Here is a 57,671-nt window from a genome sequence, read left to right on the forward strand (position 1 = left end):
ATATGTTCTCCTATTTTCTCATCAAATCTATTTTTGAATATATTCATTATCCATCTATTAAACACTTGTATTTGCTCTTTTGTTCCTTTTTTCCCAAGAATTCTGCCTATTAGCTTTAGTCTTTTTAGTATTTCTTCTATTGCTACATCTTGATCTAGTAAAAATATTGAACTTACTAGATTCGCAATCTCTAACAGTTCCTCTTCCTTCATTCTATTTACATCAAAAAGCATATAGCGAAAATCTATAATATTTTCTTCAAATAACTCATATCCGTTCAAAACTTCTTTAAAATTTCTTACTGCTGTCCATTTGTTTTTTCCATTATATAAAACAATTGGTACAATCGCTGGTAATCTATAATCTTTTCTTTTTTTTACTTTGTCTTCTGTATTATTTAGTTCTTCTCTCCATATTTCCGTCATATACATGAGTAGTCTTATAGGCATTCTATAATCTACTTTTGATTGTAATTCTAATAATACATAAAAGATGATATCTTTTCCATCTATATTTACCTTATAAACAACATCTGCTTCTTCTTGTTTAAAATCTTTCAATATAAATTCTTTATCTATTAAAATCAAATTGTCTTCTTCTATTAATTTTACCCATTCCTTCTTCACAAAGCTCCTTAAAAATTCAAGAAAAGTTTTCTTATGCGAAAGAATTTCCTTATATCCTATATCATGTTCATGCTTGATTTTATCCTTCATTTTTACACCATCTTTTTATTTTCATTATATCATATTATTACAATACCTATCGCAGTTTTCTTCTTAATATTTAATACACTTTTTTATAAATCTATACCATAAAATAAACACCTCTACTACAATAGAAGCTGCTGACAATATGATGTTAGTATAAATGCATGAACACAAAAAGTGTATTTTATATTAAAAAAAGACAAACCGCTAAAAATTTTCAATGGTTTGTCAGCAACCTGAATTACTACTCCTTGATGAACCTTTTTCTGCATTAAACTATAAAACTCAACTTGCCGTAGCTGACATCATCAGAATTATGCTCAAAAAAAGAAAAAAACAGCTGTTTAGGTAACCCACAACATAGCAGAAGCAATATCTCCTAAAAGACATACAAATTGAATACATAAAAATAATCCAAGGACATATAATAGTAAATCATCCTCGGATTTTTATTTTTTGTATAATACTTATTTAAAGTATATCTTTACAACTTATTCTATTTTTTCATTCTAAACAAAAATTTTTATCATCAATCTTAATTCATTTCTGATTTTATTTTTTTTATATCATCATTAGTTAATCCTGTTGCTTTAATAATAGTAGGTATATCTATTCCCATTAATAATAAATTTTTTGCAATCCCTCTACGTTCTTGTATTTGCCCTTTTTTCATACCTTCTTGCATTCCTTTTTGTATACCTTCTTGCATTCCTTTTTGTATCCCTTTTTCTTCTCTAAGCTTGAATTCTTCTTCAATCTTTCTTCCTAGATTGCTAATCATTTTCTCCACCTCCATATGATTAGTTTCTTCTAATGCCTTATATATATGTTCTCCTATTTTCTCATCAAATCTATTTTTGAATATATTCATTATCCATCTATTAAACACTTGTATTTGCTCTTTTGTTCCTTTTTTCCCAAGAATTCTGCCTATTAGCTTTAGTCTTTTTAGTATTTCTTCTATTGCTACATCTTGATCTAGTAAAAATATTGAACTTACTAGATTCGCAATCTCTAACAGTTCCTCTTCCTTCATTCTGTTTACATCAAAAAGCATATATCGAAAATCTATAATATTTTCTTCAAATAACTCATATCCGTTCAAAACTTCTTTAAAATTTCTTACTGCTGTCCATTTGTTTTTTCCATTATATAAAACAATTGGTACAATCGCTGGTAATCTATAATCTTTTCTTTTTTTAACTTTGTCTTCTGTATTATTTAGTTCTTCTCTCCATATTTCCGTCATATACATGAGTAGTCTTATAGGCATTCTATAATCTACTTTTGATTGTAATTCTAATAATACATAAAAGATGATATCTTTTCCATCTATATTTACCTTATAAACAACATCTGCTTCTTCCTGTTTAAAATCTTTCAATATAAATTCTTTATCTATTAAAATCAAATTATCTTCTTCTATTAATTTTACCCATTCCTTCTTCACAAAGCTCCTTAAAAATTCAAGAAAAGTTTTCTTATGCGAAAGAATTTCCTTATATCCTATATCATGTTCATGCTTGATTTTATCCTTCATTTTTACACCATCTTTTTATTTTCATTATATCATATTATTACAATCCCTATTGCAGTTTTCTTCTTAATATTTAATACACTTTTTTATAAATCTATACCATAAAATAAACACCTCTACTACAATAGAAGCTGCTGACAATATGATATTAGTATAAAAGAAATTTTTTGCTAATTATTGAAGCAACTTCCTCTGTTGCTAACAATATGATGTTAGTATAAAAGCATTAACACAAAAAGTGAGATATAATAAATATATCTGAAAGGACGTGTCCTGTAGATAAAAGATATGATCTAGATTAAAAAATGATAGTATAACTATACAATACAACTGATAGCACCTTGAAAGATCTCGAAAGCAAATATAGCACAACCTCAGCTACTATTTAAAATAGTATACTCCAATTACCCCAGATGAATGAATTTGAAAAAATTTCTACTTAATACCCACTTTTTGTGTCTAGGATATTGACATAGATCTAGAACATTGGCTATTCAACCTGAATTACTACTCCTTGATGAACCTTTTTCTGCATTAAACTATAAAACTCAACTTGCCGTAGCTGACAACATTAGAAGTATGCTCAAAAAAAAGAAAAAAACAGCTATTTTGGTAACCCACAACATAGCAGAAGCAATGTCTCCTAAAAAACATACAAATTAAATACATAAAAATAATCCAAGGACATATAATAGTAAATCATCCTCGGATTTTTATTTTTTGTATAATACTTATTTAAAGTATATCTTTACAACTTATTCTATTTTTTCATTCTAAACAAAAATTTTTATCATCAATCTTAGTTCATTTCTGATTTGATTTTTTTTATATCATCATTAGTTAATCCTGTTGCTTTAATAATAGTAGGTATATCTATTCCCATTAATAATAAATTTTTTGCAATCCCTCTACGCTCTTGTATTTGCCCTTTTTTCATACCTTTTTGTATCCCTTCTTGCATTCCTTTTTGTATCCCTTTTTCTTCTCTAAGCTTGAATTCTTCTTCAATCTTTCTTCCTAGATTGCTAATCATTTTCTCCACCTCCATATGATTAGTTTCTTCTAATGCCTTATATATATGTTCTCCTATTTTTTCATCAAATCTATTTTTGAATATATTTATTATCCATCTATTAAACACTTGTATTTGCTCTTTTGTTCCTTTTTTCCCAAGAATTCTACCTATTAGCTTTAGTCTTTTTAGTATTTCTTCTATTGCTACATCTTGATCTAGTAAAAATATTGAACTTACTAGGTTCGCAATCTCTAACAGTTCCTCTTCCTTCATTCTGTTTACATCAAAAAGCATATATCGAAAATCTATAATATTTTCTTCAAATAACTCATATCCATTCAAAACTTCTTTAAAATTTCTTACTGCTGTCCATTTGTTTTTTCCATTATATAAAACAATTGGTACAATCGCTGGTAATCTATAATCTTTTCTTTTTTTCACTTTATCTTCTGTATTATTTAGTTCTTCTCTCCATATTTCCGTCATATACATGAGTAGTCTTATAGGCATTCTATAATCTACTTTTGATTGTAATTCTAATAATACATAAAAGATGATATCTTTTCCATCTATATTTACCTTATAAACAACATCTGCTTCTTCCTGTTTAAAATCTTTCAATATAAATTCTTTATCTATTAAAATCAAATTATCTTCTTCTATTAATTTTACCCATTCCTTCTTCACAAAGCTCCTTAAAAATTCAAGAAAAGTTTTCTTATGCGAAAGAATTTCCTTATATCCTATATCATGTTCATGCTTGATTTTATCCTTCATTTTTACACCATCTTTTTATTTTCATTATATCATATTATTACAATCCCTATTGCAGTTTTCTTCTTAATATTTAATACACTTTTTTATAAATCTATACCATAAAATAAACACCTCTACTACAATAGAAGCTGCTGACAATATGATGTTAGTATAAAAGCATTGACATAGATCTAGAACATTGGCTATTCAACCTGAATTCCTACTCCTTGATGAACCTTTTTCTGCATTAAACTATAAAACTCAACTTGCCGTAACTGACATCATTAGAATTATGCTCAAAAAAAGAAAAAACAGCTATTTTGGTAACCCACAACATAGCAAAAGCAATGTCTCCTAAAAGACATACAAATTGAATACATAAAAATAATCCAAGGACATATAATGGTAAATCATCCTCGGATTTTTATTTTTTGTATAATACTTATTTAAAGTATATCTTTACAACTTATTCTATATTTTCATTCTAAACAAAATTTTTATCATCAATCTTAGTTCATTTCTGATTTTATTTTTTTTATATCATCATTAGTTAATCCTGTTGCTTTAATAATAGTAGGTATATCTATTCCCATTAATAATAAATTTTTTGCAATCCCTCTACGCTCTTGTATTTGCCCTTTTTGTATCCCTTTTTCTTCTCTAAGCTTGAATTCTTCTTCAATCTTTCTTCCTAGATTGCTAATCATTTTCTCCACCTCCATATGATTAGTTTCTTCTTAAGCACTAAGCAAAATTTTTATCATCAATCTTAATTCATTTCTGATTTGATTTTTTTTATATCATCATTAGTTAATCCTGTTGCTTTAATAATAGTAGGTATATCTATTCCCATTAATAATAAATTTTTTGCAATCCCTCTACGTTCTTGTATTTGCCCTTTTTTCATACCTTCTTGCATTCCTTTTTGTATCCCTTTTTCTTCTCTAAGCTTGAATTCTTCCTCAATCTTTCTTCCTAGATTGCTAATCATTTTCTCCACCTCCATATGATTAGTTTCTTCTAATGCCTTATATATATGTTCTCCTATTTTCTCATCAAATCTATTTTTGAATATATTTATTATCCATCTATTAAACACTTGTATTTGCTCTTTTGTTCCTTTTTTCCCAAGAATTCTGCCTATTAGCTTTAGTCTTTTTAGTATTTCTTCTATTGCTACATCTTGATCTAGTAAAAATATTGAACTTACTAGGTTCGCAATCTCTAACAGTTCCTCTTCCTTCATTCTGTTTACATCAAAAAGCATATATCGAAAATCTATAATATTTTCTTCAAATAACTCATATCCGTTCAAAACTTCTTTAAAATTTCTTACTGCTGTCCATTTGTTTTTTCCATTATATAAAACAATTGGTACAATCGCTGGTAATCTATAATCTTTTCTTTTTTTTACTTTGTCTTCTGTATTATTTAGTTCTTCTCTCCATATTTCCGTCATATACATGAGTAGTCTTATAGGCATTCTATAATCTACTTTTGATTGTAATTCTAATAATACATAAAAGATGATATCTTTTCCATCTATATTTACCTTATAAACAACATCTGCTTCTTCTTGTTTAAAATCTTTCAATATAAATTCTTTATCTATTAAAATCAAATTGTCTTCTTTTATTAATTTTACCCATTCCTTCTTCACAAAGCTTCTTAAAAATTCAAGAAAAGTTTTCTTATGCGAAAGAATTTCCTTATATCCTATATCATGTTCATGCTTGATTTTATCCTTCATTTTTACACCATCTTTTTATTTTCATTATATCATATTATTACAATACCTATCGCAGTTTTCTTCTTAATATTTAATACACTTTTTTATAAATCTATACCATAAAATAAACACCTCTACTACAATAGAAGCTGCTGACAATATGATATTAGTATAAAAGCCAGTTTTTTTGCTAATTATTGAAGCAACTTCCTCTGTTGCTAACAATATGATGTTAGTATCAAAGCATAAACACAAAAAGTGTATTTTATATTTAAAAAAGACAAACCACTAAAAATTTTCAATGGTTTGTCAGCAACCTGAATTCCTACTCCTTGATGAACCTTTTTCTGCATTAAACTATAAAACTCAACTTGCCGTAGCTGACATCATTAGAATTATGCTCAAAAAAAGAAAAAACAGCTATTTTGGTAACCCACAACATAGCAAAAGCAATGTCTCCTAAAAGACAGATAAATTGAATACATAAAAATAATCCAAGGACATATAATAGTAAATCATCCTCGGATTTTTATTTTTTTGTATAATACTTATTTAAAGTATATATTTACAACTTATTCTATATTTTCATTCTAAGCAAAAATTTTCATCATCAATCTTAGTTCATTTCTGATTTTATTTTTTTTATATCATCATTAGTTAATCCTGTTGCTTTAATAATAGTAGGTATATCTATTCCCATTAATAATAAATTTTTTGCAATCCCTCTACGTTCTTGTATTTGCCCTTTTTTCATACCTTTTTGTATCCCTTCTTGCATTCCTTTTTGTATCCCTTCTTGCATTCCTTTTTGTATCCCTTTTTCTTCTCTAAGCTTGAATTCTTCTTCAATCTTTCTTCCTAGATTGCTAATCATTTTCTCCACCTCCATATGATTAGTTTCTTCTAATGCCTTATATATATGTTCTCCTATTTTCTCATCAAATCTATTTTTGAATATATTCATTATCCATCTATTAAACACTTGTATTTGCTCTTTTGTTCCTTTTTTCCCAAGAATTCTGCCTATTAGCTTTAGTCTTTTTAGTATTTCTTCTATTGCTACATCTTGATCTAGTAAAAATATTGAACTTACTAGATTCGCAATCTCTAACAGTTCCTCTTCCTTCATTCTGTTTACATCAAAAAGCATATATCGAAAATCTATAATATTTTCTTCAAATAACTCATATCCGTTCAAAACTTCTTTAAAATTTCTTACTGCTGTCCATTTGTTTTTTCCATTATATAAAACAATTGGTACAATCGCTGGTAATCTATAATCTTTTCTTTTTTTTACTTTGTCTTCTGTATTATTTAGTTCTTCTCTCCATATTTCCGTCATATACATGAGTAGTCTTATAGGCATTCTATAATCTACTTTTGATTGTAATTCTAATAATACATAAAAGATGATATCTTTTCCATCTATATTTACCTTATAAACAACATCTGCTTCTTCTTGTTTAAAATCTTTCAATATAAATTCTTTATCTATTAAAATCAAATTGTCTTCTTCTATTAATTTTACCCATTCCTTCTTCACAAAGCTCCTTAAAAATTCAAGAAAAGTTTTCTTATGCGAAAGAATTTCCTTATATCCTATATCATGTTCATGCTTGATTTTATCCTTCATTTTTACACCATCTTTTTATTTTCATTATATCATATTATTACAATACCTATCGCAGTTTTCTTCTTAATATTTAATACACTTTTTTATAAATCTATACCATAAAATAAACACCTCTACTACAATAGAAGCTGCTGACAATATGATGTTAGTATAAATGCATGAACACAAAAAGTGTATTTTATATTAAAAAAAGACAAACCGCTAAAAATTTTCAATGGTTTGTCAGCAACCTGAATTACTACTCCTTGATGAACCTTTTTCTGCATTAAACTATAAAACTCAACTTGCCGTAGCTGACATCATCAGAATTATGCTCAAAAAAAGAAAAAAACAGCTGTTTAGGTAACCCACAACATAGCAGAAGCAATATCTCCTAAAAGACATACAAATTGAATACATAAAAATAATCCAAGGACATATAATAGTAAATCATCCTCGGATTTTTATTTTTTGTATAATACTTATTTAAAGTATATCTTTACAACTTATTCTATTTTTTCATTCTAAACAAAAATTTTTATCATCAATCTTAATTCATTTCTGATTTTATTTTTTTTATATCATCATTAGTTAATCCTGTTGCTTTAATAATAGTAGGTATATCTATTCCCATTAATAATAAATTTTTTGCAATCCCTCTACGTTCTTGTATTTGCCCTTTTTTCATACCTTCTTGCATTCCTTTTTGTATACCTTCTTGCATTCCTTTTTGTATCCCTTTTTCTTCTCTAAGCTTGAATTCTTCTTCAATCTTTCTTCCTAGATTGCTAATCATTTTCTCCACCTCCATATGATTAGTTTCTTCTAATGCCTTATATATATGTTCTCCTATTTTTTCATCAAATCTATTTTTGAATATATTTATTATCCATCTATTAAACACTTGTATTTGCTCTTTTGTTCCTTTTTTCCCAAGAATTCTACCTATTAGCTTTAGTCTTTTTAGTATTTCTTCTATTGCTACATCTTGATCTAGTAAAAATATTGAACTTACTAGGTTCGCAATCTCTAACAGTTCCTCTTCCTTCATTCTGTTTACATCAAAAAGCATATATCGAAAATCTATAATATTTTCTTCAAATAACTCATATCCGTTCAAAACTTCTTTAAAATTTCTTACTGCTGTCCATTTGTTTTTTCCATTATATAAAACAATTGGTACAATCGCTGGTAATCTATAATCTTTTCTTTTTTTTACTTTGTCTTCTGTATTATTTAGTTCTTCTCTCCATATTTCCGTCATATACATGAGTAGTCTTATAGGCATTCTATAATCTACTTTTGATTGTAATTCTAATAATACATAAAAGATGATATCTTTTCCATCTATATTTACCTTATAAACAACATCTGCTTCTTCCTGTTTAAAATCTTTCAATATAAATTCTTTATCTATTAAAATCAAATTGTCTTCTTCTATTAATTTTACCCATTCCTTCTTCACAAAGCTTCTTAAAAATTCAAGAAAAGTTTTCTTATGAGAAAGAATTTCCTTATATCCTATATCATGTTCATGCTTGATTTTATCCTTCATTTTTACACCATCTTTTTATTTTCATTATATCATATTATTACAATACCTATCGCAGTTTTCTTCTTAATATTTAATACACTTTATAAATCTATACCATAAAATAAACACCTATACTACAATAGAAGTTGCTAACAATATGATGTTAGTATAAAAGCATGAACACAAAGAGTGTATTTTATATTAAAATAAAAAAATACTTAAGACCTTTGGCCTTAAGTATTTTTTATCTATTATTGAGGGATGAGTATACATATAAACTAAATTTTAAAGCTTTTCTCTATTTACTAATCCTCTTTTTACTATCTCTGTTACTGCAAATGTTCCAACATCATCTGCATATGTTCCTGAACCAAAACCTGCATCAAAGCCTAATTCTTTTGCAAGCTCGTGACTGATTCTAGGTCCTCCACAAATTAATATAACTTTATCACGAATTCCTTCTGCTTCAACTAATTCTACTAAATTAGTAAGGTTTTTAATGTGTACATCCTTTTGTGTAACAACTTGAGATACTAATAAAACATCTGCATTTAATTCAATAGCCTTTGCGATAAATTCTTCATTTGGTACTTGGCTTCCAAGGTTATATGCTTCAACACCTTTATATCTTTCAAGTCCAAAGTGGTGGTTGTAGCCCTTCATGTTCATTATAGCATCGATTCCTACTGTATGAGCATCTGTACCTGTACAAGCACCAACAATAACAACTTTTCTCTTGATATTTTCTTTGATATATTCTTCTACTCCTTCTTGTCCAAAGGACTCTACTTCTACTTTTGGTACTTCAATAGATGTGAAGTCTACTGTATGAGAGCATTTTCCATACATTACAAACATCGTATATCCTACACCGAGGTCTTCTGCATGTACTACAGATGGCTCTTCAAGTCCCATTTTAGCAGCAAGACGTCTAGCAGCTTCTTTTGCTTCTTCTCCACATGGTACTGGTAGCGTAAAGCATAGTTGTACCACTCCATCATTCATTGTATCTCCATATGGTTTAATTTTTGTTAGATCTAATTGGTTTGTTGACATTATCTTGCACCTCCTAGCATTAATTCAACAAATGGGTTGAAGTATTTCTCATCCTTTTGAGTAACGCCTTCAAGACCTTTTCCTCCATCCATAGCTCTTTTTACACCAGCAAATTTACCTTGTGCAATTGTCTCAAATAATCCTTCCTTTTCAATTTGTTCTAGCATTTTTGCAGCTTCTGCTAATACAAATTGTGCTCTTTGTTGAATGATTCCGCCCTCTTTAAATTCTATTTCGCCAGAAATATCACGAGCATTGTTGAATATATATTTAGCGTTTTCAATAGATAATGCTCTATCTTGAAGAAGTGGTGTATGGATTGCTTCTGTAAGCATTCCTAATAATTGAAGACTTTGATTAGTCATTATAGCTACCATATTAAATAATGCGTCTTGAATATGTCCTTTGTAAATGTTTCCTGTCATGAATTTTGTTGGTGGCATATATTTAAGTGGCGCATTTGGGAATATCTCTCTTGCCATTTGTGCTTGTGCTAATTCATATAAAAATCCATTTGTAATATCTGGATTCATTTCAAAGGCATGACCAAGTCCCATTTGTTCTTCTGGAAGTCCTGCAAGTAATGCAAATTGTTCATTGATAAACTGAGAAGCAAGTACTGTATGTGCTTCTTCTACTGCATCAGCAGTTGTTAAGTAGTTATCTTCTCCAGTATTTATAATAACACCTGCGTAACCATTGATTATTCTTGAGAAGTATTGGTCTATTAATGTTCTTTGGATATTGATATCTCTAAAAAGAATTCCATACAATGCATCATTAAGCATTACATCAAGTCTTTCCATTGCACCCATAGCTGCAATTTCTGGCATACATAATCCTGAACAGTAGTTACATAATCTAATGTATTTTCCTATTTCTTGACCAACTTCGTCTAATGCTTTTCTCATGATTCTGAAGTTTTCTTGTGTTGCGTAGGTACCACCAAAACCTTCTGTAGTCGGCCCATATGGTACATAGTCAAGTAAACTTTGACCTGTTGTTCTGATTACAGCAATAATATCTGCTCCTTGTCTTGCAGCAGCTTGTGCTTGTAATACATCCTCGTAGATATTACCTGTTGCAACGATTACATATAGGTAAGGTCTTGGCCCTTCTCCTAATGTATTTAAGAATTCATCTCTTTCTTCTCTATTTTTTTTGATTCTTTCTACCATTTCTTCTGCTAAAGCTTTTACTTTTTCTTTGATTTTTTCATCATCTGCTACTGGAACCTTTGTAATATCTAATTCTCCTCTTGAAACCATTTCAGCAATTTCCTGTGGTGTTTTTCCAGTATGGATCATTGCATTTCCTATCCAGTAAGCTGCTCCTAATCCTAATCCGCCACCTTCTTTAATGTTGTCAACAATTACGTTTGGTAGTGGTTTTTCTATTTCATCAATACCATCTATTCCTAAAAGTCTAGCAACAGTTCTTTCTACTGCTACTGTTGTATGTCTATCAATAAATGCTTGTGTATCTGCCGCAATTTTTTTAGCAGAATTTCTTGCTTTAGCAATAATGCTTTGGTCTAGATTTAACTTGCTTTGCATTATTTTTCCTCCTTTTTTATAGTTAGCAGTTAGCCCTTAGTAGTTAACCATATAAAATACTAACGGCTAACCACTAACAGGTTTCAAGATACTTTTCTGCATCTTTTAATAATTCTTCCTGTAGTCCCATCAATCTTGCAATATTGATTGCATCTTTTGGAACTTTATTTTTGTTTTTAACTTCAATCAATCTGTAATCCATATATTTGTGTACAGCTTCTATGCCTATTTCACACTCTTTATCTATTTCATCCTTTAGCTTTTTATAGTCTATTCCTTCAAGACCCTTTACCTGTAAATGATGAACAGCCTCATCATCTGTCAAGCCATCAAAATGTGTTGTGATAATCGTGATGGTATCTTTATTCTTTAAAAAATTTATGAGTGCTTTAGATATAGCAAAGCCTTCAGAAGGATTAGTTCCTCTTGCCAATTCATCTATTAATATAATTCCTTTTTCATTAGCTCTGTTTATAATTTTTTTAATTTCTAATATTTCTGCACCAAAGGTACTAAGTCCCATATCAGTTGATTGTAAATCTCCTAAAGAGAAGAAAATATAATCCTTTAATGAGAAGGTCATCTCTTTTGCAGGAACAAAAAGTCCAAACTGTGCCATAGCACTAAGTACTCCTATTAATTTAAGAGAAATAGTTTTTCCTCCCATATTTGCTCCTGTAATACAGGTTACCCCTCTCTTTAGGTTTACTGAAATAGGTGTAAAGGTTTTTCCCTGTTTTCGAAGAGTGTTAGCTACTTTAATATGTCTTCCATCTACAATAGAAAGCATATCTTCATCTACAACCTTTGGTTTTACCCCATCAAAGCCAACTGCTAGTGAGCCTTTTGCAATGATTAAATCTAATCCACCTATAGCTTTAATATTTGCGTAAAATTCGTCTATATGCTTTTTCATTGCTTTGGTCAATTGTTTACGTACTAAGAACTCCTCTTCCTCCTCCTGAAGCTTGAGTTCATCTATTTGTTTGAGCTTTTCATCTAAGCTTTCATCTAATTTTACCTTAAAGGTGATATTCATATAAGTTTCTGAGCTATAGATAAGATCAGGGCATTTTTCTAGCTTTTCTATTAACTCTTTGTCACTTTTATTGACTGAAATTTCACCATTAGGTCTTATTCTTATATTAAGCTTTTCTTGCAAAGCTTCTCTTGCTTCTTTTTTGGAACGTTTTATGTGGCTTTCAATATCTTTCATTTTTTTTCTTATACTTTGTAATTTTTTTGAATAAGCGTCATATATATAAAAAGTATTGACACCACTTTTTTCAGGATCTAATAGATCCATTAGGCTGGGCATGGGCATGATTTTTAAATCTTTTGGTACGTTCCAATTTAATTTTGCAATTATTTCATCAAGCTTTACAAGCAAGAATAGAAAGCTTTTGATCTCAAACAATTCAATGGTACTTAGTACTTCATCCTTTTCGATCCTTTTAAAAGAACCTCTTAAATCTTTAAAATGTTTGAAAATAGTACGCATTTCTACTAAAGAATATCTGTGCTTATTGATGATGCCAATGACCTTTTCAATACGGTCATATTCTTCTAGAAGTTTTTCTTTATCTTCTCTTAAATACGGCTTCATCTCTTTTTTTGCTTGCTCACCATAAGGAGTAAAAACACTAATTCTATCAAATATATAGTCAAGCTCTAGATTTTTATATACTCTCTCAGATAAAAACATATTTATTCACCACCTAACACTACATCGAAAACGGGAATAGGGTCGAGAAATTTCTTCATAGCTGTTAGAAATTCCTCTGGTTGATAATAATAACCTTGAGGTGCATAAGGGTTCACTGTTACAGCTAATGGCTTAATTCTGTCTATTACTTCAACTTGAATGCCAATCTTTTTGAAAAACATCCAATCCTTTGCATCAATAAATATCTTTGTAGCATCCTTTACAATAAAGATAACCTTTTTATATTTTCTAGTTGTCTCAGCAATCTTTTTCAAGGTATTCGTTACTAAAGAGCCTCCAATTACCACATATTTTGTGTTGTCTTTTATAGCTCTTCCTATGATTTCTCCTCCATTTAGGGCCGTTTTTATCTCTATAGGCACTATTTTATCATCTTCATCAATGATACAGTAGCCCTTTTCTTCTATAACAGCATCTGCTAGTTTTTTAATCTTGTCATTTTGTACCTGAGGCAGAGAAAACAATTGTACCTGATGCATAGTTTTTTCAATGACCTTATTCATATCTCTACTCAACACTGCTCCAGTAGCTAGTATTGTAGCTTCTGTTACAGATGGAGAAGCTGATGAAATTCGATCAAGGGCACCATCTACAATTACTAAATCTGCTCCATATGTTAAAAGTTTATCACACACTATTTTAATTTCACGATTTGTATTTGGACCTGCAATCTGTACATATCCAGAGGTTTTTGCTTTGCAAATCACTATTTTTCCCATTGATGTGCTCATATTGGTTACTTCCAATATTTCAAGCTTTGCCTCTGTATATTTAAAGGTTCCTTCTGTAGTTGCAATCAAGGTTTCCTCATCTACATAAATCATAGGTTTTTCTGTGTTTGTGACAAGATCTTGATTTTCTCCGTCCCTTCCTGTAGAAGTAATCCCAATTCGAATACCTCTTTCCATTGCTTCATCAATCAATTGATTTAATGTTACTGTCTTACCAGCATTTTTTGCCATTCCTACTACAGAAACGATTTTATAGTTATCTTGTATTGCATCCATTAACTGCATAAAGCTTCCCCCTTGAAAATGCTAACGGCTAGGGTTAACAGTATTTCTGTTAACCACTAACCAAATTTTATTTTCTACTCGTGATGGCCTCTTTCTCTTCTTGCAAGGTCTGTTGGCTCAAGTGCTACTTGATTTCCTTGTAGAAGTCCTCCAACACCAGTAATTTTATGTTCTCTTTCACCTCTGCATACTGGACAGTTGCATTTTTCTTCGTATGGAGTAGGCTCAGTGTAAGTAGTAATAACTCCTTCGAAGTTTCTTAATACTACTCTCTTTGGAGATTGAGAAACTACGTATTGAGGCATTACTGGAGTTTTTCCACCACCACCAGGAGCGTCAACAACAAATGTTGGTACTGCATATCCTGATGTATGTCCTCTTAATCCTTCAATGATTTCTATTCCTTTAGAAACTGGAGTTCTGAAGTGTTCGATACCCATTGAAAGGTCGCATTGATAAATATAGTATGGTCTTACTCTGTTTTTAACAAGCTTGTGTACTAAATCTCTCATGACATGAACACAGTCATTTACGCCTCTTAAAAGTACTGATTGATTTCCTAGAGGCACACCTGCATCTGCAAGCATTGCACAGGCTTTTGCTGCTGTTGGTGTCATTTCTTTTGAGTGGTTAAAGTGTGTATTTAACCAGATTGGATGATATTTTTTAAACATATTTACAAGCTCTGGTGTAATTCTTTGTGGTAATACAACAGGAGTTCTTGATCCTATTCTTACTATATCAACGTGTGGGATTTCTCTTAATTTTTTGATGATGTATTCTAATGTTTCATCGCTTACAAGAAGAGCATCTCCTCCTGACAATAATACGTCTCTTACTTGTGGCGTATTTCTGATGTACTCAATAGCCTTATCGATTCTTTCTAATGGCATTGCATCATCTTTTTGTCCTGCAAATCTTCTTCTTGTACAGTGACGGCAGTACATAGAACACATGTCAGTGATTAAAAGAAGTACTCTGTCTGGATATCTGTGAGTAAGTCCTGGTACTGGAGAATCTGTATCTTCATGTAGTGGGTCTTCCATATCAGCTTCACTCTTGTGTGTTTCAGCAAGAGTAGGTACTGCTTGCATTCTTACTGGACAATGTGGATCATCTGGGTCCATTAATGATGCATAGTATGGTGTGATTCCCATTCTTAATGTTTTTAGAGATTCTCTGATTCCTTCTTCTTCTTCTTCAGTAAGATTTATTACTTTTTTTAAATCTTCTACTGTTGTAATTCTGTTTTTTACTTGCCATTGCCAGTCATTCCACTGCTCTTCTGTTACATCCTTCCAAAGCTCGATCTCTTTGTAATTTCTCATGCTTTTAAAAACCCCCTTGTTTAATCTCCTCATTAATTTTTTAAGTCTTACTCCATTTTGCTTTTATTTATAGGTATGGCTGAAAAACAGCCATACTTATTACGCATATAATTCTTCGTATATTTCTCTTAATTCTTTGCTTTCTCTCATGATTTGAAGAGTTACTTCTGCATGACCCTTTGTATAACCATTTCCAACAATCATTGTTACGTCAGAACCAACACCTTCAGCTCCAAGTGCTGCTTTTGTAAAGCTTGTTGCCATACTAAAGAAGTAAATTACTCCATCATTTTTAGTCGCTAAAATACTAGTCATTTCAGTATCAGGAACATTTACGTTGTTGATTGTTACATCTGCCATTTTTCCATTTGTTATTTCTTTAACTTTTTCCATTACTTCAACTGGCTTTGTAGCATCTGCAGCAATATAAACATCTGCAACATTTGCTCTTTTTGCAATCTCTAAAGATCTTTCACTATGTCCTAAGCAGATTACTTTACCAGTAACCCCTGCTCTTCTCTTAGCTTCATAGCAGCATAGCATTCCTGATTTACCAGCTCCACCGATTACTAATACTGTGTCTCCTGGTTTAACTAATTTTGCAGTTTGTGCTGGTGCTCCTGCAACATCAAGTGCTGATAATGCAAGGTTCTCTGGAATATCATCTGGAAGTACTGCATATATTCCTGATTCAAAAAGAATAGCTTTTCCTTTAATATCAACTTGGTCAATATCTTTTCTTACTGCTACTATTTCATCTATTCTAAGTGGAGTTAATGAAAGAGATACTAATGTAGCGATCTTATCTCCTACTTTAAGATCTGTTTTTCCTTCAAGTGCAAGTCCAATTTTTTCAACTGTTCCAATTAACATACCACCAGAACCTGTAACAGGATTTTGGTGCTTACCTCTTTCAGCAACAATTCCTAGCATTATTTCTTTGATTTTTTCTACATCTCCGCCTGCTTGATTTTTAATTTGTGTAAAGCTTGCAGAGTCAACATTCAATGTTTGTACATCGATTAGAATCTCGTTATCATAGATTTCCATTGTATTGTCGATTTTTTTTGCTGGTTGTGGAAGAGCTCCTTTTGGCTCAATCACTCTGTGTGTTCCATAAGGACATCCTTTTTTCATTTTAAGTTCCCCCTTAAAATTTTTTATAAGTAATTTTATTTTTTACTGCCTTAGTGCATACGCCATAATATAAAAGCAAGTACTGTGCCAAGTTTGTTTTTATTTTAACAAAAAAAATAAAAACAAAACATAAAAGCCAGTATTTTCCTTGTTCTTAGAGGCCTTTATGTTTTTTATATAAGGAAAAGGTTTTCTGTTTTTTGTAAAAAAATATTATATTTTATCAAAGTTTGTCATTTTATGTGCCAAAATTTCGGCATCTTGTCTAATTATTGCAGTTTATATTTCTTGATTTTATACTGAAGAGTTTGTCTTGGGATCTTCAAGCTGTCAGCTGCATGACTTATATTCCCATCTCCTTCTCGTAAAGCATTTTTAATCATTTCTATTTCAAGACTTTTAAGAGCTTCATTTAATGGAACATTTTTTATATCTATCTCTTTCTTTAAGCTTCTTTTAGTGATTTTCTCAAAGTACATCGGCAAACAATCTATTGTAATAATATTTCCATCCATCAAATTCATCGTTCCTTCAATAACATGCTCTAATTCTCTTACATTTCCTGGCCAATCATAGTTTTCAAATACCTCCAGCACTTCATCAGATACCTTTAATACTTCCTTGTTCAATTTATTATTAAATTTATCAACAAAATGCTTTGTAAGTATTGGTATATCTCCTTTTCTATCTTTAAGCTCTGGTAATTTCAATGATATAACGTTTAAACGATAGTAAAGATCTCGCCTCAATCTTTTGTTCTCAACTGCACTTAAAGGATCTTCATTGCTAGCTGCTATAATCCTTACATCTACCTGTCTTGTTTTGCTATCCCCAACTCTTCTTATTCTCCCATCCTGAAGTACTCTTAAAAGCTTAACCTGAAGTTCTATTGGCATAGAATTGATTTCATCTAAAAACAGTGTCCCTCCATTTGCCAATTCAAATAAACCTGCACGATTATCAGCTCCTGTAAAGCTTCCCTTTACAGTTCCAAATAGTATGCTTTCTAATAGTGCAGCTGGTAGCGCTCCACAGTTTTGCGCAATAAAAGGCTTATCCCTTCTACAGCTAGCAGTATGAATAGCATGTACAAATAATTCTTTTCCCGTTCCTGTTTCTCCATATATAAGGACTGGAGAAGCTGTTTGAGCAGCTTTCATTGCAAGTCCCTTTACTTTCACCATTTCTTTGCTTCTTCCTATTATATCGAAAAATGTAAATTGGGCAGAATCTCCATTTTTATTGCTTTTTTTGCCTTTTTTCTTGTCTATTAATTGTTCTTGCAGAGCTACAACCTTTTCTGACAATTCTTTTACATCTGTAATATTCCTAGATATTTCAATAGCTCCAATAATTTTACCCTTTGCTTTTATAGGAAAGGACGAATTTATAGTTGTAATCTTTTTTCCTTTATAATTTAAAAAGGTTTGCTGTATGTCAAAGGTAGGAACTCCTTTTTCTATAGCACGAAGCAATGTACTTGTTTCTGGGTCTAAAGAAGGATAAATATCTAAAATATGCTTCCCTACCGCCTCTTCCCTTTTGATCTCTTCATGCTCTGCTGCTGCTTTGTTAAAGTAAACAATTCGTCCTCTTCCATCAATAATCTGTATACCTTCCTCTACATGATCTAATATTTTTTCGACATTTTTTTGTGTAAAAATCATTTCCATTTTCCCACCTCCTAATGCCAATTTTTCGTCATTAAGTGCCGAAATTTCGTCACTTGCTTCAAAACAAAGGCAGCTTTCGCTGCTTTTATTCTTTACATTTTTTCTGGTGCATCTATAGAAAAAATATTTAATAAGTCCTTTATGATAATTTTTATATGATCAATTATCTTCAGAATAACATACAAGTGTTGTTTGTCAAGCTTTCTAAAAAGAATTTTTTCATGAAATTTATAAAAAAATTCACTAAGCTCGAACATATATTGTATAAGCTCTTCTATATTTTCTGAAGTAATAGACCTTTTTATTACCTTTGGATAATTCATCATTTTTTTTATAATATTTTTTTCAAAATAATTTAACTCTATATGAAAATTTTCTTTTTGAAGCTGTTGTACAGCTATCCCTTCTTCTTGAAATATTTTGATAATAGAGCAAGCTCTACTGTGTACATACTGTACGGATTCTATTTTTTCTAAACCATAAAGCTCAACTATTTGAGTTGAGGAATATTTTTGAAGCAAATTATTTAAAAGCATTTTATTTGAATTTATTTTATATGCTAAGTAAAAATCTAAATAATCTAATAAAGCCTTCGGCTTTAAAAAGAAATTTATAAAACCCGGCGGGAGTATTTCGATCTTTTCAAAAAAATCATGTCTATTCTCTATTTCTTTTGTCAGCTCACAGCTTAAATCCATAGGATTCCTTTTAAATGTTTTTGATAATTTTAAAGCTATATTAGTTGTATAATCACCATGTTCATCCTTTTTCGGCACTTCTACTTCAATAGATGCTATAGGAATTTTATACTCAAAAATATCTTCTAATATTTTTTGTATTATTTTTTTCAGTTCGTTTTCAATAGTTTTTTCCATTTGTATACAACTCTTTCTATCTTCTACATTATCTTTATACGCAATTCATTTGTAGTTTCTGCCATTCCTTGAAGGTTCAAAAAATATTCTATGCGAATATCTCCTTTATATTCATCCGTAATTGTATACGTCATATCCTTCGTCAATACTTCCATATCAAATGTTCCATAAGGTGTATGGTAATTTGAGTTATATCTTTTACCCTTTTCAAAAACTATTTCTGACTTGGCTGTGCCAAATCTTTTCATTGATATTTTATCCTTAGATATTTTAACTGTGGTAGTACATCCTGCCATTCCAGAAATTTCAGATTCCTCATATACTAGGTATAAAGTATTTCCTTTTTCATAAAGCTTTCCTTCTGTTACTAATTCAATAGTATTTTCTTCTCCGTCCATACCTATTTGCATACCTTCTATTTTCAACATAATATTCTTCATTTGTACACCTCATCCTTATCGATCTTTATATCTTTCTAGTGCAAATGTAATTAATCGATCAATCAACCTTCCATAAGCTATTCCTGTTTGTTCCCACAATAAAGGATACATACTATATTTTGTAAAGCCAGGCATTGTATTCACTTCATTGATATATACTTTCATTGTATCTTTCTCTAAAAAAAAGTCAACTCTTGCAAGACCTGAACAATCTATTGCCTTATAAGCCTTTACTGCCATTTCTCTAATTTCTGCTGCTTTTTCTTGAGGAATATTTGCAGGTATGACTATTTTTGACTTTCCATCATCAAAATATTTTGCCTTATAATCATAAAATTCATGAGAAGGTAAAATTTCACCCACAACAGATGCTTTAGGGTCATCATTTCCAAGAACAGCACACTCTATTTCTCTTCCATTTATAAATTCTTCTACTAATATTTTCCTATCATGCTCTGACGCTAACTCAATTCCTTTTATTAATTCTTCTCGATTATGTGCTTTTGTTATGCCTACACTAGAGCCTAAATTTGCAGGCTTTAAAAAAATAGGATACTCAAATTCTTTTTCAATAGCAGCTATAGTTTTTTGTAAAGCTTTATTAAACTGATTTCTCATTATTAGCATATATTTTCCTACAGGTAATCCTTCATGTTCAAAAATCTTTTTTGTATATACCTTATCCATTCCTATTGAAGAAGCTAATACTCCTGCTCCTACATAAGGAATATCTGCCATTTCTAGTAGTCCCTGAATAGTCCCGTCTTCTCCAAAAGGTCCGTGAAGCACAGGAAAAACTACATCTACCATACCAGAAAGCTTCTTCACAGCTTCATTTAATGGAATAATAGCAACACTAGAATTTTCTTTACATTCTCTTTTAGCTATTTCCTCCCATTCTCCTGTTTCTATCTTTTCAATAGATCCATTATATATAATCCACTGTCCTTCCTTTGTAATGCCTATAGGAATGATATTGTATTTATCTTTATCTATAGCTTTCATCACTGAAGTTGCAGACATAAGGGATACTTCATGTTCTCCTGATCTACCACCGAATACAACAGCTACATTTATTTTATCAGCCATTATAAAAAAAACCCCCTCAATTTCATCATTTTTTAATTAATTAATATTCTATACTTATGCGATTTATTAATCAAATTATTTTTGATTTATAAACCGTCATAAAGGTCAAAGAGGGGGGTGAAAATGTTAAATCATCAATGTTCCATTTTCATTTTTAATGAGTTTGAGAATTTTTTCTTCTTCTCCTGTATTGGCATTAATGTATATTAAAAATTTATCTCCTTTATAGCTTGCTTCAAATTCATAACAATAAATTTCTCCAAAGCTGCTAGTTGGAATAATGCAAAGCTGTGGATTTTCTTCAACCTTTGCTCTTAAAGATATTTTTTCTCTTGCTTCTTTTGGAGTTATTTTAGGTTTTTTGATATTTCTTTTATAATTAGTTGTTAAAAAATGTGTTGCATCAAACCCTACAACCTCTCCATTATCTAAAGCGATTTTTACTTTTATTAAATCTGGATACATAATTACATTATCCTGCTTGTATGCATAATTGATAAGCATAACACCATCATATTTAAGTGTATAAGTAGGAATCATATTTTTAAAATTCTTATCCTCTAAAAACTTTGATGCATATTCTAATGCTTGTTTAGGAGAAAGCTTCTCTTTTTTTACTTCTCGATTATTAAGAAGCCATGCTACATATCCATTCCTCTGTGTGATATCAATATATATAGGATTTTTCTTACCCTTTGTTTGATTCTTGGGGATTACTTCAAAGCTATAGGTATCTATTCTCCCTTGCCCATTTGTAATTTTTTCTACCTTTTCTATTTTACCTCCACCCAAAAATGATATGACCTTTTTCTCAGCTTCCTTCTGAGTGATCTTTTCTCCTTTTAGTCTTGGTCTCATTCCTGCTATTACATGCTCTGAAAAAGGACCGTCATAAATCAGCTCTGGATATTCTACCATTCTTTCTTCAAATTTATTAAATTTCAACTGTATTGGATTTTCCTTCTCTGCTTCTTTGTTTAACTTTTTACTTCCTTTTCTTCTTAGTTCTCCCTTCCATACAGTATCTTTTAATGCACTCTTATGAAGGTCTTGAAGGTCTTTTGATAATTCTAAAGCATAATTATGAAGCTTTTCCAAATTATCAATTTCCTTTTCTCCTAAGGCTTCCTTATCCATGCTTCTATTGTACATGGCAAAGGTATAGTCCCCTAATTGATTGAGAAACTTTTCCGTTTTTGTAATCTCTGCATGCTTTATTGGCAGCTGGGACAATTTTTCTTGGGCATTATATGCATTTTGCCATATGTTCGAATATAATAAAACATTTTCTTTTTTTTGGCTAGATACCATTAACTTTGATAAATCTGTAGTAATAGTCTCTACGCTTCCCATTAAATCATAATACATTCTTTGAAATTGATTATCTAAAAATGTATAATAATCATTCTTTTCCTTATATTGATTATATCCCCATATCCCAGTTCCTACTAAAGCTAAAGCAAGTATCATTATCAAAGCATTTTTTTTCAAATATTTCACCTCCTTAATTTCCGAACCAATGCTTGCCTATTTTTTTAACTACTTTTCTCGACCAAATCCATTTACTTGTAGCTGTAGCAGGATTCCAATAATACAAGCATCCTCCTGTTGGATCCCATCCATTTAATGCATCTTGAGCTGCTTTTACACAGCTATCCTCAGGGGGTAGATTTATTTGTCCATCACTTACTGCTGTAAATGCTCCAGGTTGATAAATCACCCCTGCAATAGTGTTAGGAAAAGAAGGATGTCTCGTCCTATTTAAAATAACAGCCCCCACAGCTACCTGACCTATGTAAGGCTCTCCTCTTGCTTCTCCTGTGATTGCCTTTGCCAGCAATATTACTTCATCATTTCTCGGCATTCCTCCACTGCTAGCTTTATAATCTGTCTTATTTACATTTCCTTTTATACTCATACCTAATTTTTCTGCTGTTCGAGGCCCTACTACCCCATCAACAGTCAATCCATTTTTTCTTTGAAATTCTTTTACTGCTGTAAAGGTTCCTCCACCAAATACACCATCTATAGGGCCATCATAATACCCCCAATTCTTCAGCTTTGTTTGGAGCGTTTTTACTTCAGGCCCACTAGAACCCCAGTATAATGTTCCTTGTGCAATACCTACGTCAAAAATAATAACAAAGCATAGGCAGATGATTATCACCAAAATAATTTTTTTCAATTTTATCCTCCTTTCACATTTAATTCTTTATTATTTTTTGTAAGGTTGATAGCAATTATTCCACATTGGAGATTATGGATTATTTTGGATAAAAAAATGAAAGATCCATAGATCCTTCACTTTATTTCATTCCTACAACTTTATTAAGTTTTAATTTAGCCTGCTCTAATATTTCTACAACTTTAAATTTTAATTTAATAGGAATATTTCCATCTCTACTAGCTGTACTTATCATTTTGAACTCTTCCTCTGTCAATACATTCATCATTTCTTTTTTAGTTCTTTCATCTGTTAATCCATTTTTCATATCAATAAAGCATAATGGTGGAAACAATACACACCACCAGTTCGCACCTTCTCCTTTTCCGATCACTACTCTCAATGCTTCATAATTTCCAGCAGGCATGGTAATAGCTCCATAGTTTTTTGTAGGAAAAGCAAACTCTCCTAATGATGCTTTTATAGAATAGTTGTAATGATTTTTCTTTATCTCTTCCATAGCAATACTTTCAATATTTTTTATATTTTTTTCAATTATTTTTCTTGTTTGAGCCAAGCTTTTAGATTTTTCAAATTTAGGATTCATCTCACGAATAATGCGATCTCTTACCTTCAATTTTAAAGCCTGATCCTCAGGAGAATCACTGTTAGCAAGAACATGAAATCGAATAAGGTGGTCCTTATAGCTTTTTTGATTCACATATACATCCTTCGTAAAGCTATAGCATCCAATAGTTATAAATGAAATAAATATAATTCCAACTATAAATATTTTTTTACTTTTCATAAAAACTCCCCCTATTGCTAATCTTTTATTATACTTTCAGTATTAACAAATAGGGGAAATTTTAAACTAGATTTTATATATTTTTCCTAAGATTTTATTGTGTAACACCAATTCTTCTTATATTCAAGTCTACATTTACTACCACCTTTGTTTTAGGAAAAATCTCGCTCCAATCATTCCTTATAGATTCCCACAGCTCTGGCTCATGCTTTCTCAAATACTCACCTGCTTGTGCCAAATCTGCTCCAAAATCTTTTTGTATTTTTTTATAAGTAGATATTATCTGTTCTTTTATATATTTAGAAACCTCTTTTTCTATTTTCTCTATATATTTATCATCAAGAGGTTGATCTCTTACTTCAAATAAATGCTGTATTAAATCTCCTTCTCCTTTTATAGAAAAGCTCGTATAAATAATCCCATTTTTTTCATAAACCTTTTTTTTGGTATTTAAAGCTGTTATATGTATAGGCAGAAGAATATCATCTATTTTTACATCAATAAGACTGCTTTGAACCTTATTAAACATAAACATCAAATTTCTTGTATCTGTTTCTCCTAATTCGCCTACCATTTTAAAATCCTTAATTACAGCAGAAGCTGCTATTTTGAATTCATCCTTTGATGAAAAAATCTTAGGTGTAATCGCTGCACGGCTTTCATGCAAACTCCTAAGAATATATCCTAAATCTGCATCTGCCATTCTAGAGGTTCTAAGATTTTGCTCCATTAATTCCCTTATAAACAATCCAAGTACAGGTTCATCTTTTGTAGAAGTATTTAAAAGATCTTTTGCTTCTCCTGGGGTGATCATCAAATTAACCTTCCTACCAATTTTGGGACTTCTCTCTATAGCATCTAATATTTCTCTAAAAAGCTTTTCATCTTTAGCCAAAGCTTCTCCAAGAATTATTGCCTTAATATGACGAAACTGCATTTTTCTTCCTAACCTAGTACTTAAGCTTTCTAGCGTATCATAGAAGCTTTTTCCCACAGAAGAATAAGTAAACTTTGGCTCTCCATCTTGTTTTCCTGCAATAACTCCTGCATTTGGATATTCAATAGTAACTACATATCTATTTTTTGAACTATCTATAGGCTTTTTTCCATTTTCTTCTTTTGGCTGAAATTTATCTATACATATAACTACAACAAAGGCTCTTTTGTCTATCTCTACCTTATCCCAGCATCCAGTCGCAGTTAATATAACAATCAACATAATACAAATAAGCTTCAATCTATGCACCCTTCTTACCTCCTTTTCTCTTTTTAAAAACACTAATTATAAAAAGAAAAATAGGCAGTATGACTATATAAAAGCTTGCTAAATAATTAGAAAAAATTTCTATATAATCATAAGTCTGAGCTATATTGTCTGGTATTAAAGCTATAAAATAAATAATAAGAAGGATAGGTAAAGCAAAGTAATTTTGCTCCTTTGACTTTAATAATTCACTTGCTATTAAGCTAGCACCAAAATATAATACTGCTAATGTCATAAATACAGATAACATCCATATAGCTATTATAAAAGCTTCAATATTTTCTATAAAAGCTCCGGGCAAATCTACTGTCTTAAAGATTTCAAGAGCTGGCCATATAACATGGGTCGTTTCAATTAGTCCAAAGCGTGAAACTGCCACGATGAGAATAAACATGTATATGGCAGATACCATACCAATTGCTAAAGAAGCATGTTTTTTTATATTTGGTGGATCTAATACAAATTTTGAAAATAATAATATCATTTCTATTCCCATAAAACTAAACAAAATAATCGGAACAGCTTTTATAATTTTCACAATAGGAGTTTTTAGTACCGGCAACAGATTAGTAAAATCAAGTTCTGGAAGAACCGGCAATATAATGACAATAGCAATGATTGTAACAACAGGAAAAATAATCTGTGCCATTCTTGCAATAGGTTCTATCCCACTTCTGACTAAGTAAACAGCAGTAAGTAATAATGTAATCATTAAAACCTCAATAGGAGTATTCAAGAGCAAATACTCTTTTATGAGTTCTCCAAAAACTCTTACCTCAATAGCAGAAAGTGTAATACAGTATATAAAAAAGCCTATTGAAATTATGCTACCTAAAAATTTTCCAAGCAATATATTTTCAAATTCTACTACTGTCTTTTTAGGAAATTTTTCTACAAGCTTTGCCATTCCTATAGCAATAGCAACTTCTATCAAAGCTGCTATAAACAACACAATCCATCCATCAGGTCCTACTGCTTCTGTAATACTTCTTGGAAGCGTTAATATTCCTACTCCAACCATAGTAACAGCAAGAACAACTCCTAATTGAAAGCTTGAAATTTTATCATTATTTCTCTCCATCTATTCCACCATCCTCTGTTTCTGTAGCTTCTCTTATTTGTCCTAATCGATCACTATCACTTCTGTGTAAATATTGTGGTCTTTTTTTCATTTTGTGAAGTGGTGCTCTTATGAAAACATCCTTAAAGTCTTTAAAAGTCATCTCACTCGCTACAAACGGACTTAAATATGGTACTCCAAAGCTCTTTAGGTTGCATAAATGCGTAAGGATAATAATAATCCCTATTATAATGCCATATAGCCCAAATACTCCTGCTAATACCATTAGAATAAATCTTAACATACGAAAGGCTATAGCTAGACTATAATTAGGTGTTGTGTAAGCTGCCATAGCCGTTATAGCAACAATAATAACTACAAGAGGACTTACAATCCCTGCTTCTACTGCTGCTTGTCCTAAAACTAGCCCTCCAACGATACCAATAGTAGCACCAATCGCTCCAGGCAGTCTAATCCCTGCTTCTCTTAACAACTCAAGAGAAGCTTCCATAATAAAAGCTTCTATAAAAGCTGGAAAAGGTACATTCAACCTACTTCCTGCAACATATAATACCAAATCTGTAGGTAGCATTCCTGGATGATAAGAGGTAATAGCAATATACAAGCTAGGTAACAGCAGTGCAACCATAATAGATAAAAATCTTAATACCCTAAGTGCTGAAGCAATAAAAAATCTTTCACTGTAATCCTCTGATGATTGAATTAGAGTAACAATAGTTGTTGGCACCAAAAGAGCAAAAGGAGTATTATCAACAATAATAGCCACACGTCCTTCATAAAGTGCTGCGGCTACTACATCTGGTCTTTGTGTATCCTGTATTTGTGGAAAAGGTGATCGCCATTCGTCCTCTATTAATTGTTCTATATATCCACTTTCTAAAATTGCATCTATATCTATTTTATCCAATCTTTCCTTTACCATTTTTAATACATCTTTATTTACTGTTTCTTCGATATATAAAATGGCTATATCTGTTTTTGACCTTTTTCCTAACTGCATTTGCTTTATCTTAAACTTAGGATCACGAATTCTTCTTCTCACCAAAGCTGTATTTACACGCAGTGTTTCAGTAAATCCATCACTTGAACCTCTGATTACTGTCTCTGTAGATGGCTCACTAACTCCTCTCATAGGCCATCCCTTTGAAGCAATAACAAGCAACTTATCCCATTTATCTAAAATGAGTACTGTATCTCCTGAAAGAATAGCATCAATAGCCAAATTTATATCATCAATCTCCTTAATATCTGATACAGCAATTGCTCCATTCTCTATTGACTCATATATTTTTTGTTTTAGTACATGAAAATCAATACTTTCATCAGGAGATAAGCTCATAAGATTTTTTAATACAAAATCATTTAATAAATTTGTATCAACAAGTCCTTCTGCATAAATAACAGCAAAGCTCATTTTTTGTTCTTTTCCTACAGTAAACTCTCTATAGATGACATCATCACAAAGATTAAGAATTTCTTTTATTTGATTTAGATTATCATCATACTTGCTTTTTACTGGAAGCTTTTCTCTTTCTTCTTCCTTTTTATTTTCAAATAATTTTTCAAAAAAACCCATAAAAGCTCCTCCTCAATTAAAATATCTTTAATATGATATATAAGAAAATCCCACCGACTACATATATCCATCCAATCGCTTTACAAATTTTCGCTTCTTTTTTTAATTTCTTTTTTTTTAAAGTCTTATAATCTACAAGCAAGCAAAACAATCCAATAGCAATGCTTAAAAATAACATATACAAAGTACAACACGCTTTTAATTCTTTATAAAAAAAAGCTATCCACTTTGACAAAAAATATCACCTTCTTTTAAAAAATGTTTAAATATAATGTTTGCATATTTAGGTAAGTATATACAAAAAAGGAACAGTAAAAACTGTTCCTTTAACTGATTATATTATCAAGTATCAATTTTTCTCCCATCATAAGTTTTGACAAGATAAACCTGATTATATACCCTGCTCAAATTTTCATAAGCACTTTTTGCTTTGCTGTAATCCTTATATATGCCAAATACAGTTGGTCCACTGCCACTCATTAAACTCCCAAAAGCATGATACTGCATCATTTTTATTTTGATCTCTCTTACAATGGGATGCATTTTTTCTGTTACAGGCTCTAATACATTACATAAATTTTCTACTACCGTCTGTAAATCTTTATTTCCCAGAGCAGTTAGCATTTTATCTGTATCTGGATGCTTTTCAATATTTTCAACATCTAAATTTTTATATACACTTGCTGTTGAAACACTTATATTTGGTTTACAAAGAACAACCCACTCATTTATCCCTTCTATAGGCGTTAAAAGCTCTCCTATTCCCTCTGAAAGTGCTGCTCCTCCTAATATACAAAATGGAACATCTGCTCCTAAAGCTACACCTAGCTTCATCAATTTCTCTTTTTCAGCACCAATTCCCCACAATTCATTAAGCCCTATCATAACTGCAGCTGCATCTGTACTCCCTCCAGCAAGACCTGCTGCTACAGGAATATTTTTATTTATATATATATGCACTCCTTTTTCTATTCCAAACTGCTCCATCATTAATTTTGCTGCTTTATATGCAATATTTCCTTCATCAGTAGGAATATATTCGCAATCGCTTTCTAATATAATTCCCTCTTCTATATTCTTTAATATAATTTCATCATATAAATCTACTTGATGCATGATCATCTTTACTTCATGATATCCATCTTCTCTTCTTCTTAAAACATCTAACGACAGATTAATCTTAGCTCTTCCTCGTACTTTTATTTCATCCATTCCGTTCACTCCTTGCATTTCTTTTATAATTTACAGAATGCGTGATATTCTAGTCTTTATTTTTTATAACTCTACAACTAAGTCTATCCTATATTCTGCTCTAACTTAAAACTTGGAAATAATTTATTCCATTCTTCAATATTTACCACTTTAAAATCATCTATCATAGCTTCATCTATATTAGGTATAACTGTTTGTAATTCAAAAGGCAATTTTTTCTTTATTTTAGTTGCTAATCTTTTCCTCATTACTGAATCTGCTTTATCGCATTCTAATATATAGTAATATTTATACGTTTTTCCAGTCAATGACTTCCTATGTCTAATATATATTAAGCTATCATAATACTTTCTAGCTATCTTTTTATAATGATCCTCTGTTGTAATCTTTTTTTCAAATGCTTTTGGATTTTTCACTTCAGGAATTGTATTATTTTTGTACTCAACAAAAATAACATCTTCATCTAATATCATAATAAAATCTACATCACTTAACAAATTATTTTTATTATAGTAATCATGTAATTCAATCAACTCTATAGCTGATGTACAATTGATTTTATAGACTCCATTTTCATCAATAAATATTTTTTGCTCCATATTTTAGTCCCCCATATTTGAATCAAATACTTCATCCATTAGTTTGTCATAAGCTTTAATAATCGGATTTTCTTTTAATTTCCTAAAATTATCACATTTATAAACTTTAACATTTTTATCTTCATCTCTATATAGAGAATAATAAGCCATATCATTATCTTTAGTAGCCCTTATTTCAAAGTATTTCGATAATAAATAATCATGAGTTGATATAAATATCTGTACTCCTTCTTTTTGTAAAGACAATAGAATCTCAACTAGTGTAGGAATTGCAATTGGATTTAAATTTGCTTCTGGCTCATCCCAAAATAGTATAGTTCCTTTTTCTAATGTTCCATTTTTTATTAATTGCCAAAGTAGAGCTAATTTTCTAAGTCCTTCTGCTACTAAATTAAATTCAATTTTAGCTTGTGTTCCTGGCTTTAAGTAAAATTTTTCTTTACTAATAGTTACCTTTCCTTCTGTAATCTTTTTCAATTGATCTAAATATTTCTTCTTTGAGCTTGTATTAGGTCCTCTACTAATATCAATTTTAGCAGCTGTAATTATATCTAAATATGTTTCATCAAAATCAATCATGTTTTTCAAATATGCTGCTTCAAATTGATAAGCATTAGCGAGTATTTCTTTAGCTGGGATAAAAGTACTAATTAATTGAGAATTGTTTTTCTCCCATGTTGTTTCCCCGATTACATCAGCTTCCCACTTTTTTGTTTTTGTTGTAAATTTTGCTTTTATATTACTATTACTTGAATACACTTCTATTTTTGAAGTGTCTCCTCCTTTACCTCTTTTTACTAATCTATTTATATTTAAGTTATCAGGTTTAAAAACTTTAACTAATTTTTGTGAAAACATAATGTCTTTTCTTGAAGCCTGACATGCTGCATACAACACTTTCATAATATGGGTTTTACCAGTCCCATTTTCACCTATAAAAATATTTATTCCATCTGAAAATTCTATATCAATATTCTCAAATACAGTAAAATGACTTAATTTTAATTTTTTTATACTCATCCCATCAACTCCTTAATTTTTACCAGTTTCCTCCTGATTTGTTTAATGTAATTATTTCCAATTTGTTTCCTAACATTCACATTTAACAGGTATTTTCTATAAATGTATCTATTCCAATTTTATATTTATTATCTAAGAATTTCAAACAATATATCTTGTACTGAAATTTTCCTATTTAATATCGAGTAGGAGGTAGATAATTAATTTATCTACCGACCTCTCACACCACCGTACGTACCGTTCGGTATACGGCGGTTCATTAAGAATTATGTATTAATTGATATCTTTTAGATATGCTTTTATAACCAGAATTTTCAAGATATTTATTGTTTAGAGTTGTACTAAGAATTGGGCTGTTGGATATTCTCCAATAGCCTTTTCTAGTATTTGCGAATTTCCACGCTTTATAGGTCGGTAGACCCAATTTCATTAGGTTTCGACCTCTGGTCTTAACCTTCTTCCATTGTTTCCAGATACAGGCTCGTAGCCTTCTTCTTATCCACTCCTCTAACTTCTTTATTTTAGCGGTAGCTTTCGCTATTCCAAAATAGTTTATCCATCCAACTGTCAGTTCATTAAGCTTCATCAGTCTATATTGGATACTTATTCCAGTATTACGATTTGTTATGTTTCTAATTCTGTCCTTAAACCTTTTATATGACTTCTCATGAACTCTTATATTGGCCCCGCCTTTTGTAAAATAAAATGAAAACCCAAGGAATTTCCTTCTTGTTACCAAATCTACTGCACTTTTGTTTTCATTAACTTTAAGTTTTAAGCGACCTTCAAGTATCTTTCTCATACTTTCCATAACCCTTAATCCTGCCTTTTTGCTTTTAACATAAACATTACTATCATCAGCAAAACGGCAGAACTTATGACCTCTTTTCTCAAGCTCTTTGTCTACTTCATCAAGTAATATATTTCCAAGCAATGGACTAAGCGGGCCACCTTGAGGAGTACCTTCATCTGAGTTTATCTTTATTCCATTAAGCATAATTCCAGATTTAAGATATTCTCTAACTAACTTAAGCACTCTTTTATCTTTTATCTTCCTTGATAGTCTTTCCATTAGTATATCGTGATTAACCTTATCAAAGAATTTTTCTAAGTCCATATCAACAACCCATTTGTATTCATCATTAATATATTTTCTTGCTTTTATTATAGCCTGTTTAGCACTTTTATTTGGTCTAAAACCATAGCTACTATCTGAAAAGGTTGGGTCATAAATTTTGTTTAGTTCTTGAGCTATCGCTTGTTGAATCAATCTGTCAAGTATAGTTGGAATTCCTAGCAATCTAATTCCACCGTCAGGTTTTGGAATTTCCACTCTCCTAACGGGTGAAGGTTTGTACCTTCCTTCTATTAACTTTTGCTTAATAGTTAGCCAGTTGTCAATGATAAATGTTCGAAGTTCATCGACTCTCATACCATCAACACCATGACTTCCTTTATTAGCAATTACTCTTTTCATAGCTTTGAGCATATTTTCTCTCGCTAATATTCTTTCGAGTAAGTTATTAGTATCAACTATTACATTGTTTTCTCTTTCTCCCTTTGCTAACGCCAAACTCTTACTCGGCATCCCTTGTTTCTCTCGAAGTTCCACTTCTACTTCCACAAGGTGACCTCTATTTTGAGTTGTCTGCTTTCTTAGTAATTTATTTGAGTTACTCAAAGTTGAAAACCTCCTAATGTTCAGTCCTTCCCGCACTACGTGCACATAGTGTGGTACTATGACCTCTGCTGACTTCTTACAGCTCAGTCATGTATCACTACATGAGTTATCATCTAGAAATACATCTTTTGATGATATATCTGTAAGACCTCCCCAGGTAAGAACGCAATCTTTCGCTCCATCCATCTGCCACATATACATCATATACTTTCGGATAGTTTTGGGCTTTAGTTTGTTATGCAACCTTACCCAGCATATATCTGCCTCAAATGTGGTTTCTGTACGTCAGACCAGAGCTTTGCCGCCGACTTCCTTCAGATTCCACCTCACGGTGGACACCCTTGTCTTGAGCTATGCACTTGGCACTATCAACCCGTGCTTGGGACTTTCACCCATTAGATTGCGCCCATGCTGGGCGCACATATAAATAAAAAACCCGTGGCATTTCACGGATTTTTTAAAATTTATATTTGAAGGTTTTTTGAATAATAATTTGATCTCCTGGCATAATTTTATCTGGATTTTGTATATTATTTGTCTGTATTAAATCATCAACAGTAGTATGATATCTTTTTGCAATCTTCCAAAGTGTGTCTCCCGGTTGAACATAATAAATTGTAATACTTGGCCGTTTACTAATATCAATGCTTTCTTCTAATTCTTCAGCATCTACTAAAATATCTATTTCCATTTTTTTACTTACAGTACAAGTAGCTCTTAAATTTACCTTCAACTCTAGCTGTTCAGGATTTATCAATGTATAATCCACATCATTTATATGTAAATAAACCTCTGCATTCATATTTTCTTTTGCACCATCGATTTCTACAAAATGTCTAAATGGAATTTCTTGATGTAAACTGTAAGCAGACTGCTCCCTTTCTTGAGATATATACAATACATCTGCTTCAATAATTCCTTCTATGATATTTTTATCTTCAATCAAGTTTATATCTGTAATGACTGGTTTTGCATTTATACTAAATACCTTAAAAATTTCTGGCTCATCTGATGGAATATCTATCATTTCCTTTACAACCATATTTGAGCTATTCTGTCCTATATTTTGATTAAACCCTACTAGCTTTTTATCTATTTTCAATTCCTTACTAGGAGAGTATGCATCAATTATAACTTCTTTTTCTTCTACAGAATTTACAGCTGCATCTATTTTTACCATTGCCTCTATTTCAAATATTCTTCTATCTCCATCAATATTTTCTTTTATATCTGTATATACTTCATCTACTAAAATTTTAATTTTGCTGTCCATCTCCTTTAATGCCCCTGAAATTTCAACAAAATGAGTAAAAGGAATTTCGTGCTTTAATAAAAATAATGAGTTCCTATCATCATCTCCTACATAAAGTGTATTAACCTTTACAACTCCACTTATAATAACCTTTCCATCTGTTAGCTGCTTTTCCTTTTCTACTGCATAAGCATCACATTTTATGATTTCAGCAATCTCTGGAAGGTTTTCTTCTATTTCAAATTTTTCTCTCACAATAGTCTCCGATTGGTTTCTACCTACAAGATCAGTATATGATACTTTTTCCCTTAAAAGCTGAAGATCATCCAGCCCTTCCACTCCTCTTAACACCTCTACTTCTGAAGGCTCTATACTTTTTCCATTAAGATTTACTACTGTTTTTACAGCTATTTTCCTCTCATTTATAATATTAAAATCAATATGCTCAATATCGGCTGCTACATCAATGTTCATATTTTCTGTCATGCCAGGTATATCAATATTTTGACTAAAGCCTGCACTAGCATTCATGCTATAGACTGGATATTCTGCACCCTCTGAAGTATATAATATTTTAAAATTCACTACCCCATCTACAACAATTTTTTCTGCTAATGCTTCTTTCCCAGTAATATTTATATTGCCATCTACTAATAGTATTCTTGAAATATCAGGCTTCACATCTGGTACAAGAATCTCTCCCTCTACGAGAGCCTGTGTATCGCTTTCTCCTATGACTTGATCTATCTTCAGTAAATCTCTCATTAACTCAACAGCCATTCCATTTCCTCCTCCTTCTCTTCTATTCCTTAATACAATATTATTTATAAATTTTTAAAATATGTACTTTTTTTGTTGTGTCAACAAACAGCACAAAGCTTCTATATAGCTAATCCAATTTATCTATATATATTTATGCTTTAAACAAAAAAAAAGAAGTAAAAAAATAATTTTTTTACTTCTTGAGCTATAAAAAATCAAAATTATTCACTTAACAAATACATTATTGCAAATTTTAATATCTTTGGCATAACTTCAAATGCAAATGGTGCATGCAATCTTTCAGTAAATTTGTGCAAATCTTTTCCCCACGGCCCAAGATTTAACACAGGTGAATTAAATTTTGCCATTTCCTCAAGTGGAAGGAAATATGTGTATCCAAGAGTTGGCATATTAGGCTTTAATTTCTCCAAAATATCTTGTGCATCTTGTACTCCACAATAGCTCATATCAGAAAGCTGTTTATAGAATTTGTTTATCCGCCAATCCACATTAAATTTTTCCTTGCTGTATTTGATTAACTGATCTACACATTCTAACATTCGCTTTTCTTTTTCTGTTTCTCCTTTATTTCTTACATGAGGATAATATGGCGGTGCAAAGCCTATAATAATTTTTGGATCTCTATCCGGACATAGTCTGCAAGCTTCTCCCATTACTTGAATAGCAAAATCTCTTTCATCTTCGGCTTCATCCTTATATTTGTCAATAAATTCTTCCATATGCTTTACAAATGACTCTCCAATATTTTCTACATTGTACTTGTAAATTTCCTCATAAGTATATACCTTTGGCTCCCATGGGCAAATAAATTCCTCATTGGCAACCTCCTTATAAGCTTTAATAGTATCCTTAAACTTATTCAAAGTATTATTAAAAGCTTTCTCTGCAATACGAACTAATTTCTCCATAATTTCCTTAGGTGTAAACTGTAATGTTAGTACATTGTAATAAGCATATGCTGTATGCGGAGTTGATACATTATAAAGCTCTTTTGTATCTGACATTTTTAAAGCAGTAGGAGGATATGTATACTCTCCATCTACTCCATCAACAAGCTCCATATTTAGCTCCATTTCTCTTTGAATATCTGCAAGCAGTAAATCTGCATTTAGTCCTTGTAGAAGCTGACCTGCATGTGTTTCTTTTCCCATACAGTAAAATACAGGCAGAACCTTTCCCATACTTCCAATATGAAGATCATGTTTGCCATCTATGAAAGGATGTGGTTCATTGTTAATCACAGCCACATAATCTAACTCATATTCCTCTTTCATTTTGTTAAGTATAGGAATAGCCCCTATCATTCCTGCTGAATTATTTTCTTCATCAGGTACAGATAAGAATAGTAAATTTCCTTCAAAAGCTTCTACATTTTCGCTAACTTCTCCTAATAATCCTATCTCTAATGCGCCTCCGCACTTCATATCCATAATACCTCTTCCAAAAATCCAATCTCCAGTTAACAAATCATCTCTTGCTTCTTTGGGCAGTTTATCAGGGTCTATTGTACGAGTCAATTTTTCAGCATCTAATGCTAAAGCTTTATAAGGACCAAATCCGTTATAATCCACCGTATCCATATGATTTATAAATACAACAGTTTTATCTCCCTTTCCCTTTACCAAAGCTGTAACAAAATATCTTCCTAGTGGATCGTGGGGTATAGGATTTAATGATAAATATTTTGGATTCTCCTTAAAATACGTCATTTCATTAAATATATTGTAAATTTCCTTAGCCATATTGATTTCATCCTTCGTCCCCGAAACACTAGAGCATGCAACCATTCTAAAAAGTGTTTTTTTAATTGACTCTGGACTATTCCAGTTCATCATAAATCCCCCTTTTATCAATTCATCGACTTTACTCCCCCAATATTCAAATAACAAATTCCCTATTCATTTGTCACATAAACCCATTTATAAAGTTCTACAATCAAATCAAAAACCCTTTTGATTTTTCATAAAATTTTATATTTTGAATCTAATTATTTCTTTATTTAATTTTAAAGCAAGATCGTTCATTCTCTCTGCTGCTCTTGCAACTTCTTCAACCGCCATAGATTGCTGCTGCATAGATGCACTTACTTCTTCAGATGCTGCTGCTGTTTCTTCTGATACAGCAGATATATTTTCAATAGCTTCTACAATCGCATCCTTATCCGTATTTAATTCTTTAACAAATTTATCTATCAACTCAATTTTTGATATCATACCGTCTATAGATTGAGATATTCTATGGAAAGATCCTGTTACCTTACCTACAGCATCATTTTGTTCTTGAGACCTTTCCTTTACTTGAGTCATAATCTGTACTGTATTGTTACTGTCCCTTTGAATATTTAAAACAATATCCTTAATTTCATCTGCTGCTTCTCTTGAACCTTCTGCAAGCTTTCTTATTTCATCAGCTACAACAGCAAAGCCTTTTCCATGTTCTCCAGCCCTAGCTGCTTCAATAGATGCATTTAATGCAAGCAAGTTTGTCTGCTCTGCTATAGATGCTATTGTATCTAATATACCACCTATATATTTTGTCTTATTATCAAGCTCCATAATTGCTTTTTCAATCTCTTCAGTTGCTTTTGTATTAAGTGCTGTTCGATCCTTTAAATCATCAACAGCCTTTACCCCATCTATATTCGCTTCCATTACTTCATTAGCAGAGTTAAGCATATTCTCTGTATTATTAGTAAGTTCACTAAATTTATCTGCAAGCTTTGATGTAAGCATAGCTCCCTTTTCTGCATCACCAGCCTGTTCTGTTGCACCTCTAGCAATTTCTTCTACAGTTCTAGCTACTTCTTCTGCAGATGCGCTTGTTTCTTCTGATGTTGCTGCTAAATTTTCTGCTGATGCAAGCACTTCCTTAGAAGCATGCTGTACATTTTTTACAAGGCTTCCAATTTCATCAATCATTACATTAAAGCCTTCTCCTAGTCTTCCTAATTCATCATTTGATTTGATTTTAGAAACAACTGTAAGATCTCCTTGTTTAATTTTTTCCATATCCTCAAGAAGAGCTCTGATATGCTTTGTTAATCCCTTTGAGAATAGACGAGAAATCAATAAAGCAATCAGCAGTGAAAGACCACCAATAATCAAAGCTCTATTCTGCAATGCATCCACATTTTCTTTTATCTCATCTAAATATAAAATTCCAATAATAGTCCATCCTAGTTTATCTATCCTTGTAAATACAGCAAATTTCTTTTGATTTTCCCCATTTTCTTCCCATTCGTAATCTACATAGCCTTCCTTTTGCTCTGTTAAAGCTTTGTTGATTTCTTCTATAGGTAATGGTTTTCCAATAAACTCTTTATTTTTATGGATCATTGCATTTAAATTTCTATCTAAAATGACAGGATATCCCTTTTTCCCTATTTTAATAGTATTAATATGACTTGCTAGAGTTTCTAATGAAATATCTGCTGCTAAAACACCTACAAATTCATTATTATTAAATGAATTATAAACAGGAATAGCTACTGTAATTATTTGTTTCCCTGTAGCAGCATCTGTATAAGGCTCTGTCCATACTATACCATTCTGACTAACTGCCTGTTTATACCAGAGTCTCTCTGTAGGATCATAACCTTCTGGCAATTCATTTTCTGGATATATAAACATATCTTTATTCTTTGTTCCTATATAAATAGATTCAGCATCTGGATGTCCTTTTATAAAACCATAGAAATTTTTCATCATCCATTCTGAAGAATCAATATTTCCTAATATCTGCTGAACATTTGCTTCGTGTGACATCTGCACCACGCTTTCTTCAAAGCCGAGCATTTTATTGTTGATAGAATGCTCTATTTCCTTAATTAATCTAAAAGAATCATCCTTTAAGTTATCTTCCATAATCTGAATAGATTTTTGATAAAAACTTATTCCTAATGTTAATAAAGGAATGGTGATTAATAAAATAAAGACAATAGACAATTTTGCACCAATACCAAATTTAATATGCTTTACACTTTTCATATGTATATATTCCTCCTTATAAATTTTTCAAGATACATGCTAATATAATTAGCCGATCCTCATCATGTATTTCTTTTTATTTCGACATTTTTCACCTATTCCCTCCTTTTTTATTTATGCATATAATTCCATTTTTTAAAAAAGCTTGTAAAAAGAATATACTTCCTTTTTACAAGCTTTTACATATATCTTATATTTTTTCTCTCATGAGCGGCATACTCATACATCTTGGACCGCCACGACCTCTTACTAATTCTGAACCTTCTATTTCAACAACCTCTATCCCATGCTTTCTTAATGTTTCATTAGAGGCTTCATTCCGATTATATGTAATCACAACACCTGGAGCAATAGCAAGAGTATTTGTGCTATCATTCCACTGCTCACGAGCTGCTGTTACTTCATCTCCTCCACCACTTTGAATAAAATCTACAGCACTCAAGCCTAAAGCTTTTTTAAAGGTAGTTTTCAAATCCTTCATGACTTCCACTTTGGGATATATTTTTCCGTAGGTTAAGCGAAAAGCCTTTAATCTATCCTCAACACCCGGATATATAGTAAATTTGTCATAATCTACCATAGTCAATACTGTATCTAGGTGCATATATGATCTTTTAAAAGGAATTTGAACAGCAATAACTTCCTTAAAGTTTTTATTTTTTTCAAATAAATTCATGGTCAAATCTTCTATAGCTCTTGCAGATGTTCTCTCACTACAGCCAATAGCAATAACACCTTCGCTCAATACTAATATATCTCCACCTTCTATAGGATTCTTATAGCTATAGTCATACAAAAGAGGTGTACTTTCCTTTTGAAATATAGGATGAAAATCGTATAAATATTTTAAAATCATTGTCTCTCTTTCCCTAGCATGAGTATTCATAGCATGAATGCTCAATCCATTTCCTATAACAGCTCCTGGATCTCGCGTAAAATATAGATTTGGTAGAGGATTGATATAAAATGGATATTCCTCTTTTATATAATCTCCTAATCTCTTCTTTTTTATATTCGGAAAATCTTTTTTGTGAAGTCCTGCAATAAATATTTCTGTTACTTCTTTCTCAGTTTTTTCAATCAAAAACTCTTTAATCATATCTTCTAATTCTGGATCAGCAACTCCACAATTTTCTACCACTTCACAAACTAGCTGCTTTTTCACTTCCTTATTTTTCATAATGTCTTCTAATAATTTTTCATAATAATAAACAGTACACCCTCGAGCTCTTAATGCTTCTGCGAATCCATCATGTTCTTCCTGCATCCTTCTAAGCCACGGAATATCATCAAAAAGCAAAGCATGCAAATACTCAGGAGTTATTCTTTCCAACTCTTTTCCAGGCCTATGAAGCATAACGCCTTTAAGTTTACCAATCTCCGAGCTTACATCTAAAAAAGGTATTTTTTCTCCCATTCCCTCACTCCCCTATTTTGTATTAAGTTATTGAATATTTAGAATTTTATATATATAGTATATCGTTAAAGTTTATTTCTTTCAATTATATTATGCACTATAAAATAAAAATAAACCACCTAGCTTTAACTAAGCGGTTATAAAAATTAACTAGCTTGAATTTTATTTTCTTTATCGCATAAGCTGATTTCAACTGTTTCTGTAAGTATATCTGAATAACTGTAGGAAACTCTCCTTACCGTATTATATCCACCGTCAATACATACCACAAAGATGTTTGGGTAAGTTTGTTCAAGGATTCCTTCTCTTACGGAAATCTTTTTTCTTCCTTTGTTGGCTTTTAATCGAACCTTCTCTCCAACAAGGTGTTCTACATCTTTTCTGATTTTAGCTAAATCATTCACTTTAGCCATCGAATCACCTTCTTTCACAGAATACAGTACCATCATATCACATATAAACACAATTGTCAAATATAAAACTTATTATTATACAATGTATGCAAGTCGTTGTCAACAAATCTTCAAAATTTAATCAGGAAAAAAATTTGCATAAAGCTTTTTTGATCAATAATCCTAAAAATAGAAGAACCAATCGTTCTTCTATTCATAGCCATAATAATTCATAATCCCCTTAGCAATAGCTTTTGCTGCTTTACGCTGGAACTTTTCGTCTCTTAATTTTTCCTCTTCCTTAGGATTTGTGATAAAAGCAATTTCAACATGAATCACACTGCTTTGTACTTCCCTTAAAAGATAAAAATCTGCAACCTTTACTCCCCTTTTAACAGTATTTAATTCGCCGCACAGCTCATCCAAAACAAAATCTGCTAATGTTTCTCCTTCTTTATCCCCTCTATAGTGGTAAATTTCACTTCCTGATATATTTGGATTTGAAAAACAATTTTGATGGATACTGATAAAAAAATTTGGTCTTACTACATTTGCAAGATCTGACCGCTTGCTAAGAGGAACATAGATGTCTTCCGTTCTTGTCTCATATACTGTAGCACCAGAAGCGCGTAATATTTCTGCTAATGCTAAAGATATGGATAAGTTTACATCCTTTTCTCTAAGCCCTGTTGGTCCTATTGTGTCCTCCGCATTCAAACCACCATGTCCTGGATCTAGCACTATTATTTTCCCCTCCAAAGGTTTATTTATACTAGGTTTATTAATTTTTTTAATAGTTACCCCTGTAAAATAATATTTTAAAATTTCTTCAGCTTTTTTTCCTTCTTTGGCCATACTATTTGCCCCATACTGACAAAGCCCTAATCCATCTCCTTTTCCTTGAGTTTCGATCTGAAAAGCAATAGGCTTCCATCCAAATCTTGTTGAATTTAGCCCTAATAATTTCATTACTTCCGTTCCCTTTAATTTCTTTCCTCCTATCTTAAGACTTACAATCCTACCTTCTTCATCTCTTTTTATGTCCTCTATAATCCCTTCTATTGCAGGTCCTTTTGTAGCAGCTACATTAAGTGTTTTTATATTTAACTTTTTTTCTATTTCTTCTAGTGACATCTCAATAGAATGCTTATAGTATGGAGAATTCTTACAATAATCACACAAAACCCTTCTTAGATATAATATTTTATTGCCCTGTATATTTTCTGAATTTTCTGTAGCTCCTCCACAAATAGAATGAAATTTTGCACTTATAGGTTTATTATTCATTGTAATTATTTTTCCATCTGTTTCATTAACAGCACAATTTATCTTTGCCCAATTTTTTTCAAAATCAGCACCCCATTGCTCCTTTAACTGCTTAATCGTTACAATATTGATACAATGCCCATCTGTGCATAAATCTACATTCTTATATTTTGAACATCCTCTTCCTCCAAAGGCTCTGATATTTCTTACTATAAAAGTCCTTGCAATAATAGCCTGTGCTTTTAATGCTTCTAATTCAAAAAATATGGGCATTTGCAAAGGAACAATTCTTTTTACCAATTCTTCTATCGGCTCTGAGACAATTTTATTCTCAATATGGTCATATATCTTAACATAAACTGATAAAGTCACTCTTTACCCCCCTTTATTTTCCTCCATACAGAGTCTGAACAATGGATTAGTATAGAGTGCAAAAAATAGAAAAAAGAGGATACCAAAGGCATCCTCTATAAATCATTTTTATCTATTTTCTTTCAACAACTACAGCTGTTCCCATTCCTCCACCGATGCAAAGAGTAGCAAGCCCTCTTTTTGCATCTCTTTTTTGCATTTCATAAAGTAATGTCACTAATATTCTTGCACCACTTGCTCCGATTGGGTGGCCTATTGCAATTGCTCCACCATTTACATTTACTTTTTCCATATCGAACTTAAGATCTCTTGCTACTGCAATAGACTGTGCTGCAAAAGCTTCGTTTGCTTCAATTAAATCCATATCTTCTACTTTAAGTCCTGCTTTTTCTAAAGCTTTCTTAGAAGCAGGAACAGGACCTATTCCCATAATTGAAGGATCTACCCCTGCAGTTGCATAGGATACGATTGTAGCTAAAGGCTCAATACCTAGTTCATCTGCTTTTTCCTTTGACATGATTACTAATGCTGCTGCACCATCATTGATACCAGATGCATTTCCAGCTGTTACAGTACCATCTTTTTTGAATGCTGGTCTTAATTTACCAATGCTTTCTGCTGTTACACCTTCTCTAATGAATTCATCTTGATCAAATATAATAGTTCCTTTTTTACTTTTTATTTCTACTGGCACTATTTCATCTTTGAATCTTCCTTCTTTTCTTGCTTTTTCTGCTCTATTTTGGCTTTGTGCTGCAAAGGCATCTTGTTCTTCTCTAGTGATTCCCCATTGCTCTGCTATATTTTCAGCTGTAATTCCCATATGGTAGTCATTAAATGCCTCCCATAATCCATCCTTGATCATTAAGTCAACTATTTTTCCATCACCCATTCTATGACCCCATCTTGCTTTTTCTACAGCATATGGAGCTGCACTCATCACTTCTGTACCACCAGCAATAACAATATCATTATCTCCTGTCATAATTGTTTGCGCTGCTAAAGATACTGTTCTTAATCCTGAACCACAAATGATATTTAAAGTTGCTGCTGGAACTTCTACAGGAATCCCTGCTTTTATTGAAGCCTGTCTTGCTACCCCTTGACCTTGTCCTGCTTGTAATACACAACCAAATAATACTTCATCTACTTGTTCTGGCTTCACCTTTGCTCTGTTTAACGCTTCCTTGATTACAATAGCTCCTAAATCAGCTGGTTTAAAATTTTTTAAAGAACCGCCATAGCTTCCTACTGCTGTTCTTACAGCACCTGCTATTACTACTTCTCTCATGGATATTCCTCCCTTATATTTATATAAAATTATTATTACATGATCACGTTATTATGATAATGCAATATTTATGCCAAAATTATTTTTTATCATATTTCACCATTTTCTAGCATTTATCTTAATATTTTTCTATTATTCACCTTTTGCTTTATACAAAATCAACTTTCACTGTAGCTTTTTCCATACACTTTGTTCGTTTTTATATACATTTTGTGAATTTTTCTACATTCTTATTTAAAAATCATACTTGAAATGTATATTCTATTAACACTTCTTTATTCTTAAATATTTTAATCTTTTTTACTAATTTATTTAAATATAAAATATCAATATCATCAAGAATAAATATTTCGTTAACAATACTTCCTACATACTCTTTACTGTTTGTGAATTTTTTAACTATATTTTCCATATATTCTATATTAATCCTTGTTTCTCCTTCTATTTTTTTTATTTTTTTTAAATATATTTTTTTATCTATTATCTCATCAATTAGCATATCTAAAATCCTATCCTTCTTTCGTTCTAATTCATTTAAACGCTTTTTTATATTCCTAATATTTCCATCTTCTTCTTTTATTTTTATTTCATTTTGTATTTCATTTAAAAAGCGTTCTTTACATATATTTTCATTTACCACTTTTTTTAGTTGGCTCAGTATAATCTTTTTTAACAACGCTTCTTTAACATATGCTCCTTTGCAGTATTTCTTTCCCATTTTATTTAATTTTCCACAAATATATGATTCTTTATCTTTTTTATAGTGCATGCTACTACCACATTCTCCGCATATCAATATACCAGAAAAAAGATGCTTTGTTTTGAAAACCTTTCTTCTTTTTTCTTCTAGTCGTTTTTGCACCTCTTCAAAAATTACAGTATCTATAATAGGTGCATGAGTATTTTTCACAATAATAGGTTTATTTTCTTTATTCTGAACCATATCTCCTATATAAAATCTGTTAGAAAGTATTTTTCGAATAGTACTTTGATGCCAAATAGATGTACTGTTTTTTTTCCTTGCTGCTTGGCTTGGTGTTGGATAGCCTTTATCATTTAACTCCTTTGCTATTTTATATAAACCATTTCCCTCTATATACATTGAAAATATTTTTTTTACTACAAAATTAGTTATATCATCAGCAGGAACAATATTGTATTTATCGATTTTTTTATATCCATATGGAGCATGACTACCATTATAATAGCCCTTTTTCGCTCTACACAGCTTACCAAATTTAATTCGCTCGCTCATTTTTTCAGATTCCTTCTGAGCAATAGATAATAATAAAGTAAACATAAATTCATCATATTCCTCTGAATCAAATCCATCCTCTATAGTTACAAATCTTATGTTTCTTGATTTTAAATCTCTAATAAGGATTAATCCTTCTAATGTATTTCTAGCAAATCTTGAAATACTTTTTGTAAGTATCATATCAAAACGATTCTTTTTGCTATCCTCTATCAGCTCTTGTAACCCTACTCTGTTTTTAATGCTTCTTCCACTTTCAATATCTTGATAGATTTTATATAATTGCCATTTTCTATCCTCAATGTATTTTTTAAAATAATTTTTCTGATGTGCAATACTTGTTTTTTGTGTTTCCATCTCTGTAGAAACTCTAACATATACAGCACATCTCAAAGCAATCACTCCTATTTATGATTTAATTTTAATAAAACCAATTCTTTTAAGACTTCCTTTAAGCTTTTTTCTCCTACAAATTTATTTATTACTTTTACTTTATTTTCCATTCTCCTCCCTCCCTTCTACACACTCCATTCCATTAGTGCTCTGTGGGGTGATATGTCCTATCAAATAGAATCTCCTGTAATATATAATATGTATGCAACCTATTGGTGGTGCATACTCCATTTCAGATAGGATTAAGACAAGAAATGGGTAAAAAACTTAATTTTTACCCATTTCTTTAAAATATGAAATTATTTGCTTTTTGTTTGTTTAAGTGCATAAATTTCTTTTTCTGTTTCAATTTCTTTGTGTAATAAGAATTTCAAAGTATCTTTTATGTCAGAAATATTTTGAGATATTTCTGTTTTGAATTCTGTTAAGTCTGCGGTCTGTTCTCTAATAGCTTTTCCATTTGCTTTAATTTCACTAATATCCAATTGCATTTTTGCTTGACCTTTCTTAAGTTCCTTTAATTCAACCAATATTTGTTTCAAAATTTTTTCCATATAAAAACCTCCATAAATTTATGTTTCTTAAAGCGTATAATAATTTATAAGAGAATATCAAATATTTTTAAGTATCTTATTCCATCATAGTAAATATAAATAAGCTTCACTGGTTAATGAAATTTTATCATTTGCTTTAGCTAAGTGCAAGATAATTTAATTTATATTGTAATGAAAAAATGAATTTAAAAATTTTTCAAATGCTTCTTTATCTACAGGTGGACTAAACAAACAACCCTGCCCCATATGACATTTTGCAGCTTTTAAAAATTTCAACTGTTCATTAGTTTCTATTCCTTCTGCAACTACCTCCATTTTTAGAGTCTTAGCCATAGCAATAATCGCAGACACAATAGATTTATTGTTATTATCTATATAAAGATCATTTACAAAGCTTTTATCTATTTTCAATTTGCTAATGGGCAGTCGGCTCAATTGGCTTAATGATGAATAACCTGTTCCAAAATCATCAATAGATAATTTTACCCCTAATTGATTTAGTTTCTCAAATGTGCTAAAAATATTATAAATGTTTTCTGCAGAGATACTCTCTGTTATTTCAAGCTCTAAATATTTAGCTTCTAGCCCTGTCTTTAATAGTATGTTTTTTACCTTTTCCACAAAATCTTTTTGCTCTAATTGTCTAATCGATATGTTCACAGATAAATAAATTGGCATATATCCAGTAGCTTGCCACTTTTTATTCTGCCTACAAGCATTCTCAAGCACCCATTCTCCAATAGAAATTATTCGTCCAGTATTTTCAGCAATTGGTATGAATTTACTTGGCGGAATCCATCCAAATTCCTTTGTCTTCCACCTTAGAAGTGCTTCTGCTCCGACCATTTTTCCTGTATTGATATTTACAATAGGTTGGTAGTAAAGTAAAAATTCATCTCTTTGTAATACACCCTTTAAAAGGTTTTCCAATATAAATTTCTCTTTTGATTGCTTATTCAAATCATTAGAAAACCTTTCAACTCTGCTTCCTTTACTTTCTTTTGCTTTATACATTGCAATATCTGCATGAATCATAAGCGTATCTGCATCTAGCCCATCATCAGGATATACTGCAATACCAACACTAATATCTACATATAATTTATGTTCATTGATTAAAAATGGTTTTTCAAACGAATTCATAATCCTTTGCGCAATCTTTATAGAGCTTTGCACATCATTTATATTTGGCAGCAGTATAGTAAACTCATCTCCTCCAATACGCGCTACAATATCACATTCCCGTACACAGAATTGGATTCTCCTAGCAGCTTTTTGCAGTAATAGATCTCCAACTGCATGTCCTAAATGATCATTAATGTTTTTAAATCCATCTAAATCTATAAAAAATACTGCCATTCTTTCCTTTTTTCTACAAGCATTTATTAATGTATAATGGAGTTTCCCAATAAAAAATGCTCTATTATATAAACCTGTTAAAAAATCTCTAAAAGCCAAATAATTAATCTTTTGCTCCTTGCTTTTACAATCTGTATCATCTCTAATTATTGCAGCAAAGTGAGTAGGCTTTTCTTTATCCTTTATCAAGAACAAATTGATACGCTGTGGATATATTTCTCCATCCTTTCGCTTACTCAAAGCTTCCCCTTTCCACATTCCTTTTTCAAATAAAGACACCTTTATTTTTTTATATATTTCTTTTTCTAAAGCATTAAAAGTCCAATAATTTTTTCCTATTACTTCTTTTTCTTCATAACCCGTAATTTCCACAAAAGCATGATTGACCCATAAAATATTTCCTTCTATGTCTGCAATCAATACACCCTCTGTATTGTTTTCAAGAACCTTCTCAAATATATTTAACTGTTTTAGAAAAACAATTTTATAATCATCCTTCACATTTTTACCTCCTAATGATAAATCTTCCTCCTACCATTAGTATATGAAGGTGATGGGTTATATGGAAAAAAAATAACCCTAAACTTAGGGTTATTTTGATTTCATATAAACAACTAATTTTCTAATAAGAGATTGTTCTCCTTCTATAATAAGATATGCAGCTGGAATTACATATAGCGTAAGGACTGATGAAACCATCATACCAAAAATAATAGAATATGCCATAGGCGCCCAAAGCTGTCCTCCTGAAAGTCCTAAAGGAATCAATGAAATAACAGTAGTAATCATACCTATCATAATAGGTCTAATTCTTGTAGCACAAGCTTCTATAATAGCATCATGTAAGTTTTCATAATCATTTTTAAGCAGCTTAATATAATCCAAAAGAACAATACCATTATTTACAACAACACCCATAAGACTTATCGCACCTAAGAGTGCCATAAAGCCTATTGGATAGCCTGTAAGCTTCAACCCCCATATAATTCCTATGAATGATAAAGGAATAGTACCCATAATAATGAAAGGTTCTCTTAAATCTCCAAACTGCATAACTAATATTAAATAAATAATAGCTACTGCAATAACAGAAGGCACCTTCATAGAAATGAACGCATCATTTCTTTCCTCGCTCGCTCCTCCAAATTCCATCGTATACCCCTTTGGAAGCTTATAATCCTTTAGAGCCTTTTCGACCTTTTTCTGAACAGCTTCTGTATTATAGCCTTCCTTTACAAATAAACCTACTGTAATAGTTCTTTTTGTATTGCGTCTTACTATTTTATTTAAAGCAAATTCATTCTTTATAGTAGCAATTTGATCAATAGGCACATTTTCTCCAGTAATAGTTGATGTAAAGAATATGTCATCTAAAATTTCTTTATTATGCTTATCCTTTTCTGGAATTTTGATAATTACTGGAAGGTCATCATCATCTATATTTTCCTGCTTTAATTTTGTCACTTCATATCCATTAATAGCCATTCTAACAGTAGCAGCAATATCATAATTGCTAAGTCCTACTAGGTTTGCCTTCTCTTCATTCACATTTATATGAAGCTTATAAGAATCAAATCCAAAGGTATCTTGAGTATTCTTTTGTCCCGGAACGTCCTCTACTATATCTTTTACATCGTTTGCTAATTTTTTCAGTACAGATATATCCTCACCTGATATTCTTATCTCAATAGGAAAATCAACAGGCATAGCAATTTCAAGTTTTCTTACATTGATTCTTGCTCCCGGTACTTTGCGATCTAAAAGCTCCTGTATATGCTCAATATCCTTTTGCTTTCCATTGACAATAAATTGGGCCTTATTACTTGCTACCGTATTAGGTACAAAGGTTATATAATATTTTAATGGTCCATCTCCAACCTTTGCCATAAAGGAATCTATAGACTGTTCTTTTAAAAGGATATTTCCTATTTTTTGTACAACCTCCCCTGTTCTTTCTGCGGTACTTCCCTGCTTTATAGCTACATCAATAATATACTGATCTCTTTCTACAGGAGGAAATAGTTGCACCCCTAAGCTTGGTATAATTGCAAGACTTGCAACAAATACAGCTAAAGCAATACCAATAATAAGCTTTGGTCTTTTTAATATAACCTTCAAGTTTTCCTTATATTTTTCTAAAACTTTTTTTGAAAATTTATCAATATCTATATATTTTTCAAGCTTTCTAAAGAATATATTTTTCTTTTTCGCATCTCCTTTTACTTTCAAGAAAGTGTACCCTAGTGCTGGTACCATCGTAAGAGATGTAATATATGAACTAAAGAGTGCGACAGAAACCAATATTGGCAAACTCTTTACGAATTTCCCAGCTACTCCCTGCATCATAGCTAATGGCAAGAAAGAAGCAATACTTGTCAGTGTAGATGTAAGAATAGCAATTTTTACCTCATTAGCACCTCTTATACAAGCTGTTTCTCTATCAAAGCCTCTTTCAAGATAAAGATACATACTATCATTTGCGACAATTCCATTTGCAACCAGCAAGCTTAATGAAATAATCAGTGAAGCAATAGATACTTGATGCAGCTGCATTCCGTTGAGCTTCATATATACAAAAACACTCATAATGATTAAAGGTATAGAGCTAGATACAACCAATGCACTTCTTGATCCCATAGCAATAAGTACGACTAAAACCACAAGAATAATCGCTGATATAAGATTACTCTCAAACAGTTTGATCGCATCATTTACATAATCTGCTTGATCTGTAAATATAGTAATATCCATTCCTTCATATAACTCTTCATTGAAATCATTTATTATAGCTCTCAATCTTTTTCCTATTTTAACCATGTTTTTTCCATCTTCATATTTTACACCTATTACAAGAGCTTTTTCATTATTAAAGGTATCAAACACCTCTTTTTTCTCTTCTGTTTTTACTACCTGTGCAACATCCTTTAGGGAAATCGGATTTCCGCTTTTAGATATCCCTATGACTGTATTTTTTAATTGTTCCATATTCTTATATTCACCAGATGTCTGTACTGGAACCTTTATATGTCCCATTTCTAAATTTCCACCTGGAATATTTACATTATGAGCTTTAATAAGCTTTACAATCGTACTCGGTGCAATCTTATATTGCTCTAGCTTTGCCATGTCTAGATTTATATGAATCTCTTCATTAATCTCTCCATCAATATCTACAGCCTTAACACCAGGATCCTCCTCTAATCGATCCTTTAAATTTTCTGCAACCTCTTTTAAATTCTTATAGCTGTACTGCTTACCTGTAAGAGTAAGCAACATTCCATATGTCTCTGTAAAATCCGTTTCAACCTCTGGCTCCCAAGCTTCCTTTGGTAAATCTTTTTTTACCTCATCTACATCATCCTTTAAATCTTCCCAAACTTTGTCAATTTTTTCATCACTTAAATCTACAAGCGTTACCTTTATAACACCTACACTATCTAATGCAAAGCTCTCAAGATTTTTTATCTCTGGAATTTCATTAATCTTTGTTTCTAATGGTTTGATAATTAACTTTTCAACATCCTCCGGACTTGCTCCTGGGTAAATACACTTCACCATACCTTTAGGAGCAACAACATTTGGATTTTCCTGTCTTTCCATATCTCCATAAATGAAAACCCCTGAAATGAATACAAAGAAACAAATCAACATGACGATACTTCTGTGATTTACACTCCATCTTACCATTATTTCATCGCCTCCACGTTGATTTTATCATTATCCTTTAATTTGAACTGTCCTTCTACAACAATCTTATCTCCTACTTTTAAACCTTCTTTTACTTCTAGCTTATCTCCAATAATTTCTCCTGGCGTAATTTTTTGCTTATGAACAGATCTATCTTTTTCTGAATAAACAAATACAACAGGTCCTTCTGGCATATTTAAAATAGCATCTATAGGAATCAGTAACGCTTTTTCCTCAGATAATGGAATAGTTACCTTTCCTACCATTCCCGGTTTTAATTCATGGTCTTTATTTTTAATAGTTACCTTTACAGGGAAAGTTCTCGTCTGTGTATCAGCTAATGCACTCACTTCGCTTACAGTTCCCTCAAATTCCTTTTCAATTCCATATACATAAACTACAGCCTTTTGCCCTTTTTTAATATTATTGATATTGCTGTCTGCAACACCAACTTCTATTTCTACCTCATCAAGCTGTCCTAATACTATAACAGGATACCCCTGAGCTGCTGTTTCTCCAACCTCTGCTATTTTTTTTAGAACAATCCCATCAATTGGACTTCTAAGACTTGTATCTTTTAGATTTGACTGAGCAGAATCCTTTGCAGCTTCTGCCTGCTCAAGCTCTATTCTTGTATATTCCTTCGCATCTAATGCTTCTTGATATTTGTTTTTAGCTTCTATATACTTTGCTTCAATCTCATCCATCTTAGCTGTTGGAACAGCACCTTCTTCGTAAAGATTTTTTATTCTTTCATAATTTTTTTCAACCAAATCTAAATAAGCCTTTGCTTGGTTTATTTTTGATGGAATTTGGCTATCCATCTTTAATTTTGAAGACTCCCATTTTGATTCTGCTGCTTGAACCTTAAGTTGATAATCATAGCTATCAAGCTGCATAATTATATCATCCTTCTTTACAAAATCTCCTTCATTTACAAAAATATTTTCAATAATTCCTCCTGGAATCTTATAAGCAAGCTTAATAGTCTTTGCTGGCTTTATATTTCCACTTAAAGATATTTGATCAACATAAGCTGCTTCCTTTATTTCCTGTAGCACTACAGGCTTTAATGACTGAGCCATAACAGTTTGATCTTTTTGAAAGCTACACCCTGTCAAAGCATACAGCATACATAAAATACATAAAAATAAAGCAATTCCTTTTCGTCTCATCATAGTTCCCCCTTCTTATTAGCTGTCTATATTATTTTTCATCTACTACAAGACCGTACAGGATAATATCTACCATATCCTGCAAAGCTTCTTTAAATGTCATATCATTTTTCATTAAAAAGCTTCTTTCTACTAGAGCCATCATTGATTCTATAATGATTTTCCTAAAAACAATAGGGTTTACTTTTCTTAATTTTCCACTCTTAATTCCCTCTTCGATCAATTCAACTTCAGGCTCCCATTCATTCAACCATTTTTCTACTTTCATCCACTGTTTTGGATAATACTGCTTCATTTCATAAAACTTACTCATATACATAAGCTTCGGATCATTTGGAAGAATCATAGCAATCGCCTTTAATTTTCCTAATGTATCTAAGCTTTCATCCTCCAAAATAGCTTTTTCTTTTTCTTTCATAGTGGAGAAAAAACGCTCTACAATCGCATCTATTAAGCTTTCCTTTGAACTAAAATTTTCATAAAGAGTTCTTTTACTGACTCCAAGTCTTTTTGCTAAATCGTTCATAGTAAATTTAATCCCTTTTTCTCCTGTTTCCTCAATCGCTGCATCAATTATTCGCATACGCATCCATACCACTTCTTTCCTTGTGTAATATGAAAACTATTTTAGTTTTTTTAGTACCAGTATGATTTTACCACTCGCTCATCCTCCTGTCAAACATGATTTTTTCTTTTATATTTGCTTTTTTCCAAAATTAAGATCACATTCCTTTAAAAATGTGATCTTAATAAAAATTTATACCATATAATCGTTTTAAGATACCTAATATATGCTTTTCATGTTCATATTTTACTGTGTTGAATTTCCATAAATCCTTATATTGATAAATATCACCTAATAAAAATGTTTCATAATATCCTATATCTAAATCTTCATTGATTTGAAACATTTCTATACCTGTTATTTTATCAAGCATTTTAAAAGTCAAAGGGATGCTTTTAAGCTTATCTATATTTTCATCCTTATACACAGAACACCCAAAGACAATTTTTTGAATATTTTTAGGAAGCTTATTTAGATCAATTTCAAATATCTTTTTATTTTCATCACCTTTATAATCTTCATAATACTTAATGCTTTTGTTTTGCATTGGCTGATTATAAAATATAATATGCTGCTTATTGACTCTTTGTTTTTCATCTATCATGAAAGCAAAAAAATCTATATCCAGCAAAGGATAAAAAGTATTTATAAACTCTAGCTCCATACTAAATACTCCTAATCCTTCATTCACTTTTCCTATAATAACTTTTTCACCTTTAATCAGTGATTTTGCCAATATTATCTCCGCCTTCAAAATCAAATTCTAAATTCAAAAACAAAATAGCATTTTCTTTTACAGCATAATTAATCCATCCATAAATGGGCAGATCACAACACTTATTAAAGCTTACAGTTCTTGTATTGATATTTATAACGTTCGTTATTTTTTCGCTATTTATAAAGCATATATGTCTTCTCATTTTTTCTGACAGTATATTTATGAAAAACATTTTTACTTCTTCAGAAGGTTTTCCATTCAGGTTTATAAAGTTTTTTATATATTTTTTTATAAGCTCTCTTCTTAATAATACTTTTTCTAAATCCTCTGTTTTATATGTAGCAATTTCCATATAAACTTCTTTTTTCATTTTACAAAATTGTACTTCAAAATCATCCTTTGTTTGCTCAACTATACTTTTAAAATTACCAGCAATAAGATATTTTTTTAACAAATCACTATTTTGATAAGCATAATAAAAATAATGTCCTAAATCTGTACAAACCCTGCTAATATTTTCAAAAATTTTCTTTGATGGTTCAGATACAGGTTCTATACTGAAATACCCATGAAAAAGTTGTTCAAAAGCATCAGCAACATAATATACATCAAATACAATATCATCTTCTAAATTTTTAGAATAAACCCTCATGATAGCTATTTTATCTATTTCTTTAAAAATATTATTGTAGTAAAATATATGACTTTTTAATTTAAAGTCCAAATTTTTTAATTTTGCAATGAGGCTTTTAATATGAAAATACTGCTCCATAAGCTTTAAACATTCATTTTTATCCATGTCCTCACCTTTACTGTTGACTTCTAAAACCTAATAATTTTTGCTTTTGTGTATCTTCAAGTGCTGTTAACTCTTTTTCTATCATTGCTCTCTTTTCTTTTCCTTCTTGATAAATCTTCATCGTTCCTTCAATAGTTTCAATTAGCTTTTGATGTGTTTGCTTTAGGGTATCCATGCTAATTATCCCTCTTTCACTTTCTCTTGCAATCTCTAATGTATTCATTTTAAGAAGCTCTGCATTTTGCTTTAGCATATTTTCTGTTGTATCTGAAACCTTCTTTTGAAGCTCTAATGCAGCTTTTTGCTTGTTTAAAGAAATAGACAAAGCGATTTGATTTTTCCAAATCGGAATAGTTGTCAAAATACTAGATTGAATCTTATTTGCCAATATTTTATTGTTGTTTTGCATAAGTCTTATTTGTGGAAGAGTCTGAATCGCGATTTCTCTACTCAATTTCAAATCATGAATTCTCTTTTCCATTTCATTTAATAATTGTGCAAAATCATTATATTTTTGAACATCTAACATGTCCTGAGTTTGCTGTGCTTTTTGCTCTAATTCTACAAATATAGTTTCTTTAAGCTCTTTGTATTTCAATTCTCCTGCTGCAATATACATATCTAGTAGCTGAAGATACTCTAAATTTTTATTGTATAAAGCATCTAACATATTTATATCTCTAATCAACTCTTTTCTAGCTGTATCCAGCGAAACAACAATCCTATCTACTGTTTGAGTAACCTCTTCTAACTGAGTCTTTGTACGATCAATACTTCTTTTTATTCTATTGAAAAAAGGGATTTTGCTAGTGATAGATTTCTTTTCCTGAAGTTTCTCAACATCTACTTTTTGAATAGTTGATAATAATAATGTCAAATCATTTCCAACATTGCCAGTATCCTTTGTTCTTACACCTTCTAATATTCCATCTGCAAATTTTGCAATACTTCCTTGAATTTCAGCCCCAAAAGAAGCTATGCTGTTTGTATTCCCTATATTTATCTCTTCTTTTATTTTTTCTAACCTCTCTAAATCCTTTTGATCAAGCTTAGATAAATCAACAGAAGTAAAATCTTTAGAACTCATTCCTCAACCGCTCCTTTCATATGCTTTAAAAATCTGATTCAATTAAATCTTGTATAGTTTTTAAATCTACATTCAAATCTAATTCCTGCTGTTCTTTTATATTTTTGATGGCTGAATATAATTTTTCATTTATCCTTTCTATAGTATCTAATAATTCTTCTCTCTGTTTTTTCAAAGCATCATCTTCATTAAAATGCTTTAATATAGCTTTTATCATTTTAATATATTTTAATAACAATAATTCTTTTACAGATATTATTCGCTCTATATTTTCAGCATAAAATTCTATTATAAAAGAATAGTATGCTACAAAGAAAAGTAAACTAATAAATATATTATGATCTTTTATATCATAAAGAGTCTTCTCTATTTCTTTTAAAGCTTCTTTCCCTTCCTCTAAAACTGTTTTTGTATGATCTTCTGTCTTTTCAACTCCTTGTTCCTTTACTGTGCTTGCTGCAGCTTTTTTTCTTTTAAATAAATTAAATATATTGATCACTTCCTTCTTCGTCATGATCGAATTGAAAAATTTTTCTATTTTATTTATTATATCAAACACCTTATAACTATCAAAGAATTACTTTTCATTGTGAAGTTTAGTTTTTTCAAAAGTTATCTGGAATGAACTGTTCTTTATATTTCATTTTGAAGTTGGATCCCTATATATATCTATTATTGAATTATTAGAATTTTGCAACTTTTCTATAATGTATTGTAATAATTTCCATTCAATGTTATCATCTTAGCAAGCAGTTTTAATGAATTTTTATCAAGTGAATACTTTCGGATGAAAATAATGGGAGAGAGATCTATTTGATCCACCGAAGAAGTAACTCTTTCAGGTAAATAGGACCATTATTGGACGAGCCTCTGGAGAGACTCTATATGGGCACCGAAGGAGCAAGCCTATTTTTGTAGGTGAAACTCTCAGGTAAAAGGACAGAGTAATTTGTTTTCTGGAGGCCAAATCATTTTCATTTGATTTGGCTTTTTTATAATCCATTATTTTAGGATTATAAAAAAAGCCTTCCTAATAATATATTAAGGAGGAAGGAAATATGGAAAAAATAACTGCAATTTTAAACTCAATTGATTCTTTTGTATGGGGACCACCCCTATTGATCCTATTAGTTGGTACAGGTATTTATCTAACTATCAGACTAGGACTTTTACAAGTATTAAAATTACCTTTAGCACTAAGGCTTTTATTTTCAAAGGATCACGATTCTTCTGCTGAGGGAGACGTATCTAGCTTTGCAGCACTTTGTACAGCACTTGCTGCAACTATTGGTACAGGTAATATTGTAGGAGTTGCAACTGCTATTAAAGCAGGAGGACCGGGTGCACTTTTTTGGATGTGGATAGCTGCATTTTTTGGTATGGCAACAAAATACTCTGAAGGACTTTTGGCAGTAAAATATAGGGTTGTAGATGAAAACGGTCAAATGTCAGGAGGCCCTATGTATTATATTGAAAAGGGTCTAGGAAATAAATTTCTTGCAAAAATGTTTGCTATATTCGGCATCGGCGTAGCATTCTTTGGTATTGGTACTTTTCCACAAGTAAATGCTATTGTAAATGCTGCAAAAATCACTCTTAATATGCCAATGATTGTTACATCGATTATCCTCACTATACTTGTAGCACTTGTAACATTAGGTGGTATTAAAAGCATTTCTAGAGTTGCTGAGCTTTTAGTTCCTTTTATGGCAGTATTTTATATCATCGGTTCAATTATAATTCTTGTTATGAATATAGATCTATTGCCAAGCACTATTTTACTAATTATAAAAAGCGCCTTTTCCCCTACTGCAGCCGCAGGAGGCTTTTTAGGAGCAACTGTTATGATGGCTATTCGAAACGGTGTTGCTCGAGGAGTTTTTTCTAATGAATCTGGTCTTGGTAGTGCACCAATTGCAGCAGCTGCTGCTAAAACAAAATCATGTGTTCGTCAAGGACTTATATCTATGACTGGTACATTCTTTGATACTATTATAGTATGTACCATGACAGGACTTGTATTAATATTAACAGGAGTTTGGCAAGGTGATTTGGAAGGAGCAGCCATGACCAATGCAGCATTCAGTAAAGCTGTACCTGGTATTGGTCAGCTTATTGTTACAATCGGACTTATGTTCTTTGCTTTTACTACTATATTAGGATGGAATTATTACGGAGAAAGATGTACAGAATATCTATTAGGTGTAAAGTGGATTAAGCCTTTTAAATACACTTATATATTATTGATCGCAATAGGAGCTTTCTTAAAATTAAATACAATTTGGATTTTAGCTGATATTGTAAATGGATTAATGGCAATTCCAAACCTTATTGGTTTGATTGGATTAAGCAACGTCATTATAACAGAAACAAAGCTCTATTTTCATCAGCTAGAAAATAAAAAACAATTGAGCAAAAAAACTGTTTAAAAAGAGCTGTGCATAACGCACAGTTCTTTCTTATTTCTTGACAAAAATATTAAGTATATTAAAATGTAAACGATTAAATACTATTCTTGATTAAACTAAAATATATTAGGGTATATGAAAAAAGATGAAAAAATTAAAGGAGATGCTTATGTTTAAAAATAATATTGCACTAAAGGATCGCGCTTTATTCGAAAAATATATCTATAGTTATCCTTATAAAGCTTCTGGATTAACTTTTACAAGTCTTTTTATGTGGAGACAGCTTAATGAATTCAAATATGAAATCATTAATGATTTTTTGTGTATTTCAGGAATCAATCATCTAAATATTAACCATAAAGAATATTTTGTTCTTCCTCCATTAACAATAGAAAAATACGACATTCATAAATTGTCCTTGACAATTGATACAATCAAAAATAGATTCGAAAGCTTTAACCACCCTTTTAATATGAAATTAATTCCAAAGTCAATGCTCGAAACTTTTCAACTAGCTAATCCTAAGTTGATCTTTACTCCTGATCGAGCGAATTTTGACTATGTATATTTAAAGGAAGATTTAATTACATTAAGGGGGCGAAAGCTACATTCTAAAAAAAATCATTTGAATTATTTTATGAAAAATATCCCACACAAGTATGTACCCTTAACAGATGCACTAATAGAAGATTGTCTCAGATTAAATATGCGCCTTGTT

At 31.0% G+C, this 57,671-nt stretch carries 47 protein-coding genes, 1 pseudogene and 2 riboswitches (2 of these 50 cut by a window edge); of the genes and pseudogenes, 3 read left to right on the top strand and 45 right to left on the bottom strand.

The window, feature by feature from the left end:
* Both KVH43_RS03315 and KVH43_RS03320 read right to left on the bottom strand, forming a co-directional pair.
* On the bottom strand, positions 1–716 hold the 5' portion of the coding sequence (locus KVH43_RS03315) for an Rpn family recombination-promoting nuclease/putative transposase (protein WP_218283459.1). The gene continues 265 nt to the left of window position 1, outside the view; 716 of the gene's 981 nt are visible here — the first part of the coding sequence; it begins with the start codon at positions 714–716; its stop codon lies beyond the left edge, outside the window.
* Between the two features lie 529 nt (positions 717–1,245).
* Complete coding sequence (locus KVH43_RS03320; protein ID WP_218283460.1) at positions 1,246–2,250, bottom strand: Rpn family recombination-promoting nuclease/putative transposase; 1,005 nt, start codon at positions 2,248–2,250, stop codon at positions 1,246–1,248.
* Between the two features lie 477 nt (positions 2,251–2,727).
* Here KVH43_RS03320 and KVH43_RS13210 point away from each other — a divergent pair.
* A pseudogene (locus KVH43_RS13210) lies at positions 2,728–2,889 on the top strand (spermidine/putrescine ABC transporter ATP-binding protein); the annotation flags it as partial.
* Between the two features lie 157 nt (positions 2,890–3,046).
* On the opposite strand, the gene KVH43_RS03325 reads toward KVH43_RS13210, so the two are convergent.
* The 43 genes from KVH43_RS03325 to KVH43_RS03535 form a co-directional block, all read right to left on the bottom strand.
* Positions 3,047–4,039: an Rpn family recombination-promoting nuclease/putative transposase gene (locus KVH43_RS03325; protein WP_218283461.1), complete on the bottom strand. Its 993-nt coding sequence runs from the start codon at positions 4,037–4,039 to the stop codon at positions 3,047–3,049.
* Between the two features lie 488 nt (positions 4,040–4,527).
* Positions 4,528–4,725: a hypothetical protein gene (locus KVH43_RS03330; RefSeq protein ID WP_218283458.1), complete on the bottom strand. Its 198-nt coding sequence runs from the start codon at positions 4,723–4,725 to the stop codon at positions 4,528–4,530.
* Between the two features lie 62 nt (positions 4,726–4,787).
* Positions 4,788–5,768 carry an Rpn family recombination-promoting nuclease/putative transposase gene (locus KVH43_RS03335; protein ID WP_218283462.1) on the bottom strand — a complete coding sequence of 327 codons (981 nt, stop codon included), beginning with the start codon at positions 5,766–5,768 and terminating at the stop codon, positions 4,788–4,790.
* A gap of 595 nt (positions 5,769–6,363) precedes the next feature.
* Positions 6,364–7,380 carry an Rpn family recombination-promoting nuclease/putative transposase gene (locus KVH43_RS03340; RefSeq protein ID WP_218283463.1) on the bottom strand — a complete coding sequence of 339 codons (1,017 nt, stop codon included), beginning with the start codon at positions 7,378–7,380 and terminating at the stop codon, positions 6,364–6,366.
* 529 nt (positions 7,381–7,909) lie between these two features.
* Complete coding sequence (locus tag KVH43_RS03345) at positions 7,910–8,914, bottom strand: Rpn family recombination-promoting nuclease/putative transposase (RefSeq protein WP_218283456.1); 1,005 nt, start codon at positions 8,912–8,914, stop codon at positions 7,910–7,912.
* Between the two features lie 264 nt (positions 8,915–9,178).
* A complete protein-coding gene (gene kamE / locus KVH43_RS03350; protein ID WP_218283464.1) occupies positions 9,179–9,949 on the bottom strand; it encodes a lysine 5,6-aminomutase subunit beta in 771 nt (256 codons plus the stop codon).
* A complete protein-coding gene (gene kamD, locus KVH43_RS03355; RefSeq protein WP_218283465.1) occupies positions 9,949–11,505 on the bottom strand; it encodes a lysine 5,6-aminomutase subunit alpha in 1,557 nt (518 codons plus the stop codon). Before kamD ends, kamE begins: the two co-directional genes overlap by 1 nt.
* A 73-nt stretch (positions 11,506–11,578) precedes the next feature.
* Positions 11,579–13,210 (bottom strand): lysine 5,6-aminomutase reactivase ATPase KamC, encoded by a 1,632-nt coding sequence (gene kamC, locus KVH43_RS03360; protein ID WP_218283466.1) that lies wholly within the window; start codon positions 13,208–13,210, stop codon positions 11,579–11,581.
* Positions 13,211–13,212: 2 nt separating this feature from the next.
* Positions 13,213–14,247, bottom strand: coding sequence for a lysine 5,6-aminomutase reactivase subunit KamB (kamB, locus tag KVH43_RS03365; RefSeq protein WP_218283467.1), 1,035 nt, complete (start codon positions 14,245–14,247; stop codon positions 13,213–13,215).
* A 74-nt stretch (positions 14,248–14,321) separates the two neighbouring features.
* Complete coding sequence (kamA, locus tag KVH43_RS03370; RefSeq protein WP_218283468.1) at positions 14,322–15,575, bottom strand: lysine 2,3-aminomutase; 1,254 nt, start codon at positions 15,573–15,575, stop codon at positions 14,322–14,324.
* Between the two features lie 99 nt (positions 15,576–15,674).
* Entirely contained in the window at positions 15,675–16,712 is a 1,038-nt protein-coding gene (gene kdd / locus KVH43_RS03375; protein ID WP_218283469.1) for an L-erythro-3,5-diaminohexanoate dehydrogenase, read from the bottom strand.
* A gap of 269 nt (positions 16,713–16,981) precedes the next feature.
* Positions 16,982–18,385 carry a sigma-54 interaction domain-containing protein gene (locus KVH43_RS03380; protein ID WP_218283470.1) on the bottom strand — a complete coding sequence of 468 codons (1,404 nt, stop codon included), beginning with the start codon at positions 18,383–18,385 and terminating at the stop codon, positions 16,982–16,984.
* A 92-nt stretch (positions 18,386–18,477) separates the two neighbouring features.
* The gene (locus KVH43_RS03385; protein WP_218283471.1) at positions 18,478–19,260 is read right to left on the bottom strand and encodes a DALR anticodon-binding domain-containing protein; all 783 of its coding nucleotides are present in this window, start codon (positions 19,258–19,260) and stop codon (positions 18,478–18,480) included.
* A 23-nt stretch (positions 19,261–19,283) separates the two neighbouring features.
* Positions 19,284–19,700 (bottom strand): YwiB family protein, encoded by a 417-nt coding sequence (locus tag KVH43_RS03390; protein WP_218283472.1) that lies wholly within the window; start codon positions 19,698–19,700, stop codon positions 19,284–19,286.
* 15 nt (positions 19,701–19,715) lie between these two features.
* On the bottom strand, positions 19,716–20,789 hold the full coding sequence (locus tag KVH43_RS03395; protein WP_218283473.1) for a D-alanine--D-alanine ligase: 1,074 nt from the start codon (positions 20,787–20,789) through the stop codon (positions 19,716–19,718).
* 126 nt (positions 20,790–20,915) lie between these two features.
* A complete protein-coding gene (gene ypeB, locus KVH43_RS03400) occupies positions 20,916–22,280 on the bottom strand; it encodes a germination protein YpeB (RefSeq protein WP_218283474.1) in 1,365 nt (454 codons plus the stop codon).
* 13 nt (positions 22,281–22,293) lie between these two features.
* Complete coding sequence (gene sleB / locus KVH43_RS03405) at positions 22,294–22,974, bottom strand: spore cortex-lytic enzyme (protein WP_218283475.1); 681 nt, start codon at positions 22,972–22,974, stop codon at positions 22,294–22,296.
* A 121-nt stretch (positions 22,975–23,095) separates the two neighbouring features.
* Positions 23,096–23,761: a stage II sporulation protein R gene (spoIIR, locus tag KVH43_RS03410; protein ID WP_218283476.1), complete on the bottom strand. Its 666-nt coding sequence runs from the start codon at positions 23,759–23,761 to the stop codon at positions 23,096–23,098.
* Between the two features lie 94 nt (positions 23,762–23,855).
* Positions 23,856–25,007 carry a Ger(x)C family spore germination protein gene (locus KVH43_RS03415; RefSeq protein ID WP_218283477.1) on the bottom strand — a complete coding sequence of 384 codons (1,152 nt, stop codon included), beginning with the start codon at positions 25,005–25,007 and terminating at the stop codon, positions 23,856–23,858.
* Complete coding sequence (locus tag KVH43_RS03420; RefSeq protein WP_218283478.1) at positions 25,000–26,106, bottom strand: GerAB/ArcD/ProY family transporter; 1,107 nt, start codon at positions 26,104–26,106, stop codon at positions 25,000–25,002. The genes KVH43_RS03415 and KVH43_RS03420 overlap by 8 nt, the downstream gene beginning before the upstream one ends.
* A complete protein-coding gene (locus tag KVH43_RS03425; RefSeq protein ID WP_218283479.1) occupies positions 26,093–27,682 on the bottom strand; it encodes a spore germination protein in 1,590 nt (529 codons plus the stop codon). Before KVH43_RS03425 ends, KVH43_RS03420 begins: the two co-directional genes overlap by 14 nt.
* A gap of 16 nt (positions 27,683–27,698) precedes the next feature.
* Positions 27,699–27,917, bottom strand: a complete 219-nt coding sequence (locus tag KVH43_RS03430) for a CLC_0170 family protein (protein WP_218283480.1) — start codon at positions 27,915–27,917, stop codon at positions 27,699–27,701.
* Between the two features lie 107 nt (positions 27,918–28,024).
* A complete protein-coding gene (gene ispE, locus KVH43_RS03435) occupies positions 28,025–28,894 on the bottom strand; it encodes a 4-(cytidine 5'-diphospho)-2-C-methyl-D-erythritol kinase (RefSeq protein ID WP_218283481.1) in 870 nt (289 codons plus the stop codon).
* An 83-nt stretch (positions 28,895–28,977) separates the two neighbouring features.
* Positions 28,978–29,493, bottom strand: coding sequence for a hypothetical protein (locus KVH43_RS03440; protein WP_218283482.1), 516 nt, complete (start codon positions 29,491–29,493; stop codon positions 28,978–28,980).
* A 3-nt stretch (positions 29,494–29,496) separates the two neighbouring features.
* Positions 29,497–30,513: an AAA family ATPase gene (locus KVH43_RS03445; RefSeq protein WP_218283483.1), complete on the bottom strand. Its 1,017-nt coding sequence runs from the start codon at positions 30,511–30,513 to the stop codon at positions 29,497–29,499.
* A 259-nt stretch (positions 30,514–30,772) separates the two neighbouring features.
* The gene (gene ltrA / locus KVH43_RS03450) at positions 30,773–32,194 is read right to left on the bottom strand and encodes a group II intron reverse transcriptase/maturase (RefSeq protein WP_218283484.1); all 1,422 of its coding nucleotides are present in this window, start codon (positions 32,192–32,194) and stop codon (positions 30,773–30,775) included.
* Between the two features lie 457 nt (positions 32,195–32,651).
* Positions 32,652–34,226, bottom strand: a complete 1,575-nt coding sequence (locus tag KVH43_RS03455; protein WP_218283485.1) for a DUF3794 and LysM peptidoglycan-binding domain-containing protein — start codon at positions 34,224–34,226, stop codon at positions 32,652–32,654.
* 203 nt (positions 34,227–34,429) lie between these two features.
* Complete coding sequence (locus KVH43_RS03460) at positions 34,430–36,064, bottom strand: M20/M25/M40 family metallo-hydrolase (protein WP_218283486.1); 1,635 nt, start codon at positions 36,062–36,064, stop codon at positions 34,430–34,432.
* Positions 36,065–36,199: 135 nt separating this feature from the next.
* Positions 36,200–38,215, bottom strand: coding sequence for a methyl-accepting chemotaxis protein (locus KVH43_RS03465; RefSeq protein ID WP_218283487.1), 2,016 nt, complete (start codon positions 38,213–38,215; stop codon positions 36,200–36,202).
* 190 nt (positions 38,216–38,405) lie between these two features.
* The gene (arcA, locus tag KVH43_RS03470; protein ID WP_218283488.1) at positions 38,406–39,632 is read right to left on the bottom strand and encodes an arginine deiminase; all 1,227 of its coding nucleotides are present in this window, start codon (positions 39,630–39,632) and stop codon (positions 38,406–38,408) included.
* Between the two features lie 146 nt (positions 39,633–39,778).
* A complete protein-coding gene (locus tag KVH43_RS03475) occupies positions 39,779–40,045 on the bottom strand; it encodes a Veg family protein (RefSeq protein WP_218283489.1) in 267 nt (88 codons plus the stop codon).
* A 189-nt stretch (positions 40,046–40,234) separates the two neighbouring features.
* The gene (spoIID, locus tag KVH43_RS03480; protein ID WP_255547802.1) at positions 40,235–41,662 is read right to left on the bottom strand and encodes a stage II sporulation protein D; all 1,428 of its coding nucleotides are present in this window, start codon (positions 41,660–41,662) and stop codon (positions 40,235–40,237) included.
* 112 nt (positions 41,663–41,774) lie between these two features.
* Positions 41,775–42,953 carry an acetyl-CoA C-acetyltransferase gene (locus KVH43_RS03485; protein ID WP_218283490.1) on the bottom strand — a complete coding sequence of 393 codons (1,179 nt, stop codon included), beginning with the start codon at positions 42,951–42,953 and terminating at the stop codon, positions 41,775–41,777.
* 241 nt (positions 42,954–43,194) lie between these two features.
* A complete protein-coding gene (locus KVH43_RS03490) occupies positions 43,195–44,601 on the bottom strand; it encodes a recombinase family protein (protein ID WP_218283491.1) in 1,407 nt (468 codons plus the stop codon).
* Between the two features lie 299 nt (positions 44,602–44,900).
* Positions 44,901–45,155, bottom strand: a complete 255-nt coding sequence (locus tag KVH43_RS03495; RefSeq protein WP_218283492.1) for a hypothetical protein — start codon at positions 45,153–45,155, stop codon at positions 44,901–44,903.
* Between the two features lie 156 nt (positions 45,156–45,311).
* A complete protein-coding gene (locus KVH43_RS03500) occupies positions 45,312–47,015 on the bottom strand; it encodes a sensor domain-containing protein (protein ID WP_218283493.1) in 1,704 nt (567 codons plus the stop codon).
* A 90-nt stretch (positions 47,016–47,105) separates the two neighbouring features.
* Positions 47,106–50,201: an efflux RND transporter permease subunit gene (locus KVH43_RS03505; protein WP_218283494.1), complete on the bottom strand. Its 3,096-nt coding sequence runs from the start codon at positions 50,199–50,201 to the stop codon at positions 47,106–47,108.
* Positions 50,201–51,376, bottom strand: a complete 1,176-nt coding sequence (locus KVH43_RS03510) for an efflux RND transporter periplasmic adaptor subunit (RefSeq protein ID WP_218283495.1) — start codon at positions 51,374–51,376, stop codon at positions 50,201–50,203. The genes KVH43_RS03505 and KVH43_RS03510 overlap by 1 nt, the downstream gene beginning before the upstream one ends.
* A gap of 31 nt (positions 51,377–51,407) precedes the next feature.
* The gene (locus KVH43_RS03515) at positions 51,408–51,965 is read right to left on the bottom strand and encodes a TetR/AcrR family transcriptional regulator (RefSeq protein ID WP_218283496.1); all 558 of its coding nucleotides are present in this window, start codon (positions 51,963–51,965) and stop codon (positions 51,408–51,410) included.
* Between the two features lie 157 nt (positions 51,966–52,122).
* Positions 52,123–52,677 carry a TerD family protein gene (locus KVH43_RS03520; RefSeq protein WP_218283497.1) on the bottom strand — a complete coding sequence of 185 codons (555 nt, stop codon included), beginning with the start codon at positions 52,675–52,677 and terminating at the stop codon, positions 52,123–52,125.
* Positions 52,658–53,458, bottom strand: coding sequence for a hypothetical protein (locus KVH43_RS03525; protein WP_218283498.1), 801 nt, complete (start codon positions 53,456–53,458; stop codon positions 52,658–52,660). Before KVH43_RS03525 ends, KVH43_RS03520 begins: the two co-directional genes overlap by 20 nt.
* Positions 53,459–53,468: 10 nt before the next feature.
* The gene (locus KVH43_RS03530; RefSeq protein WP_218283499.1) at positions 53,469–54,545 is read right to left on the bottom strand and encodes a toxic anion resistance protein; all 1,077 of its coding nucleotides are present in this window, start codon (positions 54,543–54,545) and stop codon (positions 53,469–53,471) included.
* A gap of 25 nt (positions 54,546–54,570) precedes the next feature.
* The gene (locus KVH43_RS03535; RefSeq protein WP_218283500.1) at positions 54,571–55,104 is read right to left on the bottom strand and encodes a hypothetical protein; all 534 of its coding nucleotides are present in this window, start codon (positions 55,102–55,104) and stop codon (positions 54,571–54,573) included.
* A 228-nt stretch (positions 55,105–55,332) separates the two neighbouring features.
* A riboswitch (glycine riboswitch) is annotated at positions 55,333–55,410 on the top strand.
* Positions 55,411–55,413: 3 nt separating this feature from the next.
* A riboswitch (glycine riboswitch) is annotated at positions 55,414–55,490 on the top strand.
* Positions 55,491–55,603: 113 nt separating this feature from the next.
* On the opposite strand from KVH43_RS03535, the gene KVH43_RS03540 reads away from it, so the two are divergent.
* Both KVH43_RS03540 and KVH43_RS03545 read left to right on the top strand, forming a co-directional pair.
* Positions 55,604–56,974 (top strand): alanine/glycine:cation symporter family protein, encoded by a 1,371-nt coding sequence (locus KVH43_RS03540; RefSeq protein WP_218283501.1) that lies wholly within the window; start codon positions 55,604–55,606, stop codon positions 56,972–56,974.
* A 148-nt stretch (positions 56,975–57,122) separates the two neighbouring features.
* Positions 57,123–57,671 carry the 5' portion of a DUF2156 domain-containing protein gene (locus KVH43_RS03545; RefSeq protein WP_218283502.1) on the top strand. Its footprint extends 372 nt past the window's final position, so 549 of the gene's 921 nt are visible here — the first part of the coding sequence; the start codon lies at positions 57,123–57,125; its stop codon lies off the right edge, out of view.

It is taken from the genome of Crassaminicella indica (assembly GCF_019203185.1).
Lineage (GTDB): Bacteria > Bacillota > Clostridia > Peptostreptococcales > Thermotaleaceae > Crassaminicella > Crassaminicella indica.

What these genes read in the sequence shown, in the direction of transcription:
- KVH43_RS03320 (WP_218283460.1), bottom strand. Translation starts at nt 2,250, where the DNA reads ATGAAGGATAAAATCAAGCATGAACATGATATAGGATATAAGGAAATT.
- KVH43_RS03325 (WP_218283461.1), bottom strand. Translation starts at nt 4,039, where the DNA reads ATGAAGGATAAAATCAAGCATGAACATGATATAGGATATAAGGAAATT.
- KVH43_RS03330 (WP_218283458.1), bottom strand. Translation starts at nt 4,725, where the DNA reads ATGATTAGCAATCTAGGAAGAAAGATTGAAGAAGAATTCAAGCTTAGA.
- KVH43_RS03335 (WP_218283462.1), bottom strand. Translation starts at nt 5,768, where the DNA reads ATGAAGGATAAAATCAAGCATGAACATGATATAGGATATAAGGAAATT.
- KVH43_RS03340 (WP_218283463.1), bottom strand. Translation starts at nt 7,380, where the DNA reads ATGAAGGATAAAATCAAGCATGAACATGATATAGGATATAAGGAAATT.
- KVH43_RS03345 (WP_218283456.1), bottom strand. Translation starts at nt 8,914, where the DNA reads ATGAAGGATAAAATCAAGCATGAACATGATATAGGATATAAGGAAATT.
- kamE (WP_218283464.1), bottom strand. Translation starts at nt 9,949, where the DNA reads ATGTCAACAAACCAATTAGATCTAACAAAAATTAAACCATATGGAGAT.
- kamD (WP_218283465.1), bottom strand. Translation starts at nt 11,505, where the DNA reads ATGCAAAGCAAGTTAAATCTAGACCAAAGCATTATTGCTAAAGCAAGA.
- kamC (WP_218283466.1), bottom strand. Translation starts at nt 13,210, where the DNA reads ATGTTTTTATCTGAGAGAGTATATAAAAATCTAGAGCTTGACTATATA.
- kamB (WP_218283467.1), bottom strand. Translation starts at nt 14,247, where the DNA reads ATGCAGTTAATGGATGCAATACAAGATAACTATAAAATCGTTTCTGTA.
- kamA (WP_218283468.1), bottom strand. Translation starts at nt 15,575, where the DNA reads ATGAGAAATTACAAAGAGATCGAGCTTTGGAAGGATGTAACAGAAGAG.
- kdd (WP_218283469.1), bottom strand. Translation starts at nt 16,712, where the DNA reads ATGAAAAAAGGATGTCCTTATGGAACACACAGAGTGATTGAGCCAAAA.
- KVH43_RS03380 (WP_218283470.1), bottom strand. Translation starts at nt 18,385, where the DNA reads ATGGAAATGATTTTTACACAAAAAAATGTCGAAAAAATATTAGATCAT.
- KVH43_RS03385 (WP_218283471.1), bottom strand. Translation starts at nt 19,260, where the DNA reads ATGGAAAAAACTATTGAAAACGAACTGAAAAAAATAATACAAAAAATA.
- KVH43_RS03390 (WP_218283472.1), bottom strand. Translation starts at nt 19,700, where the DNA reads ATGAAGAATATTATGTTGAAAATAGAAGGTATGCAAATAGGTATGGAC.
- KVH43_RS03395 (WP_218283473.1), bottom strand. Translation starts at nt 20,789, where the DNA reads ATGGCTGATAAAATAAATGTAGCTGTTGTATTCGGTGGTAGATCAGGA.
- spoIIR (WP_218283476.1), bottom strand. Translation starts at nt 23,761, where the DNA reads ATGAAAAGTAAAAAAATATTTATAGTTGGAATTATATTTATTTCATTT.
- KVH43_RS03420 (WP_218283478.1), bottom strand. Translation starts at nt 26,106, where the DNA reads ATGGAGAGAAATAATGATAAAATTTCAAGCTTTCAATTAGGAGTTGTT.
- KVH43_RS03425 (WP_218283479.1), bottom strand. Translation starts at nt 27,682, where the DNA reads ATGGGTTTTTTTGAAAAATTATTTGAAAATAAAAAGGAAGAAGAAAGA.
- ispE (WP_218283481.1), bottom strand. Translation starts at nt 28,894, where the DNA reads ATGGATGAAATAAAAGTACGAGGAAGAGCTAAGATTAATCTGTCGTTA.
- KVH43_RS03440 (WP_218283482.1), bottom strand. Translation starts at nt 29,493, where the DNA reads ATGGAGCAAAAAATATTTATTGATGAAAATGGAGTCTATAAAATCAAT.
- KVH43_RS03445 (WP_218283483.1), bottom strand. Translation starts at nt 30,513, where the DNA reads ATGAGTATAAAAAAATTAAAATTAAGTCATTTTACTGTATTTGAGAAT.
- KVH43_RS03455 (WP_218283485.1), bottom strand. Translation starts at nt 34,226, where the DNA reads ATGGCTGTTGAGTTAATGAGAGATTTACTGAAGATAGATCAAGTCATA.
- KVH43_RS03460 (WP_218283486.1), bottom strand. Translation starts at nt 36,064, where the DNA reads ATGATGAACTGGAATAGTCCAGAGTCAATTAAAAAAACACTTTTTAGA.
- KVH43_RS03465 (WP_218283487.1), bottom strand. Translation starts at nt 38,215, where the DNA reads ATGAAAAGTGTAAAGCATATTAAATTTGGTATTGGTGCAAAATTGTCT.
- arcA (WP_218283488.1), bottom strand. Translation starts at nt 39,632, where the DNA reads ATGGGAGAAAAAATACCTTTTTTAGATGTAAGCTCGGAGATTGGTAAA.
- KVH43_RS03475 (WP_218283489.1), bottom strand. Translation starts at nt 40,045, where the DNA reads ATGGCTAAAGTGAATGATTTAGCTAAAATCAGAAAAGATGTAGAACAC.
- KVH43_RS03485 (WP_218283490.1), bottom strand. Translation starts at nt 42,953, where the DNA reads ATGAGAGAAGTAGTAATAGCAGGTGCTGTAAGAACAGCAGTAGGAAGC.
- KVH43_RS03495 (WP_218283492.1), bottom strand. Translation starts at nt 45,155, where the DNA reads ATGGAAAAAATTTTGAAACAAATATTGGTTGAATTAAAGGAACTTAAG.
- KVH43_RS03505 (WP_218283494.1), bottom strand. Translation starts at nt 50,201, where the DNA reads ATGGTAAGATGGAGTGTAAATCACAGAAGTATCGTCATGTTGATTTGT.
- KVH43_RS03510 (WP_218283495.1), bottom strand. Translation starts at nt 51,376, where the DNA reads ATGAGACGAAAAGGAATTGCTTTATTTTTATGTATTTTATGTATGCTG.
- KVH43_RS03515 (WP_218283496.1), bottom strand. Translation starts at nt 51,965, where the DNA reads ATGCGTATGCGAATAATTGATGCAGCGATTGAGGAAACAGGAGAAAAA.
- KVH43_RS03525 (WP_218283498.1), bottom strand. Translation starts at nt 53,458, where the DNA reads ATGGATAAAAATGAATGTTTAAAGCTTATGGAGCAGTATTTTCATATT.
- KVH43_RS03530 (WP_218283499.1), bottom strand. Translation starts at nt 54,545, where the DNA reads ATGAGTTCTAAAGATTTTACTTCTGTTGATTTATCTAAGCTTGATCAA.
- KVH43_RS03540 (WP_218283501.1), top strand. Translation starts at nt 55,604, where the DNA reads ATGGAAAAAATAACTGCAATTTTAAACTCAATTGATTCTTTTGTATGG.